Origin of the sequence: Pandoraea sp. (genome assembly GCF_041919235.1) — a bacterium.
Lineage (GTDB): Bacteria > Pseudomonadota > Gammaproteobacteria > Burkholderiales > Burkholderiaceae > Pandoraea.
This window is the reverse complement of the sequence record NZ_JAYRUC010000029.1, coordinates 1-55,276: the sequence shown is the minus strand read 5'-3', so window position 1 is coordinate 55,276 and position 55,276 is coordinate 1. Positions and strand designations below refer to the sequence as shown.

Sequence of the window (55,276 nt, the reverse complement as noted above, 5' to 3'; positions counted from 1 at the left end):
AACACCCTGTATGTCGTGCAGGGACACGATCATCCGTGGCTGCTCTCGGGCACGCTCGATGCCGAGGATCTCTCGTGGGTCGCAGGCGAGCCGCCCGCGCAAGGCACGCACTGCGCCGCGAAGACCCGCTATCGTCAGACCGACGCGCCGTGTGAAGTCGTCCGTGCCGATGCGAGCGCGCTCACGCTGTCGTTCTCCGAGGCGCAGTGGGCGGTCACGCCGGGCCAGTCGGCCGTGCTGTATGACGGCGAGGTCTGTCTGGGCGGCGGCATCATCGCCGCCACGACGCCGGCCGCCCCGCGCGACACCGATGCGCCGGCCACAGCCGTCGCCAGGCATACCCTCCTCAATACGCATTGAAGCCGCCGGCGCTCGCTGGGGGAAACGCCCGGCGGGCATGCCGACGAGTGTCCCCCTACAGCAAGGAGGTCTCATGTTTTCGCGCCGATTCCTGGCTCTCTGGCTCGCCGTGGCGTTGCTCGTGGCAACGCTTGCGCTGGTACTCTTCGACGGTTGGCATCCGCTGTGGCCGCTGCCGTTTGCGGCGTTGGTCGCGCTTGGGGCCTGGGATGTCGTGCAACAGCGTCACGCCGTGCTGCGCAACTACCCACTGTGGGGACATTTCCGGTTTCTGTTCGAAGCCATCCGGCCGGAAATTCGCCAGTACTTCGTAGAAGACGACACGTCCGAGACACCGTTCTCGCGCGCACAGCGCAGCATCGTCTACCAGCGCGCGAAGGGAGATGTCGACAGCCGCCCGTTCGGCACCGAGGTCGATGTCAAGGCGACCGGCTACGAGTGGATCGCCCATTCGCTCGCGCCGACCGTGCTGAAGGATCACGACTTTCGCATCACCATCGGTCCGGATCGTGCGCAACCGTATTCGGCGTCGATCTTCAACATCTCCGCCATGAGCTTCGGCGCACTGTCGGCCAACGCGATCCGCGCACTCAATCGCGGCGCGAAGCTCGGCAACTTCATCCATGACACCGGCGAGGGTTCCATCTCGCCGCACCACCGGGAGCACGGCGGCGACCTGATATGGGAAGTGGCCTCGGGCTATTTCGGCTGCCGCAATGACGACGGCACCTTCAACGCCGAAAAGTTCGCCGCGCAGGCGACGACACCGCAGGTGAAGATGATCGAGGTGAAGCTCTCGCAGGGCGCGAAGCCGGGGCACGGGGGCGTTCTGCCTGCTGCAAAGATCACGCCGGAAATCTCGGCCACGCGCGGCGTGCCAATGGGGCAGGACTGCATTTCGCCGTCGCGCCACAGCGAATTTTCGACACCGCTTGGACTGCTGCAATTCGTCGAGCGTCTACGCACGCTCTCGGGCGGCAAGCCGACCGGCTTCAAGCTGTGCATCGGCCATCCGTGGGAATTCTTCGGCATTGTGAAGGCGATGCTCGAGAGCGGTATCCTGCCCGACTTCATCGTCGTGGACGGCTCGGAAGGCGGTACTGGCGCTGCGCCGCTGGAATTCACCGATCACGTGGGGGCGCCACTGCAGGAAGGGCTTCTGCTCGTGCACAACACCCTCGTGGGCGCCGGGTTGCGCGACAAGATCCGCATTGGCGCGTCAGGCAAGATCGTCACCGCATTCGATATCGCCCGTACGCTGGCCATTGGCGCCGATTGGTGCAACTCGGCCCGCGGCTTCATGTTCGCCATCGGCTGCATTCAGTCGCAGAAATGCCACACCGATCGTTGCCCGACAGGCGTGGCAACGCAAGATGCGTTGCGTCAGCGTGCACTTGTGGTGCCGGACAAGGCGCAGCGCGTGCAGCAGTTTCACGCGCATACGCTGCATGCGCTGCAAGAGTTGATTCAGGCCGCGGGGTTGTCGCATCCATCGGATTTGCGTGCGCATCACATCGTGAGGCGTGTGTCGTCCAACGAGATTCGTCTCATGTCGGAGTCGCTCAAATATCTCGCGCCCGGCGATCTGCTGCGCGGGCAGTTCCGCTATCAGCTCTATGAAAAGTACTGGCCGATGGCGCGCGCCGACAGCTTCTCGCCCGTCGACGTCGCCTGAGCGGAACTGCAGCAGGTCGATCTTCGAACGACAACCCGGCGCGACGATGCGCCGGGTTTTTTTACGTTTACCGACAGTATTCTTCCCAAAAACGAAAACACCGGAGGGCACCGCCTCACATTAAGGTCTCCACCGGATGATGCTCGCGCACGGACTCGCCTATGGTGTGGCATTCGACTTTGTCATCCCGTCGACACAACCTCGTCAGAGGAGGAGCCTATGAGTACGGTGCGATTTCTGATCAGCCGCCACGACGTCAAACTGAACGTGAACGGTCTCGTGCACACACTGCCTGCGGGCGGCATGACCGCGACCAGTTCGGACGCGACGGTCGATGCCGCCGGGCCCGTGGTGTCGCACGATTTTCATGCCTGCGACCTGCAGGCGCTGTATCCCGATGTCGTCGATTTGCTCGACCGCCGCCCGCTCGGCGTCTTCCATCGACAGGCGGCGCGGACGCTGATTCTCGAACCCAGCATGGTGGATGTCGCCATGATGTTGCAAAACGTCGATCGAATGGCGATGCTGCGCTTCTTCTACGTCTACTGCCTCTGTCGCGATCAGCGGTACTTCTCCGCCATGTTGCGTCAGACGATTGCGGGTAGCCACTCGCTGTTCGATTTCGTCGAGGCGAACTTTCACCGGCCGTGGCCGGTCGGGCGGCTCGCCGAAGAGTTCGGTATGCCGCTGCGCAAGTTTCGCTACCTGTTTCAGCAGACGTACGGCATGCCCGCGAAGCAATGGCTGCTCGAACGACGCCTTCGGCTGGCGCGCGATCTGCTGCTGTCCACGCGCCACAAGGTGCTCGATATTGCGCTCGAATGCGGCTTCACCAACCACGCGCATTTCACCGACACATTCCGCAAGCGCTTCGATTGCGCCCCGACGGAGATTCGGCTCGGCACGCCGCCGCAGCGGGGTAGCCGTCGTGTCGCGATGTCGCAAGCGGATGCCTACGCCGCCATGCGGGCCGATCTGGTGGCCGGGCACGGCGCCCTCGCCGAGGGGGGCGTGCAATGAATGTCGAAGAGATTCACCGCGGCATGTCAGAAGGCGTGCGGCAAATGTCGGACGAGGCCACGCAGGCTGTGCGCGCACGGAAAGTCAACGACCCTGGGCATATGCTCGATGTCCAATTCAAGCTGCAGCAATTCTCGACCATGGTCGGGTTGCATAGTGCCGCCATCAAGCTCATCAAGGACACGCTGATGGGCATCATCGCCAAGATCACATGATGCGCGTGGACCAAGCGCCGTGCGACGCCGCCGGGCAGTGGCTGGACGCGTCGGTCCGGCAAGTTGTCGTCGAACTGGCGCTGGCGGGCGCGCATCACGGCATGCAGTCGCAAGCCCGCGTGATCCTTCAGGCGTTGCCGTCGCTCGTGACGGAGCGCGAGACGCGTCAGTGGTTGCACGCTGCGCTGCTCATCGCGCTCGGCGACACGCGCGCGGCGCGCGCGCATCTCGCCGAGATCGTGGCGGCCGGACATGACAGCGATCCGACGGCCGACGTGCTCACCCGCTGGCTCGATGCGATGGACGCAACGCAGTCCACCACGTCTGTCGCGTCGACCGCACCGACCGCACCGACTGCACTGACTGCAGCGACAGCAGCGACCGTGCTTCCCGCCTCAACTTCCTCGCCCTCGCGCCCTCTCTCGTCATGACGACTTCAACGTCCCCCGATGTAGTTGCGCAGGTGTCCGCCGTTGCGACGTCCGCTAAAGCGGCGCTCGCGCCGGCCGCTGCCAGCGAGCACGATGCCGCCATTCGCTTCGATCAGGCGCTCGCGAGCGCGCCGTCGCTGCCGGAGCATCATTTGCTCAGTGCGGCGGGCAAGCTCGCGGGTAACACCGAGCGCCTGACCGAGCGGGTGACGCTCGACGAGCGCACGCTCGACGATCCGGTGCGCATGCTCACGGTGCAGCGAGGCCTGACCGAGCGCGTGCTGGCGCTGGAGTTCGTGGCGAAGGTGGCAGGCGCCGCCACGCAGGGCGTGAACAAGCTGGTGCACATGCAATGACGTGCGGCCGTCGCATTGCTGACGTCGTGACGAGATCGGCGGGACGCGCATCGCCCGGGGCACAACGCCGTTGGCGCGGCCGATGGCTGCTCGGTGGCCTGCTCGTGATCTCGCTTGCCGGTTGCAAGGTGGAATTGCACCGCTCGCTCAGCGAGACGGAGGCCAACCAGATGCTGGCGCTGTTGCTGGTCTCCGGATTGCAGGCCGACAAGCGCGCGGATACCGCCGGTATGACGGTGCGCATCGAGCGCAGCGATTTTGTGCGCGGTGTCGAGGTACTCCGGCAGCACGGCTTGCCGCGCCAGAAGCGTGCGTCGGTCGAGGACATCTTTCCGCCGGGACAGCTTGTCAGTTCGCCCGTGCAGGAGCAGGCGAAGCTCATTTATCTGAAGGAACAGCGGCTGGAGCGCATGCTCGCGTCGCTCGACGGGGTGATGGTGGCCGAAGTCGCCATCGCACAGGTGCCGACGGATTCGGCGGGACGCGCGACCTTGCCGCCTGGCGTCGCCGTTTTCGTGAAGTACAGCCCCGAGATCAACATGACGCAACGCCTGACCGACATTCGCAGTCTGGTGCACGACAGTGTGCCGGGCGTGACACCCGAGCGCATCAGCATTGTGTTGCAGCCCGCCGACTATCGCGTGCCGCGCGCGGCCATCGACGCGTCGTCGGGCGGTAGTGCAGCCACGTACGGCACTGGCGAGCGGTGGTCTCCCCTGCTGGGATGGGGCATGGTCGTGACGGCGTTCGTGGGTTTGGTGGCCGCTGGCGCGGTGGCGTGGCGACGGCGCGCCTCCTGGGTGCAGCGCTTGCGTGCGCGGGTATCGAGGGCGTCGTGACACGCGCGCACAACGCCGACATCGCCCGACTTGCAAGCATGATCTGGCAGCCCGGCAGGCACATGGACGAAGGGTGGTGGCACGCATTCGACATGTTGCCGTGGCAAACGGCTTACCGGCAGCATGCCGTGTGCCGCGCGCACGTCGACCGCTTGTTGATCGAGCGGCGCGGATGGCCCGGCGCAGCAGCGAGCGATTGTGCGCCCCCAGCAAGCGATGCTGCGCGCGACGCGCTGAGACTGTTGCCGAGACTGCGACGCGTATCGCTGGCTCACGGCTTGCGCGTGCTGGGATGTCCGGACTATCTGTTGCTCGGGCGCTACCGTCGTGCGTTGTCGTCGTGGCTCGATGCATGGCAATGCGATCGATTGCTGCTCACCCGGCAAGCGTGGCCCGCGCGTGCCGCGTTGCCGCCGGAGCAGGTCGTGCGGGCGGCGCTTGCCACCGCCGGCACGTGGCTGGATAGCGCGCCCGAGCCGTCGTGTGTCGACCTGGCGACGGTTGGCAAGGCCGCACGGATATTGCTGCCGCCGCCGGCCGCCGCCGGGCCGAGCCCGATAGACGTGCCGATCGGGGGTGACGATATCTGGCAGCGGCTTGCAACGCTGGAGAAAATGCTATGTATGTCATCGACCGCACATTGACGGCCATCGAAGCGGTGGACGGTCCCGCGCCGGCGGGGCCGGTGATTCTCGGCGAAGCGCTCCAACGTCTTCGCGAACAGTCGAGCCTGCGGGCGCGTTGGATGGCGCAGGCGCAGGCCGAGCGAGATGCTGCGCTGGCCGACCGCGAGCAGGCGAGCATCGACGCGCAAGCATCGCGCGAAGCGTGGCAGGAAGCCGCGCGCGAGCGGGCGGAGCAGGAGGCTGCGGCGCTGGCGGAGGCGGCGCGTCAAGCAGCCGTTGCGCAGACCGTCGAATGGCTGGTCGACGAAGCCGCGCTGGAACGCGAGATCGTGCGCTCGCTCGAGCGTCGTGTGGCCGATGCATTGACCGGCGCTTTGTCGAACTTCGTGGGGAGCCTGGACGCAGGTGAGCGTTTCGCGCAGCGCGTAGGCCGGGCGCTGCCGGGGCTGGTGCGTGAGGGCGCCCTCGTGTTGCGCGTGCCGCCGGCGTATCACGAGACGGTGGCTGATGCGTTGCGAACGGCCGACATCGTGCTGGCCTGCGCGCCGGATGCGTCGCTCGTCGAGCGGCAGGCGCGCATCGAAAGCGAGTGGGTCACGGTGTGCCTGGATCTCGATGCAGACCTCGCGGCGGTGATCGAGCGTCTGCGCATCAGCGCTGATCGGGAGGTCGCCTGTGGTTGAGCGCCTGCCGTCGTCCGGTGCCAATACCGTTCGGGCACCGCAGGAAAACAAGACCGCCGACCGCGTGCTTGCGGACGAGTGGCTCGTCCAGGATGGCGATGGAAGGCCTTCGCGCGGGTTGCCTGCCGACGTGCCGGGACACGTCGCGCTGATCGAAGCGACCATTGCGCAGAACGAAGAAGCTGCCGTTGCGGAATCGCAGGAGAATCTGAGCTTCGCGCTCGGTGTCCGGTTCCGCCGAACGGGCGATCGCGACGTGCGCGACGACAAGCAGCGCGCGCGTGCTCTGTTCGAACAGCAGATGCATCGGTTTGCTCGTGTGAGTGGCGCACAGTTCGAAACGCTGCGCGGGCAATTGCGCGATCTTCCGTTCGTCCCTGATCCCCATCAACTGATTCGGCAGGCGCAAATGTCCGCCGGACACGCGGCGCTGGTCGTGGCCGCATGGCTGGCCGACGGCGGGCTCGATGCCGGTACGCGCGCCCGTTTGCGCCGGGTTCTGGATGAACTGACGTCGTCCGAGACGTGGGCCATCGAGGCATTTGCGGCGTTGGAATGCGGCAACGGGCAGAACCCTGGCATGGCGCTGCTGCAACAACTCAAGTCGCTCTTCCGCCAGTCACAAGGGCCGCAGCGCTCACTCACGCAATGGTTCGACGAATGCCGGCGCTTCCCGCAGCGTCGTGCGCGCTTGCAGGCGCTCATGCAAGCGCTGGGGCTGGAGCTTGGGGCGCAGTACGCCGACGCAGACGTCCAGCGACTGGCGGCGGTCGTCGACGATCTTCGCCGTGTGGTGTTGTTTCTCACCCTGGAATCGGCGTGCGAGCAATCGGCGCAGCATATGCGTTCGGCCGGTTGTCGCGCGTTCGAGACGGATACGATGATCTCGGAGACGTTGACCTTGCTGGATCAGCCCTGGGCGGGTGCGGAATGGCTCGCGCAACGCGCAGCGTACCTAGGCATGGTGACGGTGGACGCTCGCTATACATTTGCTCGCGAACTCACCCGGTTGGTGCAGTCGGCACATGACGGCTGCTTTCGTGACGAGACACAACGCGAGTCGCTCGGGGAGGCCCTCGATGTCTGGCGTGCGGAGATCGCCCAGGAGGGCGATGCGGCGAGAGGATGATGCAGCGAGGATGAAGCAGCGAGGATGATGCAGCGGGGGGCTGGCGCACGACGTATGCGCCAAGAGGGTACTGTGGCGGCGCTCAGGCGCGCAAATGTTCCCGGCAGAGCTTGATGCGATCGTAGAAGTCGGTGAGTGCTTGCGCAAACGGTTCCGGTTCGGCGGCGGCTTCTTCCGTGACCTGCGCATGAAGAATCAGACGGCTGTCGCGTTCGCGTAGCTGGACATGTCCCGTGACGGCCCATTCGGCGGGTTCGATGAGAAACTGCAGAAGGCGCTCGCTGTTGGCGCGATGCAGCCGCGCGGCTTCATCCGTGGCCACCACGGCGTGAATACTGCACACCTGGTTTTTCAATGTCTCCACAATGATGCTGGGCGAGGCGTTGAACGTCAGCTCGATGGGCGAGTGGTTGTCGACCGCATCGATCTTGCCTGGGTCGCACCCGATCAACTTCAGAGCTTCGACGAGAGTTTGCGCTAGGTCGTAACTTGGCATGATATGCGTGGAGAGTGGAAGAGGTCGATAACGCGCCCCATGCAAACGTCATTCGAAATTCGAGCATGGGGGAACGCGAGCCGCTCGCGCGGGGCGCGCGATGCCGAAGGTTCCCACGAATAGGCCGCGTGGACTTTGGTCGCGCGTGCCGCGTTTTCGCTTCTGAGCACACGCGCGCATCGCGGCGGTCCATGGTCGACAGGCGTTCAAGAAAGGGAGGGGCCGTAAGACGTGCGATAACATCGCGCCACCCCCTCGAGAATCGCTCCGGCAGCCTGAACCGCGTGCATCTGCTTTTGGGCAAGCGCGTGTTGTGCGGGCGTGAGCGGTGTGCGCAGCGCTTGTTGCAGCGACTGGCGCGCGGCGTCGAGCTGTGCGCCAAGCTCGCGGGCCGTCGCTTCGGGTGAGGCGGCGAGCCGGTCTTCAAGCCGGGTCAGGCGAATCGTCATGCAGCGTCTCCAGCGTCAGTGGTAAGTAGAACAGGCGGTCGTGTGCGCCAATCGACACACCGTCCGCATGGATGGCAATCACGCGCGTGCCACCCGGCAAGCGCACGCCTTGCGCGAGGCGCGTGCCGTCGGCGAGCGTGAGCTGAGGGGCGGCGGGCGAGCCGCCAATGCTCACGAGCGGTGCGGAGAAGCCCGTCTCGGCAAGCGTCGGGATCTGGGGCGGCAGCGGGTCGATGCGTACCGGCATCGCGTGCTCGGTCGTATTCCATGCGTCGATGATTCCCTTCAACGACGCCCGACGTCCCACGGTCAGTGCCCCGGTGAGCCGCCAACCGTTGCGATCGCGCGAGATGTCGATGCCGCGCAACTGGCCGGCGTCGCGCAGCGTTTTCAACAGCCGCTCGAAGCTGTTGGTCGTGCCCTCGGCCACGCGCCAGCCGAACGGCAGTGCCAGCACGTCGAGTGCGTCGGAGACGGTCCGCCAACGTGCGTCGGCGACAAAAGGGCCACTGATGACGACGGCGCCGTCCGATGCGACGCTCACCTGTGCGTTACCGAATCCGTGAAGCCGCAGCAGCGTGCTGACGGTCTGCATTGAATTCGCCGGGCACCAGGTCTCGTCTCTCAACGTTTTCCCCAGCCAGCGTGCCTCGGCACGAAGCCGTGCGCGCGTGTTGTCGTCGAGGCAGCCGCCCGACAGACGCACCGCATTGCCGACCGTCGTCAGCGCGACGTCGGGGGCAATGCGGGCGGCGAGCGCCTTGAGCGCATCGGGCTGGGTCGGTTGAGAGACGACGTTGGCAGTCCCGGTGCGCCAGATCGCGACGCCCGCTGCCGCAATCAGCAATGACAAGCCCGTGACAGCGATCCATGCCGCCGGCGCGCGCGCGCGTGGTGCTGCGGTGTCCAAAGCCTGGGGCGCCTGCGGCAATGGCGCAGCCGCGCCATGGCGTTCGGGGCGCTTCGGCATCGGAGCCGGAGCGCTTGTGCTGCCGTTGCCGAGCCAGATCCCCAATCCGGCAAGATCGATTGCCGTATGCAGTGGCAGGTCTGGCGTGTCACTCGCGCCATCGTGCGGTGTCGCGAAGGGCCTGCCGTCCACCCAGACGGGCGCCGCCGTGAGCAGCCTGACGCGACCCTCGTCAATGTCCAGCACGATCTGTTCGTCATGATCGTGCGCCACTGCAATATCGGCGTCGCCGTCGCCGATGGTGAGCATGCCCGGTGGCAGCGGCATGGCGCGCCCGGCGAGCGGCCCTTCGAGCAGTGTCAGCGTCAGCATGTTCACGTGCTCGGCACGTCGACGGCCGGCTCGGCCTTGATGAGAAACAGACGCATGACACTATCGCTGCGGTTGCTCGTCGAGCTGAACAACCGTCCGATGAGCGGCAGATCGCCCAACAACGGAATTTTTCGCTCCTGCTCGTGCTGCGCGTCTTGCACGAAGCCACCCAGCAGCAGGCTTTGTCCGGCCTGGAGCCTGGCCTGTGTCGAAATCGACGAATTGCGGATGGAGGGCACCTCGTTGCGGGCATTTCGCTCGCTGCGCACCTCACCGCCGTCTTCGATGTTGAGTGTGAGCATTACCTGTTCGCGACCGTTGCCGTCCCCTTCGTTGGGGACGAGTCTCGGCGTGACGCGCAGCAGCGATCCCGATGTCACGCTTTCCAGTTTGGCGACCTTCTCGCCCGACACCTTGGTGTAGAACGTCACGCTGCGATCGAGCACGGCCTGCATGTTGTCGAGGGTGACGATGGATGGCCGGGACAGCACGCGCGCCTTGGAATTTCGTTCCAGCGCGCTCAGATTGACCATGAACTTGTTGGTATCGCCGACCACCGTCGTGAAGGTACCGGTGTCGCCATCGTTCGCGCGCGAGTTCAGCGACACGGCGCCGAAGCCGCCCAGACGCGCGCTGCCGGAGAAGTCGACCCCCAGTTCGGCAACATCGCTGGCGTTGACATCGATGATCGCCACCGAGATGTCGACCAGGCGGGGGCGGATGTCGAGTTGCGCGATCAGGTCGCCGTACATCGGCAAATTGCGCCGGCGCTCGCGCACGATGACCGCATTGCGACGCGGATCGGCCGAGAAGCGCGGCGTACCGGTTGGTGCGCCAGTGGTCAGCGGGCGGCCCGCGTCGATGCCTGTGCTGGCCGCCGGGCCCGGCGTGGCCAATGTCGCCGATGCGACGCCGAGCGGGCCGGCGCCGAGGATCAAATCTTTCAGTACGCTGACGACGCCCGGAACGACGACTTCCTGCCCGCGATAAAAGTACCTTGTGTCGTCCGCCGTGGCGAATTTCAGGGGAAATATCTTGATGGTCTCTTCACTTTCCTGCTGATCGCGGGCGTCTCGTTCGAGGTGTTCGGCGAGCATCGCGACCGTCTCGATGCACGCGGGAACCCCTGCGATTTCGAGCGCGTGTGTCGCCGGAATCCCCCGCGCCACGCAGTGCCGAGGGTGCAGCACACCCGCGTCGCGCAGGTGCCCGAGCAAGTCGTCGGGCGACGCGTAGCGCAGCGACATCACGCGTCGCGTCGCCTCGCTGGACTTATAGATATTCAGCGTCTGGCCGTTGAAGTACCACGAAAGCCGATAACGTTCGGATAGTGCATCGAGGGTTGCCTGAGCAGCGCCCGCAGGCAGCGTGCCGATGAACCCGTCATCGACGTGAGGGCTGACAACGGTGGGAATGCCGTGATGCGCGCCGAAGTCGCGCAGCAACTCCGCAAGCGGCGTGCCGGCGCTCTGAAACACGAACGGGCCGCCGCGCCAGACGGGGGCCGCAGGAGCGACGGACGCGGCAAGCGGCGGGCGCGCTGCGAACGTAGCGGCAGACGCCGCGATGGTCAGTGTGGCTGACAGACACCCCGCAAGCAGGGCGGCGACGCGCGACGTGACGTGAGACCGCATGCTCAGCAGCGACGCAGCGCGTGAAGACGCCGGCTGGCGTCAGCGGCGCCGGCCGTATGGCCGGCGGCGGTGGGCGTGCGGGGCGCGGGCGGCGACGTGTCGGTGCGCATGCCTTGCGATGTCGCCATCGCGCAGGCCAGCAGTTGACGGCGAAGTTGCGCTTCCACGCGCGCTGCGGGCTCGTTGGCATCGAAGCGATGCACCCACCAGAGGGTGTCGTTCGCGATGCTCAGGCTGTCGTCGCGCATCGCCGGCTGGCCGGCCAACACGAGTGAAAGCCGCGTGAGCCAGCGTGCGAGGGTCGAATCGTCGCCGAGCGCCGCCGTGAGTGGCTGCACGTGCACGCGCTCGGGCAGCTTCAACGCCGTCGCCACGCAATAGCCGTCGCCGATGCGGCAGGTCCAGCCGCGTTGGCCGTCGAGATCGAGCGCGATGCGCGCGCCCTGTACGTCGCGCGGGGCAATCCAGTCGAGCGCGGCAAGTGCAAATGGCAAACGCATAGGTATCTGAAGGAGGCAGTGCACGGGCACGGGGAACGAAGGGCAGGCGACATCGGCGACACCCGCCATCGCTTGTCGCCACCGATCGGAGAGGCGGCGCATCAGGATTGTCATTATCAAGCGCTGAGGTGACGGCACAATCCGGCGCAGACCTGAAGTGCCTCCTGGAGTGGGTGCGTTGGGGCGCTTTCCTATGCCAAACGTCGGGCGAAGGCACAAGTTTTGCGCAAGTGGCACGAAGTCGATAGAGAGTGGACAAAAATCCGTATGTGTATTTATGAACAACTGTCGAGGAGCTGCGAATGACGGGGTGTATCGGTGTCATCGGTGTCATCGTTGTCGAGGATCACGAGTTGCTGGCCGACGGTCTCTGCGTTCTCATCGAGCACGACCTCGGGTGGCGCGTGCTTGCCCGCGTCGTCAACGGGCTCGACGTCTACCGAGCCTGCGTGGTGCATCGACCGACCCTGATGGTGCTCGATCTGGGGCTGCCCGGCATGGACGGCGTCGACGTGATCCGGCAATGCGCCCAGCGCTGGCCGGACCTGCATATCGTCGTCAACTCGGCGAGCGACGACAGCGAACGGGCGCGCCAGTCGCTGGAGGCAGGTGCGGTGGCGTTCGTGCTCAAAAGCAGCTCACGCGAGACGCTGATACACGCGTGCTGCCAGGCGATGCGCGGCGAGCGCTTCGTCGATCCGGCGGTGTTCGGCGGTGTGCACGATTCGGCCGGCGCGCGGCAAATGCCGGGCCCGTTCGCCGCAGAGATGCCGGAACGGCTACTGACACTGCGCGAGCGGCAGGTGCTCAAGCTGGTCGCGGAGGGGCAACGCAACCGCGACATCGCGCAACTGCTCTCCATCAGCGTGAAGACCGTCGAGACCCACCGTCTGAACATGATGCGCAAGCTCGACGCACACAACGTGGCCGATATCGTGAACTGGGCGCATCGCCTGCGAATGATGCTGTGAGGCTCATAGGGCGCTGCGGCGACGCGAACCGTGAATTTCAGGTCTGCGCCGGATAGCCGCCACGACCGGGAATGCGCGACCATGCCCGTTACCTCTTCTAGAACGCTCTCCGCGCCCTGCGTGCGCAGCAAGCACGATTCCAACGCACGACCGCCGATGGACACCCAGACCCAACGCAAGCTTGAGCAGTTCTTCGAATTGCTGGCGGTGCCGCCGCAACGCGTCGCACCTCGCATGCGTATTGCGCTCGCGCCGTGTCTGTTGATGACCGAGGTCGATGCCTGCGGCGTGACGCTGGCGTTGACGCTGATTCATCGCGCCGCGCGCGCGCAGCGGTGGTTGCCATTGCTGCTGCAAACCTGTGCGCCGGAGTGGAGTCTTGGCATTCCGGTGCGCGCCTGCGTGGCGCAGGGGCGTCCGATGTTGGTCGCGACCCCGCCGGCAAGCGGCAATTCCCAGGCGGTCGAATGGTTGACGTGCGTCACCCGCATGCGTCGCGTGCTCGAGCGGATCGACGCCCAGCAGCAGCGCGAGGCCGGTCCATGACGCGCCTGCTGGGGTGGCTACGCATAGCAGCCGGCCGCCAGGACATCGTCCTGGCGGCGTTGCTGCTCGTCACAGTGCTGATGATCATCATCCCGATGCCGCCGTCGGTGATGGATCTGCTCATCGCGCTCAACCTCGGCGTGTCGTTGTTGTTGCTGATGGTGGCGCTCTATATCAACGAGCCGCTCGACTTCTCGGCGTTTCCGTCCGTGCTGCTGATGACCACGCTGTTCCGCCTGGGACTCACGATCAGCACCAGCCGTCTGATTTTGCTGCGAGCCGACGCGGGCGACATCGTCTACACGTTCGGCGACTTTGCCGCGGGCGGCAACATCGTCGTCGGCATGATCGTCTTTCTGATCATTACCGTCGTGAACTTCATCGTGATTACCAAGGGCTCCGAGCGAGTGGCCGAAGTCGGCGCACGGTTCTCGCTCGACGGCATGCCGGGCAAGCAGATGAGCATCGACGGCGACCTGCGCGCGGGCACGATCGACGCGGCCGAGGCCAAGCGCCTGCGCCGCGTCGTCCAGAAAGAGAGTCAGTTCTACGGCGCGATGGATGGGGCGATGAAGTTCGTCAAGGGCGACGCCATCGCCGGGCTGGTCATCATCGTCGTGAACCTGCTGGGCGGCATCGGCGTGGGCGTATTCATGCGAGGCATGAGCGCGGGCGATGCGGCGGCGATATACGCGATTCTCTCCATCGGCGACGGCCTCGTATCGCAGATTCCCGCCCTGCTCATCTCGGTGACGGCGGGCATCATCGTCACGCGGGTGCCCGGCGAGCAGCGCCGCAACCTGGCGCGCGAGCTCACCGATCAACTCGCTGCACAACCGCGCTCGCTGACACTGGCGGCCGTGGTGCTTGTCCTCTTCGGCCTGATTCCCGGCTTCCCGATGCACTACTTCCTGCTGCTCGCCGCGTTGGCGGGGACCGCAGCGTGGTGGGTGGGGCGCGTTGCGAAAGACGGCGACGGGGCCAAGGGCGCTGCGGGCGGCGAAGGCGGCAAGGACGGCGGTGCGAAAGCGAAGTCCGGCCGACCGGGGGCGCAACCGTTGCTGGTGCGTGCGAGTGTCGCACTGTCCGACGCGGTGGGCGGGGAGGCAACGCTTGCCGGGCGCATCAACGCCCTGCGCGACCAGAAGTTCGAGCAGTTTGGCGTGCCGATGCCGGAGGTGGCGCTCGTCGTCGACGCAACCCTTACCGGCGGCACGTTGGACATTGAGCTTTATCACGAGAGCGTGATGCGCATCGACGTCGCACCTGACGTGGCGCTGGCGCATCACGACGCCAATCATCCGGTACCCGTTTTGCGGGCGCTCGAAGCCGGTGCGCCGCGCGAGACGCCACTGCCGTTCGGTGGGCAGTGCCTGTTCTGGCTGGACGACGCTCAGCGCCAGGAATGGCAGACGCGGGGCGGCACCGTCATCGAAGGCGCGGACCGGGTGGCGCACTGCGTGTCGCTGGTCATCGATGCCCATGCCGCCGATTTCCTCGGCGTTCAGGAAGCGCGATTTCTCATGGATGCCATGGAGGACCGCTACGGCGAACTCGTGAAGGAACTGCAACGCCAGCTGCCGATCAGCCGGACGGCGGAAGTGCTTCAGCGATTGGTCGCCGAGGGGGTGTCGATTCGCGACCTGCGGCGCGTGTTCGAGGCGCTTATCGAATGGGCCCCGCGTGAGCGCGACCAGATCATGCTGACCGAATACGTACGGCTCAGTTTGCGTCGTCATATCACGCGACGCTTTCGCCGGGGCACCGAGCACATTACCGGCTGGAACGTGGGACGCGGTATCGAAGACACGGTGCGGGCCGCCGTTCGGCAGACGTCGTCAGGCTCCTACGCCGATCTGAACCCCGCGCAGACCGACGCGATTCTGAACGCCATCGACGGCGTCCTGAGCACGCACGACGGCACGCCGGCCGTCTTGTTCACTGCGATGGACGTACGCCGCTTCTTGCGCAAGCTCATCGAGCGCGAGCGCGCGGATCTGCCGGTATTGTCGTTCCAGGAAGTAGCCGATGAGCCGCATGTCCGTGTGCTGGGCACCATCGACGTGCAGGGAGCGCTCTGAGATGCGTCGCCCGGACGCCGCACGCGTCGCCGACGGGCTGCGTCGAACGCTCGACGCGCAACGCCAGGCGTGTGATGACTGGCGCCGGTTATCGGCGGGCGAAGTTCGCTACGGGCGTATCGACAAGATCACCCCGAACGCAATGCGCGCCCGATTGTCGGGGGCCGCGCTTGGCGAGCAATGCCGTGTCGTGTCGCCGGCGCTCGACGCCGAGGTCATAGCGGTCGAGGGTCGGCACGTCTGGCTCGCACCGTACGCCGAGCCAAACGGTGTGGCCAATGGTGCGCTGGTGCAGGCACTGGGCACGTCGTCGCGCGTGGCGGTGGGCGATCACCTGATCGGCGAGGTGCTCGACGGACTGGGGCGTCCGCTGGTGAGCGCGGCGTCGACCGACGAGGGGGCGACGACCGCCAACGTCGCGTGGCGTTCGCTTGACGCGCCGCCGCCGCCCGCCATGACGCGGGCGCTCGTATCCACATGCCTGCCCATCGGCATTCGCGCCATCGACGGCATGCTCACTTGCGGTCGCGGCCAGCGGTTGGGCATCTTCGCGGCAGCGGGGGGCGGCAAGAGCACGCTGCTGGCGATGATGTGCCAGGGCGCACAGGCCGATGTCATCGTCCTCGCGCTGATCGGGGAACGCGGGCGCGAGGTGCGCGAGTTTCTTGAGACGGCCCTCTCGCCCGAGGCGCGCGCCCGGACGGTGTGCGTCGTGGCGACATCCGATCGTCCTGCGCTCGAACGAATGAAGGCTGCGTACACGGCGACGGCGATCGCCGAGGCGTTTCGCGACGACGGCAAGGACGTGCTGCTGCTCATGGATTCGCTCACGCGCTTCGGGCGCGCCGTTCGCGATATCGGCATGGCGGCGGGGGAGCCGCTCGGCGCGACGAGCGGCTTGCCCCCGAGTTTCTATGCACGTCTGCCACGGTTGCTGGAGCGCGCCGGGACTGGCACGCGCGGCAGCATCACCGCGTTCTATACCGTGCTCGTCGAAGGCGACAACCTGGACGAGCCGCTGGCCGACGAGGTGCGCTCGATCGTCGACGGTCACATTGTGCTGTCGCGGCGTCTTGCGCAGGAGAATCACTACCCGGCCATCGACGTCTCGAAGAGCCTCTCGCGCGTGATGTCACAGGTGAGCGATGCGCAGCATATCGAGTGGGCTGCCCGTGTCAGGCGCTCGATGGCGCTGGCGGCGGAGGTCGAGTTGCTGGTTCGCGTCGGCGAGTACCAGTCGGGCAACGACCCGGATACCGACGACGCGCTCGCCCGTGCGCCGGACATTCGCGCATTCCTCTGCCAGGCGCAGCACGACGTGGCGCCGTTCGACGACACACGCGCATGGCTCGAACATCTGGCGAACTGACGGGGCACGCGGGCATCGTCGCGCTGGCGGCACTGGCCGTGCGCCGCGAAGCCGCCATGCGTGCCGCACTGGTGCGCATGACGGCGGCCGCGCGCGATGCCGACGCAGCGGTCGCCGCCTGCGAACGCGCGTGCGACGCTCAGCGTCGCGCGTGGCAGGACGCGTTGTCTCGCGGCGGCGTCTACAGCCAAAGAGAGGCCTCGGGTGCGCCGCTTTCGGTGGAAGCGCAGCGCGCGGCGCTCGGCGACGCCAAGGCACGGCACAGCGCAGCGCTCGAGTCGGCGAAACTCGCCCAGGAGAATCTGCGCGAGCAGCGCGAACGGCTTCAGGCCAATGCACGCAAGCAAGAGAAGTTGCGGGAGTTGTTGACGCTTTATCGCCGTTGAATCGGCTGCAACATGCGGGACACGTCTCATTGAATTTCACCGCGTGGGGGGCGAATCCCTTCCGCCGCGCACAACGCCTTCCCACCCTTTGCCATCACGAGGACTTCACGATGAGTACCATTCACCGAAGTGGCCTGTCAGCCGATGCGTTCCTCCGACTGTCCGATAGATCGACGTCCCCTCGGCGCGACGCGTCGACGGCCCGTGACCGGCGAAGCGAGGACGACGAGGGGCGGAGGTTCACGTTGGCATACGGCCCCGATGCTTGCGTGTCCGGCCCGGCCGACGTGCTGCGCTGGCTGCGCGTCTGGCACGCCCGGCAGGACGCCAACTGCGACGGTGGGAGTTCGCTGCGCGTGCTCGTTCACGGTGGCGCGCTCGATACGTTGGTCGTCGAAGCCCGGCGCGGCCGGCAGGGCGTCACGGTCAGTCTGCTCTGCGTCCGGCTCACGATGTACCGGCGTTTGCTCGCGCATCGGGGCCGGCTCGCGCGTGCGCTGACGTTGCGCCTTAACGTACCCGTCACGATCGAAGTCGAGGCGCGTTATGCGCCATGAGCCGGAAGACGGTCCAACCGGGGCACCTGGACCGTTGGACGACGCGCTCGCGGGCGACGGCTGCGTGACGTTTGTCGAGCACGAGACGCAGGTGCGTGTTGGCTGGCTTCATGCGGGCGGCGAGGGTCTCATCGTGACGGCGCGTGTCGACGAAGGCGTTGTCGGTCAGACGCGCTTCTGGTGCGACGCGCAGCAATGGTGCGACTGGCTCGCCCCCAGCTTGCCAGTGCCGTCGTGGGATGCGTTGCCGCCGGCCTGGCGAGCGAGCGCCGTGGCGCTCACCCTGGCGACAGGCGGTGCAGCGGACGGCGGGGCGGGCGACGCAACGGGCGATGCGGCCAACGCCGTTCACGACACGCACGACATGCACGACATGCACGACATGCACGACATGCACGACATGCATGATCCTGCGTCATGGCCGCGCGCGACAGCCCTCACTCGCGCAAGCGTTGAGACGACGTGGCGTGTCGGCATGGTGTTGCGGCGCGACGGGCGTGAGTTGACGTTGTTGTATCTCGATGGCGCGACGGCCTGGTTGCGTGAGCGCTGCGAATGGGCGACGCCTTGCGATGCGCTGCTCGATCCATCGGGATTGCCTGAGCGTCGATGCGCACTCGTGGCGGGATGGGTGGCGCTATCTGCCGCACAATGCGAGCAGCTTCAAGTGGGAGACGCCGTGCTCCTCGATGTGGCGGCCGATGTCGCGAGCGGCGAGTACTGGCTGGTGGACGGCGACCGGGCTATCGCCATGCGAGATGGCCGGCCGCTCGATCGTCGTGTGGTGCAGCTCGACGATGCGCACGACGGCACGCTCGGCGGCACCGCGTCGACGGCGGTCGATGCGTGTGCGAGTACCGCCCTCCTACGCCTGGAAGCGCTCGTTGCCGAGAGGCGATTTCCTATTCCATGGTTGATCGCTTGGCGAACGGGCGGCGGTGCAACGTCCCAATACGCGCCGGCCGAGTGCGCGCTGCAGGTCGGTCAGATCACGCTGCGTTGCAACGGCGCAGCGTGGGCGGCCGGGCGTTTGCTACGTTTCGAGGACGGGCGAATCGCCGTGCGCATCGACGCCAGAATGCCAACGCAAATCGCGTGCGGCGCGTCCACCTGCACCGATCCGGACGGCGATATTTCGGGTGGTGACCCGATGGGCGTGCATCCGGAGACGACCTAACATCGCTGCCAGCGATTGCCGCGGCTTGCGTTCGTCTGCTTGCGTGGTTCGCATCGCCGTCCGTTCGCGCGGTGACCTCTCCCGGCTACTTCGTCCTGCTTTGTCGGCGCTGACCGGCTTCCATGCCTGGCAGTCAACGACGCTCATTGGAGTTCGTATGTCCCTGCTCGACCACCCGGTGCAGCTCATCGTATTGCTTTCGCTGCTCTCGATCATGCCGTTGCTGGTGGTGCTGGGGACTGCGTTTCTGAAGTTGGCTGTCGTGTTCGCGTTGTTACGCAATGCGTTGGGCACGCAGCAGATTCCGCCCAATATCGCCATTTACGGGCTATCGCTCGTGTTGACCTGCTTCATCATGGCGCCGGTCGCTTTCGATATCGAGGCGAATCTCGAGGCGCGTCCGGTGTCGCTGTCGTCCAAGAGTTTCGTCGCCGACGTCGATGCGAGCGTTCTGTCGCCGTACCGGGCGTTTCTCACCCGTCACACCGATGCGAGGCAACGCGATTTTTTCGCGGGCCTCGGGGTTGAAACCTGGCCGGAGGCGCATCGCAACCGCCTGGGGGCCGATTCCCTGCTCGTGCTGATGCCGGCGTTCGCGCTGAGCCAACTCGCCGAAGCGTTCAAGATCGGTCTGCTGCTGTACCTGCCGTTCGTCGTGATCGATCTGGTGATCTCGAACATCCTGCTGGCGATGGGGATGATGATGGTCTCGCCCATGACGATCGCGTTGCCGTTCAAGCTCCTCATCTTCGTGATGATGAATGGCTGGGAGCAGTTGGTGCGTCAGTTGATGCTCTCCTACGCATGACGGCTTACGGAGCGCGCCCATGAGTGAAGCCATCGTTGTCAATCTCACGAGCGAGATGCTCTGGCTCACGTTGCTGCTGTCGCTGCCCACGGTGGTCGTTGCCGCGGCCATCGGTGTGCTGGTCTCTCTGGTGCAGGCGCTCACGCAGGTGCAGGACCAGACCGTGCAGTTCCTCATCAAGCTCATCGCCGTGTCGGTCACACTGGCCGCAACCTACGCGTGGATGGGTCACGTGCTGCTTCACTACGCGGGTAACGCGTTCGAGCAGATCAGCCGGATGCGGTGAGCGGCATGACGTCATCCCTTGTGCCGGGCATGGCGCCCGCCGTCGACGCGTTGCTCTCGCCGCTGTGGGCCGACTTGTACGGCTGGTTGGTGGCGTGGGGCGTGGCGATGCTGCGCCCGCTGGGCATTGCGATGCTGCTGCCGGTGTTCTCCGTGGGCATGCTCGGCGCAGGCATGCTGCGCAACGCGCTGGTGCTTGGGCTGGCGTTGCCGGTCGTGCCGCTCATGCATGCAATGCCCGAGGTGCCGTCGCATTGGGGCGCCTGGGGCATGCTGATTCTGCGTGAGTTATGCATCGGCGGTTTGCTCGGGTTTGCGGCCGCGCTGCCGTTCTGGGCCGTCGACATGACGGGCTACGTGATCGACACCATGCGCGGGGCGTCCATGGCGAGTGTGCTCAATCCGTTGATGGGCGCGCAGTCGTCGGTCTTCGGCATCGCGCTCACGCAGATGCTGTGCGTGTTGTTCTTCGTCACACCGGCGGCACACGCGTTACTCACCGCGTTGTACGACTCCTACGCCGCACTGCCGGTCGGCCAGCCGTGGCAATGGCACGACGACAGCGTGGCCTGGCTGCTCGCGCTCTGGCAGGCGATGCAGGTCATGTGCCTGGCGGTGGCGTTGCCTGCGATGGTCGTGATGGTGCTCGTGGACATGTCGATGGGTTTCATCAACCGTGCCGCGCAACAGCTCAACGTGTTCTTCCTGGCCATGCCCGTTAAAAGTGCAATGGCGCTGCTGGTGACGGTCGCCAGTCTGCCGTTTGCCGTTGCCGTGCCGCTCGCCGGTTGGTACCGCCTGCCCGACGTGTTTCGCGCCTGGTCCGCGCTGACGCTACCGGCATCGTGAGGCGAACATGAGCGAAAAGAGCCAGCCGCCGACACCCAAAAAGATCGCCGACGAGCGCAAGAAGGGGCGTGTCGCGAAGAGTGCCGACCTTGCGGTGTGCATGCAGCTCGCCGTGGTACTCGCCTGGCTGACGTTCGAGGGACCGGCGCTTTACGACGCATCGCAAGCCCTCGTGTCGCGCATGCTGCTGAGCCTGCGCGAGCCCGTGGACGACGCGGTGCGCGCCATGCTCGGCCCGTCGCTGCTGATCTTCATTCGATTTGGAGGGGGGCTCGCGGTGCTGTTGATCGTGACCACCTGGCTGGCGATGGTGCTGCAGGTCGGGGTGCTCGTTGCACCCGAAGGCATACGTCCCAAGTACGAACGCATTGACCCGGTCGCGAAGGCCAAGCAATTGTTCTCGATGCAATCGCTCTTCGAGTTCGGCAAATCGCTCGTCAAAGTCGCCGTGCTGGGAGTGGTCTTCTTCTATCTCATCCGGCAGTACACCCCGTCGCTGGCAGCGCTGCCGCAGTGCGGCCCCTCATGCGGGCTTGCGCTCACCGCCAAGTTGCTGTTCTGGCTTATGGCGGTGCTGGTCGTTGCCTATGTGGTGTTTGGCGGGCTCGACTTCGCCTATCAGAAGTATCAACTGCGCAAACAATTGATGATGTCTCACGACGAGATCAAGCGGGAATCGAAGGAGGTCGAGGGCAACCGCGAGATCAAGAACAAGCGCCGCGACATTCACCGCGAGACGATCGAGAGCGGCAGTCTGTCGGACAACGTGAAGCGCTCGACGGCCGTGGTCCGGAATCCGACGCGCATCGCGATTTGCCTACGCTATGTGCCGGGCGAGACCGGCGTGCCGATCGTGATCGAGAAGGGCCGCAACGAGCGGGCCAGAACCATCGTCCGGCTCGCCGAGCGCGAAGGCGTGCCGGTGGTCGAACATGTGCCGGTGGCGCGCCGTTTGATGGACGACGTCGAGATCGACGCACCGATCCCTCCCGATCTGTTCGACGCCGTCGCCGCGATTTTGCGTCTCGCGCTCGATCTGCCCTATGAGGTGCAAGCGTCGAAGGATGTGCCCGACGGCGAAGGCGCGTCGCGCGACGCACCCAACGTTTCCGACGCGCCTGACGTTTCGGACCTTTCGGACATACCCGCCGCCCCCGTCGCTCCTGCCGCACCCGACGCACCGGACGCACCCGACGCACCCGACGAGCCCGACGAGCCCGACGAGCCCGACGAGCCCGACGAGCCCGACCAGCCCGGCGCTCCAGACGTGCCGAAGCGCACGGAAATGGGAGGGGGTTCATGAGCGCGCGGTTCGCCCTGAGTTGGGGCCGATGGCCGTTACGGCTGGCTGTGGCCGCTTTGAGTGCGCTGGGCGCGTCGATGCCAGCGCTGGCGAGCGACCTGGGATTGCTACCGCGTCACCCGCGTGTCGCCGACGCGCAGCTCGTCGTGCCCGCGCCGCGCGTTGCTGCGAGCGAGGTGGTGCGGCCTCCGATGGCGAGCATCGAGCCACACCCCCATGAAGCGGGAGAGTCGACGTCTGCGCCTGCGTCCGCGTTGACGGCACCAGCGCCGGTGCCAGTGCCAGCACCAGCGCCCACCCAGCGAGCGCTAGCGATGCCCACCCCACAAACGCTGCCGTTCGACTCGGTGGTGCAGCGTGCGGCTCAGGTGGCGTCGGTGGACGCAGCACTGTTGCATGCGATTATCGATACCGAGTCGGGATATGACCCGCAGGCGGTGTCCGTGCGGGGGGCAATCGGATTGATGCAGGTGCTTCCGCGTACTGGCGAGCGCTTCGGGGTTCGACGTCTCGAGGACCCTGCCGAGAATGTGCGCGCAGGGGCGTCCTATATCCGCTGGTTGCTGTCGCGCTTCGACGATGACTTGACCCTGGCACTCGCCGCTTATAACGCGGGGGAAGGCGCGGTGCTGCGTTACGGACGTCGGGTGCCGCCATTTCCGGAGACGCAAAACTACGTCCGCAAAGTGATGGCCGGATACGCGCGCCTGCGTGACGCGAATGCGCGGCCCGCGCCCGTGATGGCCGACGCCGAATCGCCGGCGGGATCAACGCTTGCCGCCGAACGCCGCGACGTTGCGTCCGCCCCGGAACACACGCGAACGCATCGCAAAGCGGAGCGCAGCGCGGCCGCGTTACCTGTCACGCCCGTCGCGCAGGACGTTGCGAACGCCGTCGAGACGACGCTTCCGGCCAACCACAGGGCGGCGCGTGCGAGAACAAAGGTTCACGCCGAAGCATCGACCGCCGCGGCCCAGACGGACGAAGCACCGGCGGATCGCACGTGGCGTTTGCTCAAGGGGTTGGGAACATTGCTCACGCGCAGCCCGTCGACCGAGGCGGCAGGTGCCTGGGGACGCGACCGGCCGGCGGTCGTCATGCCGTCGCGCGGGCGCGACCGGCACGTTGGCCCGGCGGCCGGCAGTTAGCGTCAGAGCGTGGGAACGGTGTCGGCGACCGAGGCGCGTGCGGACATGCGTTCGAAATGACCGGCCAGATTGGGATGGGCGTCGCGCCAGGCGATCTCAGGGAACCGGAAATCCAGATAGCCGAGCGCGCAGGTGACGGCCACGTCGGCCAGGGTGAGGCGGTTGCTCGCGCACCATTGCCGTTCATCGAGTCCGCGCGCCATGGCTTGCAGCCCTTCGTCGATCTTGCCGAGCTGGCGGGCGATGAGCGTCGATGAGCGCGAGACTTCGTCGTGAAACATCGTTTCGACGCGAATCTGCACGGCGGCATCCGTCAGGCCGTCCGCGAGGGCTTCCCAGCAGCGCACTTCGGCGCGTTCGCGCCCGGAAGGGGGAATGAGCTTGCCCACCGGCGAGAGCGTATCGAGATACTCGCAGATCACACGCGAATCGAACACGGCTTCGCCGTCTTCCATGACGAGGCACGGCACCTTGCCCAGCGGATTGGACTGCTGGATACGGGTGTCGTCGGCCCACACATTCTCCAGCTCGAGCTTGTAGTCGAGCTTCTTCTCGGCCAGCACAATGCGGACCTTGCGAACGTAGGGACTGGCGAGGGCACCGATCAACTTCATGTGAATCCTTGATAAATCGCTTTAGCGCGGGGGAGAGTATAACGTGGGCTCCGGACTGTCGCGCGCGTGTGTCATGTGCATTTCGTGTGCATGTTGTGTGCATGTTGTGTGCATGTTGCGCCAGACTCGGCGCAGGGCGGGGCGTACCGCAATTGCCGCGAAATTGGCCCGCGCCAGGATGGTCGAGGCCGGGAATGGTAAAATGCTGGCCTTTCCGAGTTGGCGGCTCGCCGGCTCCCCCGGTTTTCTTTTTCGGTGCCCAGTGCCATGTCCGACGAATTCTCCCCCTTGACCGCGCTTTCCCCGCTCGACGGCCGTTATGCCAGCAAGACCGACGCCCTGCGTCCATGGCTGTCCGAAGCGGCGTTCATGCGTCACCGCGTGACGGTCGAAATCCATTGGCTGATTGCCCTGTCCAAGGCCGGTTTCGCTGAAATCGCCCCGTTCTCGGCCGATGCGGAGACGTTCCTGCTGAATCTGGCGGCCCAATTCTCGAACGCCGATGCCCAGCGCATCAAGGACATCGAGAAGGTCACCAACCACGACGTGAAGGCCGTCGAGTATTGGCTCAAGGAGAAGGTGCAGGGTCAGGCGGCGCTCGAAAAGGCGAGCGAATTCATTCACTTCGCCTGCACGTCGGAAGACATCAACAACACGTCGCACGGTCTGATGATCAAGGGCGCGCGCGACACGGTGATTGTGCCTGCGCTCGAATCGCTGGTCGCCAAGCTCGGCGAGTTGGCCCGCGAGCATGCGGCCCAGCCGATGCTTTCGCGCACGCATGGTCAACCGGCGTCGCCAACCACGCTCGGCAAGGAACTGGCCAACGTGGCCGTGCGACTGGCCCGCGCGCTCGAGCGGGTGCGCCGCGTCGAACTGCTCGCGAAGATGAACGGTGCGGTCGGTAACTACAATGCCCACCTCTCGGCCTACCCGGAATATGACTGGGAGGCGTTCTCGAAGGCGGTCATCGAGCAGCGCCTCGGGCTGACGTTCAACCCGTACACGATCCAGATCGAACCGCACGACTATATGGCCGAGCTGTTCGACGCCCTCGCGCGCGCCAATACCATCCTGCTCGATCTGAATCGCGACATCTGGGGTTACATCTCGGTCGGCTACTTCAAGCAAAAGACGAAGGCCGGCGAGATCGGTTCGTCGACCATGCCGCACAAGGTCAACCCGATCGACTTCGAGAATTCGGAAGGCAACCTCGGTCTGGCCAACGCCGTGCTGCGCCATCTGGCCGACAAGCTGCCGGTCTCGCGCTGGCAGCGTGACCTGACCGACTCGACCGTGCTGCGCAACATCGGCGTGGCCTTCGGCTACAGTCTGCTCGCCTATGACTCGTGCAAGCGTGGCCTGGACAAGCTCGAAGTCAATCCGCAACGTCTGAACGATGACCTCGATAACACCTGGGAAGTGTTGGCAGAGCCGGTGCAGACCGTGATGCGTCGTTTTGGCATTCCCAACCCGTACGAACAGCTCAAGGAGCTCACGCGCGGCAAGGGCATTACGCGCGAAGCGCTGCAGGCCTTCATCAAGCAACTGGCCATTCCGGAAGATGCGAAGGCGCGTCTGCTGGAAATGACGCCTGCGAACTACGTCGGCATTGCCGAATCGCTCGCCAAGCGCGTCTAAGCACCCGCTGCTTCAACGAAACGGGCCGCTTTTGCGGCCCGTTTTGCATGGCGCGTCCGGTAAATGACGCACGGGCGACGGTGCTGCGTGTGAGCTGTACGAAAAAAAACTGCCGGACAGGCCGGCGGCTTCTCTGACGATGTGCTACGCGTCGTTCAGACGCGTGCGCCGAAGTTCGGGTCGTTGCGATCGACGCCCTCTTCACCGTCCTTGTTGCTGTGCTTGATGAGGTCTTCGCGCTTCACGCCGAGCCACATCGCAATCGCCGCCGCCACGAACACCGACGAGTAGATACCGAACAGAATACCCACGGTCAGCGCGAGGGCGAAGTAGTGCAGTGTCTGGCCCCCGAAGAAGAACATCGACAGCACCATCATTTCCGTGCTCGCGTGCGTGATGATCGTACGCGACATGGTCGTCGTGATGGCGTGGTCGATGACTTCGCGCACCGTCGCCTTGCGCATTTTTCGGAACGTCTCGCGAATCCGGTCGAAGATCACGACCGATTCGTTCACCGAGTAGCCAAGTACCGCCAGCACCCCCGCCAGCACCGCCAGCGAAAACTCCCATTGGAAGTAGGCGAAAAAGCCCAGAATGATCACCACGTCGTGCAGGTTGGCGATCACGCCGGCCACGGCGAACTTCCATTCGAAGCGGAACGACAGGTAGATGATGATGCCGATGACCACGAAGGTCAGTGCCAGCAGGCCATCCGTGAACAGCTCGTGACCAATCTGCGGGCCGACGAATTCCACGCGGCGCAACTGCACATCGGGGGCGTCTGCCTTCAGGGCGGTCATCACGGCGTCGCTTTGCTGCGCGCTGGTGACCTGCTTGCCGTCCGAACCGCTCTGAATCGGCAGTCGGATCATCACGTCGCGCGAGGTGCCGAAGCTCTGCACTTGCACGTCGCGATAGCCGAGCTTGCCGACTTCGCCCCGGATCTTCTCGAGATCGGCCGCCTGCGAGTAGGCCACTTCCATGACCGTACCGCCGGTGAACTCGATCGACATGTGCAGCCCCCGCGTGAGCAGGAAGAACACCGCCGCCACAAAGGTGAGCGCCGAGATGACATTGAAGATCAGGGCATGCCGCATGAACGGCACGTCTTTCTTGATGCGGAAAAATTCCATGACTGTTTCCTCTCGCGCCTGCGGTTATTGCTCGCCGGCGTCAGGTGCGTTCGTCGCACCGTCCGGGCGCCAGACCTGACCGATCGCCAACGTCTTGAGCTTGCGACGGCCGCCGTACCACAGGTTGACCAGACCGCGCGAGAAGAACACGGCCGAGAACATCGAGGTCAGGATACCCAGGCAGTGCACCACGGCGAATGCGCGCACCGGGCCCGAACCGAACGCCAGCAACGCCAGACCGGCGATGAGCGTGGTCACGTTCGAGTCCAGAATGGTCGCCCAGGCATGCTCGAAGCCCAGGGAAATCGCCTTCTGTGCCGACGCCCCTGCACGTAATTCTTCGCGAATACGTTCGTTGATCAGCACGTTGGCATCGATGGCCATACCGAGCGTAAGCGCGATAGCGGCAATCCCTGGCAGCGTGAGCGTGGCTTGCATCATCGAGAGCACGGCCACCAGCAGCAGCAGGTTGAACAGCAGGGCGATCACCGAGAACACGCCGAACAGCATGTAATACGCCATCATGAACACGGCGATGGCGATCAGGCCGTACACCACCGAGTCAACCCCCTTCTGCACGTTGTCGGCGCCGAGGCTCGGGCCGATCGTGCGTTCTTCGATGATTTCCATCGGTGCGGCAAGCGAGCCGGCGCGCAGCAGCAGCGCCAGATCGTTGGCGGCCTGCGCCGAGCCCATGCCGGTGATCTGGAAGCTCTGGCCCAGTTCGCTGCGGATATTGGCCACCGTCAGCACTTCGCCCTTGCCCTTCTCGAACAGCACAATGCCCATCGGCTTGCCGATGTTGTCGCGCGAGACGTCGCGCAGCACCCGGCCACCGGCCGCGTCGAGCTTGATGCTGACCGACGGCTGCTGGTGATCGTCGAAGCCCGCAGAGGCGCTGGTGATGCGGTCGCCGCTGAAGATCACCTGGCGCTTGAGCATGACCGGCGCACCGTTGCCATGCAGGAACAGTTCGTCCTGCGGCGGCACGGGCGTATCGGCGGTGATGAGGCGCGGCGCGTCCGGATCGGCCAGACGTGCTTCGAGCGTTGCCGTGCGGCCGATGATGTCCTTCGCCTTGGCGGTGTCCTGCACGCCGGGCAACTGCACGACGATACGGTCAGGGCCTTCCTGCTGAATGACCGGTTCGGCCACGCCGAGTTCGTTCACCCGGTTGTGCAGCGTGACGATGTTCTGCTTGACGGCGTTGTCCTGCACCGCACGACGGGCCGCGTCCGTGAATGTGCCCACGACCTTGAAGGTGCCGTTGGGGCCGGCTTGCGTCGTGTAGGCGAGATCGGGCAGGGCGTCGGTCAGGGCACCGCGTGCGCGCTCGGCGTCGTTCTGGTTGCTGAAGACCGCTTCAATGCCGCCGTCCGTGCGCGTCACGCCGTTGTGGCGGATGTTCTTGTCGCGCAGCAGTGTGCGGGCATCGGCGGCGCTGGCGTCCAGACGCTTGGTGATGGCGCCGGCCATGTCGACTTGCAGCAGGAAGTGCACCCCGCCGCGCAGGTCGAGGCCGAGATACATCGGCAGCGCGTGAATTCGGGTGAGCCATTCCGGCGAGGCCGACAGAAGGTTGAGCGCGACGACGTAGGTCGGGTCGGTCGGATCGGTGTTCAGCGACGTCTGGAGAAGGTCCTTGGCGCGAAGCTGCGTGTCGGTGTCGGCGAAGCGAATGCGCACGCTCGGGTTGTTGCCCGTGTTGTCGAACACGGCGCCTTGATAAGCGATGTTCTGCGCCTTGAGCGCGTCTTCGGCGCGCGCGAGCGTCGAGGGGTCGACCTTGACGGTCGCCTTGACGCTGGAAATCTGTACTGCCGGCGTTTCACCGAACAGGTTCGGCAGCGTATAGAGCACCCCGATGGCAAGCGCCACCAGAATGATGATGTATTTCCAGAGAGGATAGCGATTCATAGCGGCGGGCTAGGGTGATGCCTCGTGGCAAACCGTGCTTCAGACCGGCTGGCATGGCAACAGGGGTCGCGTTGACCGGTGTCGTCATGCACTGCGGCCGCCTGCAAGGGCGGCCGCGTGCGGTTGCGCGAAGGATCAGAGCGCCTTGATGGTGCCCTTGGGCAGCAAGGTGGTGATAGCGCCTTTCTGCACGTTGATCTCGACGTTCTCGGCGATCTCCACCGTCACGAAGGTCTCGCCGACCTTCGAGATACGGCCGGCCAGACCGCCCGAGGTCACGACTTCGTCGCCCTTGGCAAGCGCCGCCAGCATGTTGCGGGTCTCTTTCTGGCGCTTCATTTGCGGACGGATCATGATGAAGTACAGCACCACGAACATCAGCACGAGCGGCAGGAAGCTCATCAGGTTGCTGGTCGGGCTCGCGGCGCCTGCCGTCTGAGCGAAGGCATTGGAAATCAGCACGTTCGGTTCTCCTTATGTAAGACGTGTAAAAGCCGCGTGTGGCCGGACTCCGGACACGCGCGGCGTGTGTTTCGGTGCGAGGATGCACGATCCAAGCCCGGCATTTTACCACTGCCCGACCCCGTTCCCCCGGGATTCGGTGCCCGCTTCCGGGCCCCGGCCGCTACTTCACGCCGCGCGCGCGATCGGCCCGGAACTGGGCGCAAAACGCGTCGAAACGGTGTGCTTCGATGGCATCCCGGATTTCCTGCATCAGCATCAGATAGTAATGCAGGTTGTGGATGGTGTTGAGCCGCGCGCCCAGAATCTCCCCGGCTCGCTGCAAATGGTGCAGATAGGCGCGCGAGAAATTTCGACAGGTGTAACAGCCGCAAGTTTCGTCCAGGGGACGCGTGTCGGTCTTGTGCGACGCGTTGCGAATCTTCAGGTCGCCAAATCGCGTGAAGAGCCAGCCGTTGCGGGCATTGCGCGTGGGCATCACGCAATCGAACATATCCACGCCTGCGGCCACGCCGGCCACGAGGTCCTCGGGCGTGCCCACGCCCATCAGGTAGTGCGGCTTGTTCGCCGGCAGACGCGGCGCCACGTGCTCGAGCACGCGCATCATGTCTTCCTTCGGCTCGCCGACCGACAACCCGCCAATCGCATAACCGTGGAAGTCCAACTCCGACAGGCCGGCGAGCGACTCGTCGCGCAAGTGTTCGTACATGCCGCCCTGGACGATCCCGAACAGCGCATTCGGGTTCCCGAGCCGGTTGAATTCGTCGATGGAGCGCTTGGCCCAGCGCAGCGACATGCGCATCGACTGGCCCGCCTCGACTTCCGTGGCCGGCCGCCCGTCGATCTCGTACGGCGTGCACTCGTCGAACTGCATGACGATGTCCGAATTGAGTACGTGCTGGATCTGCATCGAGATTTCCGGCGACAGGAAAAGTCGGTCGCCATTCACGGGCGACGCGAATTTCACGCCTTCTTCGCTGATCTTGCGCAGATCGCCGAGGCTGAATACCTGAAAGCCGCCGGAATCCGTGAGAATCGGCCGATCCCAACCCATGAAGCGGTGCAGACCGCCGTGGGCGGAAATCGTCTCGAGTCCGGGGCGGAGCCAGAGGTGGAAGGTATTGCCGAGGATGATCTGTGCGTTGTTTTCGACGAGTTCGGCCGGCGACATCGCCTTGACCGAGCCGTAGGTGCCCACCGGCATGAAGATGGGCGTCTCGACCACGCCGTGGTTGAGCGTGACGCGTCCCCGGCGGGCTTGCCCGTCGGTGGTGATGAGTTCGAACTTGAGCATGTGTGGTGCGCCCCGGCACCACCGGCAACACAGGCCGGCGCCCGCGCGGGACGTAAAAAAAGCGGCCAGCGCCCCATGCGCGGCCAAGGCGCTATTGTACCGGGTCGCATGGCTGCCGATTCGACGGCCATGCGCGTTCAGGCGGCGGCTTTCGGGGCGTCGTGAAGCGCCACGCGCGAGAGGATCATCGCGTCGCCGTAGCTGAAGAAGCGATACCGCTGCTCGATGGCGTGCCGGTAGGCCGCGCGGATCGTCTCCATGCCGGAGAAGGCCGACACGAGCATGAGCAGCGTCGATTTGGGCAAATGGAAGTTGGTGATGAGACGGTCGACCAGTTGGAAGTGGTAGCCCGGTGTGATGAAGATGTCGGTCTCGGCGCTCCCCGCACGCAGGGAGCCCGGCGCGCCGCCGGCGGCCAGCGACGCTTGTGCGGCAGACTCCAGGGCGCGCATCGACGTTGTGCCGACCGCAATCACGCGGCCGCCGCGGGCGCGCGTGGCGGCGATGGCGTCGACCAGCGACGGCGTGATCTCGTACCACTCCGAATGCATCTTGTGCTCGTCGATTTTCTCCACGCGTACCGGCTGGAACGTCCCCGCCCCTACGTGTAGCGTGAGCGTGGCGCGGTGCACGCCCAGCATGTCGAGGCGGGCGAAGAGGGCGTCGTCGAAGTGCAGCCCGGCCGTCGGCGCGGCCACCGCGCCCAGATTTCGGGCGTAGACGGTCTGGTAGCGGGTTTCGTCGGCCGCGTCGGCGTCATGCTCGATGTAGGGGGGGAGCGGCAGACGGCCGTAGGTTTCCAACAGCGTGTAGCAGTCGTCCGGGAAATGCAGGGTATAGAACGGTTCGACGCGCTCGCCCACGCTCACGTCGAACGCGTCGGCCAGGCGCAGCACCGTACCCGGGGCCGGGCTCTTGCTCGCGCGGATCTGCGCGAGCGCGGTGCGGTTGTCGATCACGCGCTCGACGAGCACTTCGATCTTGCCGCCGCTCGCCTTGTGACCGAACAGGCGCGCTTTGATGACGCGCGTATCGTTGAACACGAGCAGGTCGCCGGGCGCGAGCAGGCTGGGCAGGTCGGCAAAGCGCCGATCATAAAGATGGGGGGGCGTGACGCTGCCGTCCACCTCCAACAGTCGGCTGGCGGAGCGCTCGGTGAGTGCGGTCTGCGCGATCAGTTCGGGCGGCAGGACGAAATCGAAATCGGAAAGGGTATACATCAGCGTTTACAATGCTTGGCAACCGACATTTTACTTGGTTCGTCCGAAAGCCTGCCGGCACGGCGTGCGCCTCGCGGGCGAACCCCCCTTTCGCGACTGCATGACCGAACGCAGAATGCCCGCTCCCGTGCCTGAGGACGTCACTGCCGACCTCGTGGAACTTGCCGATGCCGCAAGCGCACAGGCCAATGTTTCGCCGCGTCCCGCAGCGAAACGCGGGACGCGCTCGGCCACGCAGGCCGAGACGCCGGCTGGCGCGAACGACACCGCGCCGCCCAAGTCCGGGAAATCGCCAAAGCTCGCCAAATCTGCTGAATCTGCCAAATCTGCTGAATCCGCGAAAGTTGCCAAGACAAAAACGCCTGCGCGCAAGACGGCGGGCGGCGGCACCGCCGACAAGCTCGACAAGCTCGGGCTGAAGCGCGACATCGACCTGATTCTGCATTTGCCCATGCGCTACGAGGACGAAACCACGCTGCGCAAGATCGGCGACGTGCTGCCAAGCGAGTTGGCCCAGGTCGAGGGCGTGGTCACGTCGAGCGAAGTGGCGTACCGGCCGCGCCGGCAGTGGGTCGTACGCATCGAGGACGACGGCCATGAACTCGTGCTGCGGTTTCTGAATTTTTACGGCAGTCAGCAGAAGCAACTCGCCGTCGGCGCGCGCGTGCGTGCGCGCGGCGAGGTGCGCGGGGGCTTCTTCGGATTGGAGATGGTGCACCCGGCCTATCGCGTGGTACTCGATGCCGCGGCCCCGTTGCCGGCGTCCCTCACGCCGATATACCCGAGTGCCGCCGGTCTGTCGCAAGCCTATCTGCGCAAAGCGATTCACAACGCCATGACGCGCACGCCGCTGCCTGAGTTGCTGCCTCCGGGACTGCTTCAGCACGCCATTGGCCCGGCGCATCCGCTCCCGGCGCTGGCCGATGCCGTGCGTTTGCTGCATGCGCCGCCGCCCGATGTGTCGGAGACAGCGCTTGTCGAGCGCTCGCATCCGGCGTGGCTGCGCATCAAGTGCGAAGAGTTGCTCGCGCAGCAACTATCGCTCAAGCGGGCGCAAGCGGCGCGTCGGCGACTCGCCGCCCCCGCCCTTGGCGCCCACGTGGCTGGGGGGCTGCTCGAACGCTTCGAGGCGGCGCTGCCATTTCGTCTGACCGGTGCTCAGCAGCGGGTGTGGGCCGAGATTTGCGCCGATCTGGCCGAACCGCACCCAATGCAGCGCCTGCTGCAAGGCGACGTAGGGAGCGGCAAAACGATCATTGCGGCGTTGGCCGCTGCGCAGGCGATCGACGCCGGATTTCAGGCGGCGATCATGGCGCCGACCGAAATCCTCGCAGAGCAGCATCTGCGCAAGCTCACGGCCTGGCTGGCGCCGCTGGGCGTCGACGTCGCGTGGCTGGCGGGCAGCATGAAGGCGAAGGAGAAGCGAGAAGCGCTCGCACGCGTCGCGAGCGGCGACGCGCAACTCGTCATCGGGACGCACGCCATCATTCAGGACACGGTCACGTTCGCGCGACTCGGCATGGCGGTCGTCGACGAGCAACACCGGTTCGGCGTCGCGCAGCGGCTGGCGCTGCGCAGCAAGATGCAAACCGCCGGCATGGGCGAGAACGCCATGCCGCATCAGTTGATGATGAGCGCGACGCCCATTCCGCGCACGCTCGCCATGACGTACTACGCTGATCTGGACGTCTCCGTGATCGACGAGTTACCGCCGGGCCGCAGTCCGGTCGTCACGAAACTCGTCAGCGACGCCCGGCGACCGGAAGTGATCGACCGCGTTCGGGCCGCGGCGCTGGCTGGGCGTCAGGTGTATTGGGTCTGTCCGCTGATCGAGGAGAGCGAGGCGCTGCAATTGCAGACGGCCGTCGACACGCACGCGCAGCTCGTCGCGGCGTTGCCCGAGTTGCGCGTGGGGCTTGTGCACGGGCGGCTCGCGCCGGCAGAGAAGGCGGCGGTGATGGACGGCTTCACACGTGGCGATACGCAATTGTTGGTGGCGACCACGGTGATCGAAGTGGGGGTGGACGTACCCAATGCGTCGCTGATGGTGATCGAACACGCCGAGCGCTTCGGGCTTGCGCAATTGCACCAGTTGCGCGGGCGCGTTGGGCGCGGGTCGGCGGAGTCGGTGTGCCTGCTGATGTATGCGTCGCCGTTGTCGATGGGCGCGAAGGCGCGTTTGCAAACGATGCGAGAGACCACCGACGGCTTTGTCATCGCGCGGCGCGATCTGGAAATCCGCGGCCCGGGCGAGTTTCTCGGCGCTCGGCAGTCGGGTGCCGCGATGCTGCGCTTCGTCGACCTGAACGAGGACGCCTGGCTGATCCCGGGCGCGCAGGAAGCGGCGGATGTACTCCTCAAGTCGCACCCTGGGGCCGTGGCGGCGCATCTGGAGCGCTGGCTCGGGGCGCGGGAAGATTATCTGAAGGCATGAGGTGCGGTGCCCACGCGGCGGCGCGCAACGACACGACGACGCAACGACGACGCAACGAGAGCACAACGACGGCACACATGCGACCGAAAACGGGCAAGGGCGGTCCGATTGTGCTATAAAAAACAAAATCTATCGATTGCCGTAATTCGATTAATTTACACAGGTTAGGACGACATGACCCTCACGGAACTCAAGTACATCGTGGCGGTGGCGCGCGAACGCCATTTCGGTCGCGCGGCGGAAGCCTGTTTCGTCAGCCAGCCGACGCTCTCGGTGGCCATCAAGAAGCTCGAAGACGAGCTGAACGTACAGATTTTCGAGCGCGGTGCTGCGGAAGTCAGCGTGACCCCGCTCGGCGAGCAGATCGTTGCGCAGGCTCAGCGCGTGCTCGAACAAACCATCGCCATCAAAGAGATCGCCAAGCAGGGACGCGATCCGCTCGCCGGGCCGCTGCGTCTGGGTGTGATCTACACGATCGGGCCGTATTTGCTGCCGGCCCTCGTCAAGCAGATGATCGAGACCACGCCGCAGATGCCGCTCATGCTGCAGGAGAACTACACGCTCAAGCTTATCGAACTGCTCAAGCAGGGCGAGATCGACGCGGCGATCATGGCGCTGCCGTTCCCGGAGAGCGGTCTGATGGTGCGACCGCTCTACGATGAGCCGTTCGTCGTGGCGTTGCCGCGCTCGCATCCGTGGGCGGAGCGTGAACAGATCGACGCAGGCGATCTCAAGCAAGAGACGATGCTGCTGCTCGGCAGCGGGCACTGCTTCCGCGATCACGTGCTGGGTGTCTGTCCGGAGCTGATGCGCTTCTCGCAGAATGCCGACGGTATTCAAAAGACGTTCGAAGGCTCCTCGCTGGAGACGATCCGCCATATGGTCGCGAGTGGCGTAGGCATCACCGTGCTGCCGAAGACGTCGGTGCCCGAGACGCCCGCACCCGATAGCCTCCTGCGTTATGTCCCGTTCTCGGCGCCGGTGCCCGATCGTCGCGTGGTGCTCGCGTGGCGCAAGAGCTTCACGCGATTGCCGGCCATCGACGCGGTGGCGCAAGCGATTACCCGGTGCCATCTGCCAGGCGTGATTCCCCTCGATCTGCCCGCCATGTCGAACTGACGCGCGCCGGGGCAAGCTGGCCCCCGAACCCCATACCGCATACCCCATACCCCATAAGCCTCGCTCGTCATACGCCGCTGCCTCGTGCCGCGGCGTATGACTTTTGGCTATTGAATTCATAAAAACTATCAATTATTAGTTTTAAATAAAAATAATTAATCTAGCGTTGCGCGTTTGGCGCCGATGCCCTCGCGAGCGGGGGTGCTCGAACGCCGATAGTTGCCGCCGCAGCCAGACACATTCGAGGTGCCCAGGATGACCCGACTCAAGGCTTATTTGCAGGACGTCGAAACCACGCTGGAAAAAGTACTCGCCGATTTTGCCCTCATGGGCGCGTGAATCGCGCGAGTTCGACCGATCAGGAAACAAGAGAAGGAGAGCGTCGCATGTCAGATACGAACAAACTCACGACGGCCGCCGGTGCGCCGGTGCCCGACAACCAGAACACGATGACGGCCGGCCCGCGCGGCCCTGCCTTGTTGCAAGACGTGTGGTTCCTTGAAAAGCTCGCCCACTTCGACCGCGAAGTGATTCCCGAGCGTCGCGTGCACGCGAAGGGATCGGGCGCTTACGGCAAGCTCACCATTACGCATGACATCACGAAATTCAGCCGTGCGCGCGTATTCGAGGCCGTTGGAAAGGAAACGCCGGTATTCCTGCGATTCTCGACGGTAGCGGGCGAGCGCGGTGCGGCCGACGCCGAGCGCGACGTGCGCGGCTTCGCCCTGAAGTTCTACACGGACGAGGGCAACTGGGATCTCGTGGGTAACAACACCCCCGTGTTCTTCGTGCGCGATCCGCTCAAGTTCCCCGATTTCATTCATACGCAAAAGCGTGATCCGAGAACGAACCTTCGCAACCCGACGGCGGCATGGGACTTCTGGTCGCGACATCCCGAGTCGCTGCATCAGGTGACCATTCTCATGAGCGATCGCGGGCTGCCGGCGAACTATCGTCAGCAGCACGGCTTTGGCTCGCACACCTTCAGCTTCATCAACGCGGCGAACGAACGCTTCTGGGTGAAGTTTCACTTCAAGTCGATGCAGGGCGTGGAGAACCTGACCAACGCCGAGGCCGCGAACGTGGTCGCCGGGGACCGCGAGAGCGCCCAGCGCGATCTGTTCGATGCGATCGAAACGGGCAACTTCCCGCGCTGGCGCATGCAGGTGCAGGTCATGCCCGAGGCGGACGCCGCGACCTATCGTATCGATCCTTTCGACTTGACGAAGGTGTGGCCGCACGCCGACTACCCGCTCATCGACGTGGGCGTGCTGGCGTTGAACCGCAACCCGGAGAACTACTTCGCCGAAGTCGAGCAGGCGGCGTTCAACCCGGCCAATGTGGTGCCAGGCATCGGCTTCTCGCCGGATCGCATGTTGCAGGGGCGTCTGTTCTCGTATGGGGACACCCAGCGATATCGCCTTGGCGTCAATCACACGGCAATTCCGGTCAACGCGCCAAAGTGCCCGTTCCATAACAGTTTCCATCGCGACGGTGCAATGCGCGTGGATGGCAATCTGGGCGGCGCGCCGAACTATGAGCCGAATCGATACGGTGCGTTTGCCGAGCAGCCGGCGTTTCGCGAGCCCCCGCAAGCGGTGGGCGCCGTGGCCGACCGTTTCGACCATCGCGAGGACGACGACTATTATTCGCAGCCGCGCGCGTTGTTCAATCTGTTCGACGATGGCCAGAAAACGCGGTTGTTCGGCAATATCGCGGCCGCAATGCAGGGCGTTCCGAACGACGTGGCCGAGCGTCAGATCGATCACTTTGCCAAGATCGATCCTGCCTACGCGCAGGGCGTGGTCGCCGCACGTCGGGCGTTGGCGGGGTAAAGCGCAAATTTAGGCGTCAAGGGGCGTGGGGGCGGGTGACGCGCCCCCGCGCAGATATGGCCGGTGGCGTGGTTGCTGGGGCGTGTCAGGCAGTCGGCCAAAAGGCGCGTATTGCCGCAATGCCATAAGCGCCGGCGTGGCGCGCGCTCGTCAGCGTGTCGGCCCGCATGCCGCCGAGCGCGAAGACCGGTAGCGAGGTCTGCTCTGCAAGGGCAGAGAACGCGGGCCAGCCCAGTGGCGTGGCGAGGGGATGTGTCGCGGTGGCGAGGACCGGTGACAGTGTAATGAAGTCGAGTCCGAGCCGCGTGGCGTGTGCGATCTGCGTGGCGTCGTGACAGGCGGCGCTCACGAGCTTCCAGTCGGGAGGCCGCGTGTGGCAGGCCAACAGCCGTGCGCTCGTCAGATGCCAGCCGTCCGCCTTCGGTACGGTGCCGGCGTGTACGCCGTTCGCTGCATCGAGCCAGAGATCCGCGACATGTTGCGGCGGGTTGAGAATGAGTTGTGCGCCAGCAGCGTGTGTCAGTGCCAAGGCGCTCTCTGCCAAGGCGCGGTAGCCATCGGCGTCGAGCGAACGATTGCGAAGCTGCACGAGACGGATGCCGCGCGCCAGGGCTTGCGCGAGTTGCGATGCAAACGTGGCGATTTGGGTGCGCGAGGCGACATCGGGCGTCACCAGAAGCTGGCGGGGCAGAGGGGGCTGCGTGTTGAGCGCGGCGTCGTGCGCCCCGGTGCTCACTCGGGCCGTTCCGGCGGGAAGGGAGGGCATCGATAAACGGTAAGCGGGATCGGTTGAATCGGTGGAATCTGCGGGGTCGGCGGGCATGCGCGCAGTGTAACCGGAACGCCGGGGCGGACGTCTCAAGGAAAGTACGTAGATGGGGCGGCGCATCGCATCGCACGGATGCACGCGACGCGACAGGAACACCATCGCCCGCGCCCGATTCGGTCGGCCCTCGATGGCGCGTGTGTGCCCTATCGGGCGGGAGCCGTCATAGAGAAAAGATGCGCGCCGAAGGGCAGTCCAGTACACTGGCCGGATGCTCTCCGATTGGCTCGTCCGCAACCTCCTCGTCAGCCTGTTTCTACCGCCGGTCAACGTACTGGTACTCTCGGTCGCCGCACTTGTCGTCTGGCGGCGGTGTCCGCGTATCGGCAAAACGTTGGCGATCGTTGCCATTCTGGCGCTCTGGGTACAGGCGATGCCCTGGTTCGGCCGGCAACTGGCCCGACCGTTGGAAGTGGGCACCGCGATCGATCTCAAATGGCTAGACGCTGCACGTCAGTCGCCCGTGGCTGCGGCGACGTTGCCGCAGGCCGTGGTGATTCTCGGCGGGGGCTCGACCCGCCACGCCCCCGAGTTCGGCCGTGACAACGGCGCAGATTTGAACGACACCACGCTGGCTCGGGTGCGTTACGGCGTGTTTCTCGCGCGTCGCACGCAATTGCCTGTGCTGGTTTCCGGCGGCAGTCCGACCGGAGATGTCGTCGAGGCGCGTGCGATGGCCCAAGTGGCGACGGATGAATTCGGTGTGCCGGTGCGCTGGATCGAAGGACAATCGTTGAACACGGCGCAAAACGCCACATTCAGCGCGCGTATGCTGGCGAACGCTGGCGTGTCGCGCGTCTATCTGGTCACGAGTGCATGGCATATGCGCCGCGCTCGCGACCAGTTCGAACGCGCCGGACTCACGGTGGTACCCGCACCGTGCTGCAACGCGAACGCGTTCGAACCCGATGCCATGCCGGGCGGGTGGCCGACCATTGGCGGTTTGCGCACCACGCATCAGGCGCTGCGAGAATGGATGGCCCTGGCCGTGGGGCATTGAGGCGGCCGTCCCCTGTGCGACGCGGTGAGGCGCCAGCGTCGCAGACAGGAAGCCGCATTATCCTGAGCCGCGCATCCGTGCGGGGCTCCCTGAATTGCTAACCTCAAACGAGAGAGACGTATGAAGACGAAAGCTGTCCTGAGCGTTGAAGACGTACAGAAGATCAACGCCGCCGCCGTGGCCGAGGCCACCTCGAACGGCTGGAATGTGTGTATCACGATCGTCGACGATGGCGGTCACGCCCTGTCGCTGCATCGGATGGATGGCGCTGCGCCGAGCACCGCCATGATGTCGCTGGGCAAGGCACAGACCTCGGCGCTGGGCCGTCGCGAGAGCGGCGCGTTCGAAGAAATGATCAATGGCGGCCGCTTCGCGTTCTTGAGTGCGCCGAACACCGCGATGCTCGAAGGCGGCGTGCCCATCGTGGTGGGCGGTAACGTGATTGGTGCCGTCGGTGTGTCGGGCGTGAAGTCGGCGCAGGATGCGCAGATCGCGCGCGCAGGTATCGCCGCCGTGACGGGCGCGTAAGCACGCAGGCGCGCCCGGGGCGTTTGCCCGGAACCGGAAAGACAAAAGCATCGCCCACGAAAGTCGGCGATGCTTTTTTTTCGGAACATGCAAAGAAAAACCCGTCCTTGCGCACGGGTCAAAGGCTTGTCAGGCCGAATGGCCCGCCTGAGGCTTGGCAGGCTGGGCCACGAGGAGAACATCAATGAAACCCGAGGGGATGGACAAAAAAGTGGCTTGGCTGGCGCGCAACGCGGGTAGAGAGGGGCTTGCCGTAACTACATGGGATTGCGTTGCGTTCGCTGGCTACTGCCAAACACCTCTTAGGCGAGGTGGTCCCCACAAAACTCGGTGAAGGCGGCGGCACGGTCGTGGTCATGTCGCCGCCAAAATTCGTGAATGATTCCGCCACCTACTTGGTCAGGATCAACTTGCCGTAGCGGGTCGCGCGCAGCTGGTAGGTCTGTCCGTTGTGCAGGATGTTCACGCATTGCGTGCCTTGCAGCAGGTGGTCGCTCGTCAGTACACGGCCCGTGGGTTGGCCGGCTGGCTTCTGCGCCGCTGGGCTGGCCGCTTGCGCGCGCGACACCGACAGGGTGCGACGTGGTGCTGTGGCAGGCAGGGTCGGGCGGGCAGTGGTGTGGCTTGCGGTCATCTCGTGCTTCCGTAGGGCTGACTATGGAATGAATATTAAATGAGAATCATTCCTATTTGCATTTGAATTTGACTATTGGTGCTTTGTTTGAATAGATGACTGCTAAGTCGGGGCGCCGGACGGTGGCGTTCACCGTCCGGCAAACGCCCCGTTGGCGGGGCGCTCAGTCCAGCGCGCCTTGTTCGGCGAGCGCGCGGATTTGCGCGACGGTGTCGATGTCGGCCTCGCGATAGGCGGACTTCACAAACTCGCTGTAGCGCGTGTCGGCCGTGGCGGTGTCCTCTTGCAGCGTAGTGCTGTACGTGAAGCGGACAAAGTAATGCGTTGGCGTCGGCTCTTCAATACGCATCGTGAGGGTGCCTCCGGCATGCTGATCGGTGGCGGCCGTCTCGTAGCGAACCGATTGCCGGGCGTCGAAGACGACCCGGTCGCGCACCACCGCCTCGCCAAAGCGCAGCTCACGAGTGAGCGTATCGCGGGTGCGTTCGTGCACGATGCACTGGTCGAGTCCCAGCACGAAAGCTTCCGGCTGCTCGGCGCGCAGCACGAGGCCGCGCCACAATTGATCGCGCGTGAGCGCGAAGGCCAGCGGATTCAGGAGGTCGTTGACCTCGATCAGATGTTCGTACTGCAAGAAAATCTCCCCTTCCATCGATGGCGGCCGACACGCCGTAACAAAGTACGGGCGATGCGCCGGTGATTACTCAATCAAACTACTGTCGATGGCAATGGTGCCCGACAACACCTTGTGAATTGGGCATGCATTCGCGATTTCCAAGAGGCGCTGACGCTGTTCCTCCGACAAATCGCCGCCCAGCTCGATCTTTCGCGTGATCTGCGTTGTCCCAGCGGGCGGTTTGCCGTCCGGATTCATCGCGAGCGTCACTTTCACATCCTTGAGGGGCCATTCCTTGCGGCGGGCATACATCTGAAGCGTGATTGACGTGCAGGCGCCGAGGCTGGAAAGCAGCAGCGCCGTTGGCGCGGGGCCAAGATCGGCACCGCCGAGCGTCGCAGGCTCATCGGCAGACCATTCGTGCTTTCCGTCCGAGAGATGCGTGGTGAAACCTGCGGCGCCCAAATGGGCGGTGACAATCGGTTCTGCGGCCATGGCAGCTCCTGTGGGGCCTCCATGAACGCCGTGGTAAACGTCATGGAACGTGTCGAGAGAGTAAGAGAGCGGCCCGGCGACGAAGACGGGCCACAACACACTTTGTGTGTCATTGTGACCCAATTTCACCGGGCGGTGCGAACGGCAGGGATCTCCCCGAAGGGACTGCCTTAACCCGCGGTGCCCGACGCCGGAATTCGTCCCATGCGCCCTGCCTGAAAGTCGAGAATCGCCTGACGAATCTCGCTTTCCGTGTTCATCACGAACGGACCGTAGCGGGCCACCGGCTCACCCAGGGGTTTGCCGCCGATCAGCAAGAACGACAGTGGCTGGTCGCTATCGTTGCGCATGGCGATGCTTGCGCCGTCGTTGCCGAACACGACCATTTGATGCGTCTTGGCCGGCGTGGCTTCGGCACCGAAATGCCCCTCGCCGTCGATCACATAGGCGAACACGTTGAAGTCGGCGGGCACCGGATGATCGAGCGACGCCTGCGGTTGCAGCGTGAAGTGCTGGTAGAGGATCGGCGTGCGGGTCTCGATGACGGCGCGCGTGCCAAGCGCTTCGCCCGCAATCACGCGAACCGAGACCTTGCCGTCGGCGCTCGTCGCATGCGGGATACCCGAAGCCGGTAGCTCCTGATAACGTGGCGTGCTCATCTTGTCCGTGCTCGGCAGATTCACCCAGAGCTGGAAGCCATGCATCGTGCCGCCACGCGTTTGAAACGCTTGCGAGGGCATTTCGGAGTGGATGACGCCAGCCCCGGCGGTCATCCACTGCACGTCACCCGGCGTGAGCTTGCCTGCATGGCCCTGCGAGTCGCGGTGCTCCATCTCGCCCGCGAGCAGATACGTGACAGTCTCGAAGCCGCGATGCGGGTGATCGGGTGCGCCCTTGGCCTCGCCGGGCGAGACTTGCATCGGCCCCATCTCGTCGAGCAGCAGGAACGGATCGAAGTCCATCATCATGCGGGTCGGGAACGGGCGATTGACATGAAAGCCGGCGCCTTCCTGCGTTTGGGCTGCCGTGAAGACACGGGCGACCGGACGGGCGTTGGGGGTGCTCATGGGGGAAGTCTCCTGTTGGGACGGACGCCGAGGCGGCGTCGCGGGTCCAATGCGATGCCCAAACTATATCGGGGTGCATGGCCCCAGGAGTAGCCCGTAACACAGGAAGGATTGTTACCCGATTGGAACAATCGTGGGCAATCGCGGGCAATCGCGGGCAAATAGCGAACGCCGCGAACCGCAGGGACGAAAAAAAGCGCGGTGACGGGCACCGCGCGTGGAGGTCTGCGATTCGTGGATTTGCCGCGCCTACTTGGTCTGCGGATCGGTCACGAAGCCGAGTTTGGTGATACCGGCCGTCTGTGCTTCCGAGAGCACCTTGGCGACGCTCTCGTAGCGCACGTTCTTGTCCGCGAACAGGTGCAATTCCGGCTGCGGTTGTGCTTCGGAGGCCTGTGCCAAACGCGCCTTGAGCGTGGCGTCATCGACCGCCTGCTTGTCCCAGAAGACCGTGCCGTCGGCCTGGATCGAGAGGTCGATCTTGGCAGGCTTGGTGTCTTCCGGCTGGCTGCTAGCCTGTGGCAGGTCGAGCTTGACCGAATGATTGAGCACCGGCAGCGTCACGATGAAGATGATCAGCAGCACCAGCATGACGTCGACGAGCGGCGTCATGTTGATCTCGCTCATCATGGCGTCGTCGGCATTGTCGTCGCTGCTGTATGAACCTATGGCCATGGCGAACTCCTTCTCTTGCGCGGCGGCTTAGCTGGCGCTGGCCGGGGTGGACGGCTTGCGCACCGGCGTGACGTTGTTCGCGAACTGCGTCGGGTGCAGGCTGGCGCCGGTCAGGAAGTAGGCGTGCAGGCTGTGGGCGAAACGGTTGAGCTTCGACACGACGCCTTTGTTGGCACGCGTCAGGGCGTTGAAGCCGAGCACGGCCGGGATCGCAACGAACAGACCGAAGGCGGTCATGATGAGGGCCTCGCCCACGGGGCCGGCCACCTTGTCGATCGTCGTCTGACCCGATGCACCGATGGCCAGCAGGGCGTGATAGATGCCCCAGACCGTGCCGAACAGACCGACGAACGGCGAGGTTGAGCCAATCGACGCCAGCATGGCCAGACCGCTTTGCAGGCGCGATACCGTATCGTCCACCGAGTTCTTCAGGGCGCGCGTGATCCAGTCGCTCACGTCCATCTTGTCGTGCAGATGCGGCTGGCTTTGGCGGTGATGTTCGGCGGCATCCTGACCGGCGAGGGCCAGTGCGAGGAACGGGTTGTTCTGCCCCGATTCGCCCAGCTTCTGCAGACCGGCGGAGAAATTCTCCGAGTGCCAGAAGTCCGGCTCGGCGGTGCGCGTCAGTCGGCTCAGACGGAAGACTTGCGTGCCCTTGATGATGATGACCGTCCAGGACAGGACCGACATCACCAACAACACGATCGCGATGGCTCGGGTGACGAAATCGCCCTGCGCCCAGACGTGGCTCAAACCATACTCTTGCATTTTGCGTTCCTCGGGAGATCCCGTTCGTGAATCTTGACGTTAATCGTTCAGATTGAAATTAAACGGCTTGGTTGCCGCGGCTTCCACCGCCCGGCCGTTTTGCATCGGAGGCGAGCAGCGCATCGCCAGCGCGGCGGTGCGGGCGGCCTGGTCGAGACGGGGAAAGCCGCTCGACTTGACGACGTTGGCGCTCGAGACCCCGCCGCGCGTGTCGATCACCACACGCAGTGTGACCGTGCCTTCCTCGCCAACGCGACGCGACTGCGTCGGATAGACCACGCGGGGATCTTCGCATTTGACGGCCAGCCCCTCAATCGGACCTGACGGCGCGGGCGCAGGGACCGGTGTGGGCGGGGCGGCGGGCGTCGCTGCGGTGTGCTGCGCGGGTTCGATCGGCGCTTGCTGCGGTGCCGGCGCGACCGGCTCGGCCTTTTGCGTGATGGCGTTCTTCGGCGGTACGCGCGGGGTGGGCGGGGGCGCGACCTTGGGCTTGGGCGGTTCCGGCTGCGCCTTGGGCGGTGCGGGTTGTGGCGGCATTGGCGCGGGCGTGAGCGGAATGATCGTGGCGGTAAAGGTCGTCGGTTCGATCGTCGCCTTTTCGGGGGCGTTGCGCAGGTGCGACAGCCCCACCAGCGCGGCGATGTGAACGATGACGATCAATGTCGCGATCGCGAAGGCACGCGGCGACGTCAGCGGATCGCGGATCTGCGTGAGCGCAAGGCCAGATGGGGGCACGGCGGTCGACATGGTAACGGCTAGAGTACGCTAAATTGCGGCGACGAACAGAGGGCCAAGCGCGGTGAGCGAAGACTCGAAGTTCGGGATCGACCGGACGTACGATCAATGGAAAACCGCGCCCAGGGGCGCGGTCGGCGAACACAGTGCGTCAGAAACCGTGCGAAAACTCACTTTCGAAACAGAAAAAACGACAAACATAACGTCGAAACAAAGCCAATCAGGAGTTCCATCCGAGACCTCCACAGGGTGACAGGTTGCTGGCTGGCGCTGGGTGGCAAATGCGGATCATCGCATGTGCGTCGTCCGGCTGGCGCTGTTGCCGGTGCGACACTCGGACGCAGGGGCAAGTCGAAAAACGTGACACAAACGGTCTGGCCCGACCGCTGCCGAAAGGATAGCAACAACGTGCGCGCGCTTGCGACGGCGCTCGCCGTCTCAAGCGGCCAGCGCCAGTTTCCGCACGGCGACGGTGTTCGTGGTGCGGGACGGCGCTTCAGCCGACCGGCAGCATCCACCGCACGCGCGGCCGCAGCAGGGCGAAGCACCCGACACCATTTCCTGGACATAAGGACCGCACTTGCCACAGCACAGCGCAACACCGAGGTCGATCTGAAGATCTTCCATCGTGGTGGCACCGGCGTCGAGACAAGCCTTGATCTGGCGGTCGGAGACGGATTTGCAAACGCAGACGATCATGATGAAAACGTCAAAATGTAACACTAATGAGAATAATTATTATTCAAGTTATTGCAATTTGCAAGCGCCATCGACCTATTCCATGGCACGCACAGGGATTTACCGACGTCGCGTCAGACGGAGATGATGGGAAGGTTTGGCGGGAGATCGAGACTGGCTGGGCCGCGTGGCCCGAAATCGGCAATTTCGACCGTTTGAACGCGCGGTGCGTTGGGCAGCAGCCGGTCCGCCATCGTCTGCAGGGCGGTGGCATTGGCGGTGGCGAACAATTGGAGGCTGCCACTTGCGTTGAGCAGACGGGGCGCGCTCAGGTCGTCGGTTTCCAGGCGGCGTTGAAGTTGACGAGCGATGGCAGCGCCGGTGTCGATAAGGGTGAGCGCGGTGCCGAAGCGGCGTCGTATGGCCGGTATGAGGAATGGGTAGTGGGTGCAGCCGAGCACGAGCGTGTCGGCGCCTTGCGAGAGCATCGGGTCGATAAACTGTTCGAGCAGTGCCATGACCTCGGGGGAGTCGACGTCGCCGGCCTCGATGTGCTCGACGAGCCCGCGGCCCGGCTGGCAGAGGAAGCGTTGCCCTTGTGCGGTGTGACGTGCGAGCAGTTCGGCGAACCGGGTGCTGCGCAGCGTTGCTGCGGTGGCGAGCACCCCGATCACGCCGCGCGTCGACGAGGCCGCAGCGGGCTTGATGCCGGGCTCGACGCCGACGACCGGCCACGGCGCGTCGGCGCGCAGCGCGGCCACGCCGTGCGCCGTCGCGGTGTTGCAGGCGACCACGAGCGCCTTGGCACCGTGCTCGCGCAGCCATCGACCGATCGCGAGGCTGCGCTGTTCGATGAACGCGTCGGGGCGCTCGCCATAGGGGGCGAAGTGCGAGTCGGCCACATAGAGCAAGGACTCGTGCGGGAGCAGGGCGCGTACGGCCTGAAGGACCGACAGGCCGCCGAGCCCGGAATCGAAGACGCCAATGGGCGCGTTGGAGGGCATGGCAAACGAAAAAGGGCCGGCAAATGGCCGGCCCCGGAATTCTAGCGCAAAGCCCGCGACTCGATGCGGGGCGGCGATGCGCGGTCAGTAACGCGCGTTCAGGCGTGTCGAACTTACTCGTCGAACGACGCCATGCCCGACTGCTGATAGTTCTGCAGACCGACCTTGTCGATCAGTTCGATTTGCGTTTCCAGCCAATCGATATGCTCTTCGGTGTCGTGCAGGATCTCGTTGAACAGCTCGCGCGAGACATAGTCTTTCACGCTTTCGCAGTGGGCGATGCCTGCCTTGCAGGTGTCTTGTGAGAGATATTCGAGCTTCAGATCGCACCGCAGAATCTCATCGGTGTTCTCACCGATGAGCAGCTTGTGCAGGTCTTGCAGGTTAGGCAGACCGTCGAGCATGAAGATACGTTCGATCAGCTTGTCCGCATGCTTCATCTCGCCGATGGATTCGTCGTACTCATGTTTGCCGAGCTTGGCGAGGCCCCAATGGTTGTACATGCGGGCGTGCAGAAAGTACTGGTTGATCGCCGTCAGTTCGTTCGTGAGCTGTGCGTTGAGGAGGTCGAGGACTTTCTTGTCGCCTTTCATTTCGTATCCCTGTTTTATGCAGTTTCCAAGCGCTTGAGCGTAGCCTGAAAAAGCCGGGACGCCAAGCAATGCAAGGTGTTTCGTGAACCGAGGTACAAATGGTAACGCGATGCATTCTCGCTCGGCCGCGAACCGTCGACGTTAAGAAGCGCGCGGGTGGCGCCGTGAAAAAAGCCCGGCCGAGCCGGGCTTCGTCTTGCTGGTCGAGTCAGGCTGTACGCGACCTTGTGCAGCCTGACGTGGCCTTACATCGCCTGACGTGGCCTTACATCACCTTACGTGGCGCTATCTTCGCGTTATTCGGCGGTGACCGGGATCTTGCCGATCTTGGCTTGCCATTCCTTCGGGCCGGTCTGGTGCACCGACACGCCGGTCGAATCGACGGCCACCGTCACGGGCATGTCCTTGACGTCGAACTCGTAGATCGCTTCCATGCCGAGGTCTTCGAAGGCGAGCACGCGGGCTGCACGAATGGCCTTGGACACAAGGTAAGCGGCACCGCCGACGGCCATCAGGTACGCAGCCTTGTGCTTCTTGATTGCCTCGATGGCGGCCGGGCCGCGTTCCGACTTGCCGATCATGACGGCGAGGCCCGTCTTCGACAGCATCATGTCGGTGAACTTGTCCATGCGCGTCGACGTGGTGGGGCCGGCCGGGCCGACGACTTCGTCGCGCACCGGATCGACGGGGCCGACGTAATAAATCGCGCGACCCTTGAAGTCCACCGGCAGCGGCTCGCCGCGGCCGATCATGTCGGCGATGCGCTTGTGGGCGGCATCGCGACCGGTGAGCATCTTGCCGGAGAGCAGCAGGGTCTGCCCCGGCGTCCAGCTCGCGACTTCCTCCGGCGTGAGCGTATCCAGATCGACGCGCTTGCTGGTTTCGGTGTTCGGTGCCCAGTGCACATTCGGCCACGCGTCGAGCGACGGTGCGGCGAGGAACGACGGGCCCGAGCCGTCCAGCGTGAAGTGCGCATGACGCGTTGCCGCGCAATTCGGAATCATGGCGACCGGCTTGGACGCGGCGTGCGTCGGGTAGTCGAGAATTTTCACGTCGAGCACGGTGGCCAGACCGCCCAGGCCTTGCGCGCCGATACCTAGCGCGTTGACCTTTTCGAACAGTTCGATACGCAGTTCTTCGTTCCAGTTCTGAGGGCCGCGCTTGATGACGTCATGGATGTCGATCGGGTCCATGAGCGATTCCTTCGCGAGCACCATGGCTTTTTCGGCCGTGCCGCCGATACCGATGCCGAGCATGCCCGGCGGGCACCAGCCGGCGCCCATGGTCGGCACCGTCTTCACGACCCAATCGACGATCGAATCGGAAGGGTTGAGCATCACGAACTTGGACTTGTTCTCCGAGCCGCCGCCCTTGGCTGCGACCGTGATGTCGACCTTGTCGCCTTCTACGATTTCGTAGTGGATGACGGCGGGCGTATTGTCCTTGGTGTTCTTGCGGCCCGCTTCGGGCGGTGCCACGATCGAGGCGCGCAGCACGTTGTCCGGGTGCATGTAGGCTTTGCGCACGCCTTCGTTGATCATGTCGGTGAGGCTGCGCTTGGCGTCCCAGCGCACGTTCATGCCGACCTTCACGAACACGGTCACGATGCCGGTGTCCTGGCAAAGCGGACGGCGGCCTTCGGCGCACATGCGGCTGTTGGTCAGGATCTGCGCGATGGCGTCGCGCGCGGCGGGGCTTTGCTCTGCCTCGTAAGCCCGGCCCAGTGCCTGGATGTAATCGGTCGGATGGTAGTAGCTGATGTATTGCAGGGCACCGGCGACGCTCTGAATGACGTCGTCTTCTTTAATGACGGTAGACATGAAACGGCTCTCGACTTAGTGGGGACGGGTAGAGGTAACGGCTTGGGGGGTAGCGTACGCCGGGGCGTGGCTATCGTTGGTCATCTTGTTGACGACCGCCATGACGACGGCAGACAGCAGGAAGACGCAGTGAATGATGACCTGCCACATGATCGTGTGTGGCGTTTGCTGGGCAGCGTCGATAAAGGTCTTGAGCAGGTGGATCGACGAAATGCTGATGAGCGCCATCGACAGCTTCACCTTGAGCACGCCGGCGTTCACGTGATCGAGCCACTCCGGCTCGTCGGGATGGCCTTCGACGCCCAGGCGTGAGACGAACGTCTCATACCCGCCGATGATCACCATGATGAGCAGGTTCGAGATCATGACCACGTCGATGAGACCGAGCACGACGAGCATGATCTGCGTTTCGTCGAGCGTCGTCGCGTGCGAGACCAGGTGCCAGAGTTCGACGAGGAACTTGTAGACGTAGACGCCTTGCGCGGCGATCAGCCCCAGGTACAGCGGCAGTTGGAGCCAGCGGCTGAAGAAAATGATGCGTGGCAGGGGGCGCATCGGCGCGTGAGGCGGGCGGCCGGGGGTCGACATGGCAATTTTGACGGAGTGGGGGCATTGGCCTGCGCTCGAGGCCACAGGCCGTAGTTATCGGATACGCAAAACAAATTCGAAAACACTCGCGATACTGCGACCGCGTGTACGTCACGGATCTCGCGTCGCGAAATTCGGTATGGCGAGCATTTTACAACGTCTTGCCGGGGGAGCCGGGCCGGATTCAGTCCCGGGCCGGCAATAGCGGCTTGCGGGCGCCTGCGCCCGGCAGCGCCGCGAGCACGATGCCTGCCACCGTCAGGGCGAGCGCTGCGCTCTGGGCGACGGCCAGCCGTTCGCCCAGGAAGATCACGCCGTAGGCGGTGGCGGCCACGGGCACCATGGCTGTGAAAACGCCGGCGAGTTGAGCGCTGACGTGTCGAATGCCGCGCATCCACAGGAAAAACGAGAACACGCTGGCGGCGAGGCCGTACCAGACGATGAGTGCCCAATGTCCGGGCGTGAGCGACGCGTAATCCACCGCCATCAGGCCTGCCACGCCGAACGGGAGCATCATCACGCCGCCGATCAGGTGGGTGTAGGCACAGATATCGATGGCGGGGAGTTGTGCGGCGAGCCGTTTCGAGACGATCACATAGATGGCTTCGCAGACAACGGCGCCGAGGACGAGCGCGTTGCCCAGCCCGGCGTTGCCGGCCGCGCCGGGGGCGCTAGCGGCATGCACGTCGCCGCGCGAGACGTTGAGCAGGGCCACGCCGGCAATGGCCAGCCCGATGCTCACGAGCGTGCGTCGCGACGGGTGTTCGCGCAGCACGGCCCACGACAACAGTGCGACGCAGGCGGGCAGCGTGGCGGTGATGACACCGGCGGCGGTGGCGGTCGTCATGCGCACACCCGAGAGCATGAGCAGCGTGAAGAGAAACGTACCGAAGAACGTTTGCACGAAGAGGTGGCGCCATTGGGTGCGTGTCACGCGTCGCATGGCGGCTGGCCGGTAGCGGGGCGCGAGGGCGATGACGGCGATCACGAAGCGCCACAGCGCGAAGGCGGCCACGGGCATGATGGCGACCATCGTCTTGCCGATCCCGACATTGGCGCCCACCAAGGTCATCGCCAGGGCGAGCGCAAAACTCGGAAAGCGTGCAAACAGGCGGTCGGTGGCCGATGCCGTTGGGGGTGGGGCCTCGGACGGCGCAGGCTGGGATGTCGAATTCACGGGCGCTCCGGGCGAGTCCGGGGTGGCGAGTTAGGGTTGAGACGAGTAGCATTGTAGCGAATACGCCACAGTCGGCTGCAAGGCGGCGACACGTTCGCGTGAGTCCCGCGCGCGAGACACGGAAGTCGCGTGCACCAGTGTAAGGCGTTAGTAAGTCGCTCGTCTTAATGTGGCGTTAGCGATCTGTTTTGGCTTGATTGCAATTGTTTTTGCAAATCCATAAGAGGGGACAACTCATGGCAGCAATCGAATCGGTATTGCAGGAGCAGCGCGTTTTCGCGCCGCCGCAGGCGCTGGTCGCCAAAGCGAAGATCTCCGGCATGCCCGCCTATGAGGCGCTGTGCGCCGAGGCCGAGAAGGATTACGAGGGATTCTGGGCGCGTCAGGCGCGCGAGAATCTGGCCTGGCACACGCCGTTCACCAAAGTCCTCGACGAGACCAGCGCCCCGTTCTACACGTGGTTCGAAGACGGTCGGATCAATGCCTCCTACAACTGTCTGGACCGCCAGATCGAAGCGGGTCTGGGCGACAAGAACGCCATTCTTTTCGAAGCCGACGATGGCACGGTGACCCCCGTCACCTATCGTGACTTGCTCTCGCGAGTGAGCCGTTTTGCCAATGCGCTCAAGGCCAAGGGTGTGAAGAAGGGTGACCGTGTGGTCATCTACATGCCGATGTCGATCGAGGGCGTGGTTGCCATGCAGGCGTGCGCGCGCATTGGCGCGACGCATTCGGTCGTGTTCGGGGGCTTTTCGGCCAAGTCGCTCAATGAGCGCGTGATCGATGCGGGGGCGGTGGCCATCGTCACTGCCGACGAGCAGATGCGTGGCGGCAAGGCGTTGCCATTGAAGGCCATCGTCGATGAAGCGCTGGCGATGGGGGGCTGCGAACATGTGAAGTCCGTGATCGTCTACCGACGCACGGGCGGCAATGTGACGATGCAGGCTGGCCGGGACGAAGTGCTGCAGGACCTCGTCGCCGGGCAATCGGATCAATGCGAGCCGGAGTGGGTCGGCGCGGAGCATCCGCTGTTCATCCTTTATACGTCGGGCTCGACGGGCAAGCCGAAAGGCGTGCAGCACAGCACTGGCGGGTATTTGCTGTGGGCGTCGCTCACCATGCAGTGGACGTTCGACATCAAGCCGGACGACGTTTTCTGGTGCACGGCCGACATTGGCTGGATCACGGGGCATACGTACATCGCTTATGGCCCCTTGGCGGTGGGCGCAACGCAGGTCGTGTTCGAAGGCGTGCCGACGTACCCGAATGCGGGCCGGTTCTGGGAGATGATCGGCCGACACAAGGTATCGGTGTTCTATACGGCGCCGACGGCGATCCGCTCGTTGATCAAGGCGGCGGAGCAGGCACCTGAAGTGCATCCGAAGCAGTACGACCTGTCGTCGTTGCGCATTCTCGGGTCGGTGGGTGAGCCGATCAACCCTGAAGCGTGGATGTGGTACTACGAGAACGTTGGCGGTGCGCGTTGCCCCATCGTCGATACGTGGTGGCAGACGGAGACGGGCGGGCACATCATCACGCCGCTGCCGGGTGCCACGCCGTTGGTGCCGGGGTCGTGCACGCTGGGTCTGCCGGGCATTGCGGTGGCGATTGTCGACGAGACCGGGCAGGACGTGCCCAACGGCCAGGGTGGCATGTTGGTGATCAAGCGTCCCTGGCCGGCGATGATTCGTACGATCTGGGGCGATCCGGAGCGTTACAAGTCGAGCTATTTTCCGTCGGAATTGGGCGGCAAGATTTATCTGGCGGGGGACGGCTCGATTCGCGACGCCAAGACGGGCTACTTCACGATCATGGGCCGAATCGACGACGTGTTGAACGTCTCGGGTCACCGCATGGGCACGATGGAAATCGAGTCGGCGCTTGTGGCGAACCCTATGGTGGCGGAGGCTGCGGTGGTGGGGCGTCCGGACGACACGACGGGCGAGGCCATTGTCGCGTTCGTGGTGCTCAAGCGTTCACGGCCGACGGGGGACGAGGCGAAGCAACTGGCGCTCGAGTTGCGTAATTGGGTGGGCAAGGAGATCGGTCCGATTGCGAAGCCGCGGGACATCCGATTTGGAGACAACTTGCCGAAGACGCGTTCGGGCAAGATCATGCGGCGTCTGCTGCGGGTGATTGCCAAGGGCGAGGAGATTACGCAGGACACGTCGACGCTCGAGAATCCGGCCATCCTGGAGCAGCTCAAGCAGGCGCAATAGGCGCAATAGGCGGCAGGGGCCGTAGCCTGGTATGGCAAATCGCTTGCGGACCGGCGCGGCCGGCATGGCTGACACCGTTGATGGCGGCCGGCCGGTGGGCGCGGGAGTCGGCGGGGGGCTGCCCGATGTCGACTGGCATGGGGCGGCGGCCGGCATTGCCGCGCGTCACTGGCGGCGAACGCTGTGGCTGGTGGCGGTACTCATGGCAATCGGGTTCGTGGTGACATTCGTGCCGCAGTTCTGGGCGCGCGAATGGGCTGCGATGCGATTTGCCGGGTGGCCGCTGCCGTTCTACATGGGCGCTCAGGGATCGATACTGGTCGACATCGGCTTGATCGTCGTCTACGTCTGGCTGCAGCGGCGTAACGATGGGCGTTACCGACATGAATTGCACGTGTTGCGCGATGCGCATCGGGCCAGTCTTGGTCTTGATGGCGACGGGTTCGACAACGCGACGGCGCTCGCAACATCGCGAAGCGCTTCCTCACGCGCCGCTTCGGCGCCGACTTACCGATGAGTTTCACGCGCAGGTTGCTGCGCTACTACCTGTATTACACGGCGGGCTTTCTTGCGTTCGTGTTGATGATGGGGCTGCTCGAGCGGGTCAATGGTCCGGGCGTGTGGATCGGCTATGCCTTCCTGTTCGTGACGATTGCCGTGTATGCGGTGATCGGGCTGATTTCCCGGACATCTGACGCGACCGAGTACTACGTTGCGGGGCGTCGTGTACCGCCGGTGTTCAATGGCATGGCGTGTGCGGCGGACTGGATGAGCGCGGCGTCGTTCATGGGGTTGGCGGGATCGCTGTACGTGTCGGGCTATGACGGCCTGGCGTACGTCATGGGATGGACGGGCGGTTACTGTCTGGTGGCGTTCTTGCTTGCGCCCTATTTGCGCAAGATGGGGCGCTACACGGTGCCGGATTTTCTTGGCACGCGATACGACAGCAATGTGGTGCGGGCGTTGGGTGTTTTCTCGACGATTCTGTGTTCGTTCGTTTATCTCGTGGCGCAGATTCAGGGCGTGGGTTTGATTGCGTCGCGCTTCATTGGGGTGGAGTTCACGATTGGCATTTTCTTCGGGTTGGCGGGCATACTCGTGTGCTCGTTTCTCGGGGGTATGCGTGCGGTGACGTGGACGCAGGTGGCGCAGTACATCATCATGATTACGGCGTTTCTGGTACCGACGGCGATGATCGGGCATCAGACGGGCAATGGATGGTTTCCGCAGTTTCGCTATGGTGAGGCGTTGGCGAAGGTTGAGGTGTTGGAGCGAGAGATTCAGCGATCGGTGCCTGAGCGGGAGGTTCGCGACTACTACCGTGAGCGGGCGGAGCGGATGCAGCGTCGGCTGGATGGTTTGCCGGGCAGCTTTTATGGTGAGCGGGCGGCGTTGGAGCGGCAGCTACTCGACACGAAGCGTCGCAACGGTCCGTTGCGCGATGTGAAGGTCCTTGAGGCGAAGCTTGAGGCGTTTCCGCGCGACGTGGGGGAGGCGCAGAACGAGTGGTTGGAGCTGCGCAATCGGTATGTGGAGCGCAGTGAGCCGCCGCATGCGATGACGGAGGCGTTTTCGGCGCGCGATGGCACGACGCGCGGATCGCAGCGGTTGAATTTTTTGTTGCTGATGGTGTGTTTGATGATTGGGACGGCGAGCTTGCCGCATATCTTGACGCGATACGGCACGACGGCGACGGTTCAGGGGGCGCGCAGTTCTGTGGGGTGGACGTTGTTTTTTGTGGCGTTGTTGTATGTGAGTGCGCCGGCGTTGGCGGTGATGCTCAAGTATGACGTGCTGTTGCATTTGGTTGGGGCGCGATACGAGAGTTTGCCGGGGTGGGTGACGCAGTGGCGGCATGCGACGCCGGTGCAGTTGGACATTTCGGACGTTTACCGGGATGGGGTGGTGCAGTGGGGCGAGATCTGGATGCAGCCGGACATGTTGGTGTTGGCGGGGCCGGAGATTGCGGGGTTACCGTATGTGATTTCGGGGTTGGTGGCGGCGGGCGCGTTGGCGGCGGTGTTATCGACGGCGGATGGGTTGTTATTGACGATTGCGAATGCGTTGTCGCACGACGTTTATTTCCATATGGTGGATCGGAATGCGTCGAGTCAGAAGCGGGTGACGACGTCGAAGATCTTGTTGTTATGCGTGGCGATGTTTGCGTCGTATGTGACGTCATTGAAGTTGGGGAACATATTGTTTTTGGTGGGGGCGGCGTTTTCGTTGGCGGCGTCGTGTTTGTTTCCGGCGTTGGTGCTGGGGGTGTTTTGGAAGCGTACGACGCGGTTGGGGGCGACGGCGGGAATGGTGAGCGGGTTGTTGGTGTGCGTGTATTACATCATGACGACGTACCCGTTCTTTACGCGGCTGACGGGATTTGCGGGGTCGCGTTGGTGGGGAGTGGATCCGATTTCGGCGGGGGCGTTTGGGGTGCCGGTGGGGTTTGCGGTGGCGATAGCGTTTAGTTTGTTGGGGGGGCGTCCGAGTGAGCGAGACCGGCACTTGGTGGACCATCTTCGCCGCCCGTGACGTGGGGTGGGGAAGAAATTTTGCGGGGGTTGCACGAAAGGGTATGGGCTATCGCCGACGATCTGCTATAATTCGCGACCTTCAGGAGAGATGGATGAGCGGTTTAAGTCGCACGCCTGGAAAGCGTGTGTAGGATAATATCCTACCGGGGGTTCGAATCCCCCTCTCTCCGCCACAGATGTTTAAAGGGCTCCCCGCAAGGGAGCCCTTTCGCGTTTCACTATAGGGCGGATGTTTACTATTCGGGGGCCTGGCGGGGGCGGTTCGACGTACTCCGGCTATCGAGAGATGAGGTGTCGGAGCGTTCGGTAGCATTTCCGCCGGGGGTGTCAGAATTTCCGTGTTCAAGTCGGGTTGAGAATTACACGGACGGTCGAACGAATCGATCCGCGTAAAGGATAGCGAATTGGTTCATTGCTGTCTTCCAGTCCTTGGCCGCTCGCCCCCAATCGGCCGTAATGTTGCGCAGCGCCAGCC

General features: G+C 64.5%; 56 protein-coding genes and 1 tRNA gene (1 of these 57 cut by a window edge). 32 read left to right on the top strand and 25 right to left on the bottom strand.

Features of this window, described 5'->3' with window-relative positions; genetic code table 11:
• From mnmA to ACE3UG_RS19960, 10 genes are all read left to right on the top strand, one after another.
• Window positions 1-360: the end of a tRNA 2-thiouridine(34) synthase MnmA gene (gene mnmA, locus ACE3UG_RS20005; protein ID WP_374627177.1), read on the top strand. 795 nt of this gene lie to the left of the window's left edge; only the last 360 of its 1,155 coding nucleotides appear in the window; the start codon falls outside the window, past its left edge; the stop codon is at window positions 358-360.
• A gap of 73 nt (window positions 361-433) precedes the next feature.
• Window positions 434-2,035 (top strand): FMN-binding glutamate synthase family protein, encoded by a 1,602-nt coding sequence (locus ACE3UG_RS20000; RefSeq protein ID WP_374627174.1) that lies wholly within the window; start codon window positions 434-436, stop codon window positions 2,033-2,035.
• A gap of 219 nt (window positions 2,036-2,254) precedes the next feature.
• Entirely contained in the window at window positions 2,255-3,055 is an 801-nt protein-coding gene (locus ACE3UG_RS19995) for a helix-turn-helix transcriptional regulator (RefSeq protein ID WP_374627172.1), read from the top strand.
• Entirely contained in the window at window positions 3,052-3,270 is a 219-nt protein-coding gene (gene sctF, locus ACE3UG_RS19990) for a type III secretion system needle filament subunit SctF (RefSeq protein WP_374627170.1), read from the top strand. The genes ACE3UG_RS19995 and sctF overlap by 4 nt, the downstream gene beginning before the upstream one ends.
• Window positions 3,267-3,701, top strand: coding sequence for a DUF1039 domain-containing protein (locus ACE3UG_RS19985; protein ID WP_374627168.1), 435 nt, complete (start codon window positions 3,267-3,269; stop codon window positions 3,699-3,701). Before sctF ends, ACE3UG_RS19985 begins: the two co-directional genes overlap by 4 nt.
• Window positions 3,698-4,057 (top strand): type III secretion system inner rod subunit SctI, encoded by a 360-nt coding sequence (gene sctI / locus ACE3UG_RS19980; RefSeq protein WP_374627165.1) that lies wholly within the window; start codon window positions 3,698-3,700, stop codon window positions 4,055-4,057. Before ACE3UG_RS19985 ends, sctI begins: the two co-directional genes overlap by 4 nt.
• 26 nt (window positions 4,058-4,083) lie before the next feature.
• Window positions 4,084-4,896: a type III secretion system inner membrane ring lipoprotein SctJ gene (gene sctJ / locus ACE3UG_RS19975; protein ID WP_374627163.1), complete on the top strand. Its 813-nt coding sequence runs from the start codon at window positions 4,084-4,086 to the stop codon at window positions 4,894-4,896.
• On the top strand, window positions 4,893-5,540 hold the full coding sequence (locus ACE3UG_RS19970; protein ID WP_374627161.1) for a type III secretion system domain-containing protein: 648 nt from the start codon (window positions 4,893-4,895) through the stop codon (window positions 5,538-5,540). Before sctJ ends, ACE3UG_RS19970 begins: the two co-directional genes overlap by 4 nt.
• Window positions 5,516-6,205 (top strand): hypothetical protein, encoded by a 690-nt coding sequence (locus ACE3UG_RS19965; protein ID WP_374627159.1) that lies wholly within the window; start codon window positions 5,516-5,518, stop codon window positions 6,203-6,205. Before ACE3UG_RS19970 ends, ACE3UG_RS19965 begins: the two co-directional genes overlap by 25 nt.
• Window positions 6,198-7,334, top strand: a complete 1,137-nt coding sequence (locus tag ACE3UG_RS19960; protein WP_374627157.1) for a TyeA family type III secretion system gatekeeper subunit — start codon at window positions 6,198-6,200, stop codon at window positions 7,332-7,334. Before ACE3UG_RS19965 ends, ACE3UG_RS19960 begins: the two co-directional genes overlap by 8 nt.
• An 82-nt stretch (window positions 7,335-7,416) precedes the next feature.
• Here ACE3UG_RS19960 and ACE3UG_RS19955 read toward each other — a convergent pair whose 3' ends face one another.
• The 5 genes from ACE3UG_RS19955 to ACE3UG_RS19935 all read right to left on the bottom strand — a co-directional run bounded on the left by ACE3UG_RS19955 (window position 7,417) and on the right by ACE3UG_RS19935 (window position 11,695).
• Complete coding sequence (locus ACE3UG_RS19955; protein WP_374627155.1) at window positions 7,417-7,875, bottom strand: hypothetical protein; 459 nt, start codon at window positions 7,873-7,875, stop codon at window positions 7,417-7,419.
• Between the two features lie 161 nt (window positions 7,876-8,036).
• A complete protein-coding gene (locus ACE3UG_RS19950) occupies window positions 8,037-8,279 on the bottom strand; it encodes an EscE/YscE/SsaE family type III secretion system needle protein co-chaperone (RefSeq protein WP_374627153.1) in 243 nt (80 codons plus the stop codon).
• On the bottom strand, window positions 8,254-9,561 hold the full coding sequence (sctD, locus tag ACE3UG_RS19945) for a type III secretion system inner membrane ring subunit SctD (RefSeq protein WP_374627151.1): 1,308 nt from the start codon (window positions 9,559-9,561) through the stop codon (window positions 8,254-8,256). Before sctD ends, ACE3UG_RS19950 begins: the two co-directional genes overlap by 26 nt.
• Before the next feature lie 2 nt (window positions 9,562-9,563).
• Complete coding sequence (locus ACE3UG_RS19940; protein WP_374627149.1) at window positions 9,564-11,195, bottom strand: EscC/YscC/HrcC family type III secretion system outer membrane ring protein; 1,632 nt, start codon at window positions 11,193-11,195, stop codon at window positions 9,564-9,566.
• 2 nt (window positions 11,196-11,197) lie between these two features.
• A complete protein-coding gene (locus ACE3UG_RS19935; RefSeq protein ID WP_374627147.1) occupies window positions 11,198-11,695 on the bottom strand; it encodes a hypothetical protein in 498 nt (165 codons plus the stop codon).
• 302 nt (window positions 11,696-11,997) lie between these two features.
• Here ACE3UG_RS19935 and ACE3UG_RS19930 point away from each other — a divergent pair, with 302 nt between their 5' ends.
• From ACE3UG_RS19930 to ACE3UG_RS19875, 12 genes are all read left to right on the top strand, one after another.
• Entirely contained in the window at window positions 11,998-12,666 is a 669-nt protein-coding gene (locus ACE3UG_RS19930; RefSeq protein ID WP_374627145.1) for a two component system response regulator, read from the top strand.
• A gap of 156 nt (window positions 12,667-12,822) precedes the next feature.
• Entirely contained in the window at window positions 12,823-13,212 is a 390-nt protein-coding gene (locus ACE3UG_RS19925; protein ID WP_374627143.1) for a hypothetical protein, read from the top strand.
• Window positions 13,209-15,293 carry a type III secretion system export apparatus subunit SctV gene (gene sctV / locus ACE3UG_RS19920; protein WP_374627141.1) on the top strand — a complete coding sequence of 695 codons (2,085 nt, stop codon included), beginning with the start codon at window positions 13,209-13,211 and terminating at the stop codon, window positions 15,291-15,293. The genes ACE3UG_RS19925 and sctV overlap by 4 nt, the downstream gene beginning before the upstream one ends.
• 1 nt (window position 15,294) lies before the next feature.
• The gene (locus ACE3UG_RS19915) at window positions 15,295-16,662 is read left to right on the top strand and encodes a FliI/YscN family ATPase (protein ID WP_374627139.1); all 1,368 of its coding nucleotides are present in this window, start codon (window positions 15,295-15,297) and stop codon (window positions 16,660-16,662) included.
• Complete coding sequence (locus ACE3UG_RS19910) at window positions 16,638-17,048, top strand: hypothetical protein (RefSeq protein ID WP_374627137.1); 411 nt, start codon at window positions 16,638-16,640, stop codon at window positions 17,046-17,048. The genes ACE3UG_RS19915 and ACE3UG_RS19910 overlap by 25 nt, the downstream gene beginning before the upstream one ends.
• Before the next feature lie 245 nt (window positions 17,049-17,293).
• Window positions 17,294-17,605, top strand: coding sequence for a hypothetical protein (locus tag ACE3UG_RS19905; protein WP_374627135.1), 312 nt, complete (start codon window positions 17,294-17,296; stop codon window positions 17,603-17,605).
• Entirely contained in the window at window positions 17,595-18,782 is a 1,188-nt protein-coding gene (locus tag ACE3UG_RS19900) for a hypothetical protein (RefSeq protein WP_374627133.1), read from the top strand. The genes ACE3UG_RS19905 and ACE3UG_RS19900 overlap by 11 nt, the downstream gene beginning before the upstream one ends.
• A 157-nt stretch (window positions 18,783-18,939) precedes the next feature.
• Window positions 18,940-19,590 carry a type III secretion system export apparatus subunit SctR gene (sctR, locus tag ACE3UG_RS19895; protein WP_374627131.1) on the top strand — a complete coding sequence of 217 codons (651 nt, stop codon included), beginning with the start codon at window positions 18,940-18,942 and terminating at the stop codon, window positions 19,588-19,590.
• A 19-nt stretch (window positions 19,591-19,609) separates the two neighbouring features.
• A complete protein-coding gene (gene sctS, locus ACE3UG_RS19890; protein WP_374627129.1) occupies window positions 19,610-19,876 on the top strand; it encodes a type III secretion system export apparatus subunit SctS in 267 nt (88 codons plus the stop codon).
• Window positions 19,877-19,881: 5 nt separating this feature from the next.
• Window positions 19,882-20,724 carry a type III secretion system export apparatus subunit SctT gene (gene sctT / locus ACE3UG_RS19885; protein ID WP_374627127.1) on the top strand — a complete coding sequence of 281 codons (843 nt, stop codon included), beginning with the start codon at window positions 19,882-19,884 and terminating at the stop codon, window positions 20,722-20,724.
• A gap of 7 nt (window positions 20,725-20,731) precedes the next feature.
• Window positions 20,732-22,027, top strand: coding sequence for an EscU/YscU/HrcU family type III secretion system export apparatus switch protein (locus ACE3UG_RS19880; protein ID WP_374627125.1), 1,296 nt, complete (start codon window positions 20,732-20,734; stop codon window positions 22,025-22,027).
• Entirely contained in the window at window positions 22,024-23,175 is a 1,152-nt protein-coding gene (locus ACE3UG_RS19875) for a lytic transglycosylase domain-containing protein (RefSeq protein ID WP_374627123.1), read from the top strand. The genes ACE3UG_RS19880 and ACE3UG_RS19875 overlap by 4 nt, the downstream gene beginning before the upstream one ends.
• Before the next feature lie 2 nt (window positions 23,176-23,177).
• On the opposite strand, the gene ACE3UG_RS19870 is transcribed toward ACE3UG_RS19875, so the two are convergent.
• The gene (locus tag ACE3UG_RS19870; protein WP_374627121.1) at window positions 23,178-23,789 is read right to left on the bottom strand and encodes a glutathione S-transferase family protein; all 612 of its coding nucleotides are present in this window, start codon (window positions 23,787-23,789) and stop codon (window positions 23,178-23,180) included.
• A gap of 267 nt (window positions 23,790-24,056) precedes the next feature.
• Here ACE3UG_RS19870 and purB point away from each other — a divergent pair, with 267 nt between their 5' ends.
• Window positions 24,057-25,430: an adenylosuccinate lyase gene (gene purB, locus ACE3UG_RS19865; RefSeq protein ID WP_374627119.1), complete on the top strand. Its 1,374-nt coding sequence runs from the start codon at window positions 24,057-24,059 to the stop codon at window positions 25,428-25,430.
• Window positions 25,431-25,585: 155 nt separating this feature from the next.
• On the opposite strand, the gene secF is transcribed toward purB, so the two are convergent.
• The 5 genes from secF to queA all read right to left on the bottom strand — a co-directional run bounded on the left by secF (window position 25,586) and on the right by queA (window position 31,456).
• Entirely contained in the window at window positions 25,586-26,563 is a 978-nt protein-coding gene (gene secF / locus ACE3UG_RS19860; protein ID WP_374627118.1) for a protein translocase subunit SecF, read from the bottom strand.
• A gap of 24 nt (window positions 26,564-26,587) precedes the next feature.
• Window positions 26,588-28,480: a protein translocase subunit SecD gene (secD, locus tag ACE3UG_RS19855; RefSeq protein WP_374627116.1), complete on the bottom strand. Its 1,893-nt coding sequence runs from the start codon at window positions 28,478-28,480 to the stop codon at window positions 26,588-26,590.
• A 135-nt stretch (window positions 28,481-28,615) separates the two neighbouring features.
• Window positions 28,616-28,882 (bottom strand): preprotein translocase subunit YajC, encoded by a 267-nt coding sequence (gene yajC, locus ACE3UG_RS19850; RefSeq protein ID WP_233179920.1) that lies wholly within the window; start codon window positions 28,880-28,882, stop codon window positions 28,616-28,618.
• Between the two features lie 223 nt (window positions 28,883-29,105).
• Window positions 29,106-30,236 carry a tRNA guanosine(34) transglycosylase Tgt gene (tgt, locus tag ACE3UG_RS19845; RefSeq protein ID WP_374627114.1) on the bottom strand — a complete coding sequence of 377 codons (1,131 nt, stop codon included), beginning with the start codon at window positions 30,234-30,236 and terminating at the stop codon, window positions 29,106-29,108.
• 137 nt (window positions 30,237-30,373) lie between these two features.
• Window positions 30,374-31,456: a tRNA preQ1(34) S-adenosylmethionine ribosyltransferase-isomerase QueA gene (queA, locus tag ACE3UG_RS19840; RefSeq protein ID WP_374627112.1), complete on the bottom strand. Its 1,083-nt coding sequence runs from the start codon at window positions 31,454-31,456 to the stop codon at window positions 30,374-30,376.
• 100 nt (window positions 31,457-31,556) lie between these two features.
• On the opposite strand from queA, the gene recG reads away from it, so the two are divergent.
• The 3 genes from recG (at window position 31,557) to ACE3UG_RS19825 (ending at window position 36,844) form a co-directional block, all read left to right on the top strand.
• Window positions 31,557-33,890, top strand: a complete 2,334-nt coding sequence (gene recG / locus ACE3UG_RS19835; protein ID WP_374627110.1) for an ATP-dependent DNA helicase RecG — start codon at window positions 31,557-31,559, stop codon at window positions 33,888-33,890.
• Window positions 33,891-34,064: 174 nt separating this feature from the next.
• Window positions 34,065-35,009, top strand: a complete 945-nt coding sequence (locus tag ACE3UG_RS19830) for a LysR substrate-binding domain-containing protein (protein WP_374627108.1) — start codon at window positions 34,065-34,067, stop codon at window positions 35,007-35,009.
• 386 nt (window positions 35,010-35,395) lie between these two features.
• Entirely contained in the window at window positions 35,396-36,844 is a 1,449-nt protein-coding gene (locus ACE3UG_RS19825; protein ID WP_374627106.1) for a catalase, read from the top strand.
• Between the two features lie 85 nt (window positions 36,845-36,929).
• Here the strand turns inward: ACE3UG_RS19825 and ACE3UG_RS19820 are convergent, their stop codons facing one another.
• The gene (locus ACE3UG_RS19820) at window positions 36,930-37,610 is read right to left on the bottom strand and encodes a thiamine phosphate synthase (protein ID WP_374627104.1); all 681 of its coding nucleotides are present in this window, start codon (window positions 37,608-37,610) and stop codon (window positions 36,930-36,932) included.
• A 271-nt stretch (window positions 37,611-37,881) separates the two neighbouring features.
• Here ACE3UG_RS19820 and ACE3UG_RS19815 point away from each other — a divergent pair, with 271 nt between their 5' ends.
• Both ACE3UG_RS19815 and ACE3UG_RS19810 read left to right on the top strand, forming a co-directional pair.
• Complete coding sequence (locus tag ACE3UG_RS19815; RefSeq protein WP_374627102.1) at window positions 37,882-38,670, top strand: YdcF family protein; 789 nt, start codon at window positions 37,882-37,884, stop codon at window positions 38,668-38,670.
• A 120-nt stretch (window positions 38,671-38,790) separates the two neighbouring features.
• Window positions 38,791-39,198 (top strand): heme-binding protein, encoded by a 408-nt coding sequence (locus ACE3UG_RS19810; RefSeq protein WP_374627100.1) that lies wholly within the window; start codon window positions 38,791-38,793, stop codon window positions 39,196-39,198.
• Window positions 39,199-39,589: 391 nt separating this feature from the next.
• Here the strand turns inward: ACE3UG_RS19810 and hemP are convergent, their stop codons facing one another.
• From hemP to ACE3UG_RS19745, 13 genes are all read right to left on the bottom strand, one after another.
• Window positions 39,590-39,832 (bottom strand): hemin uptake protein HemP, encoded by a 243-nt coding sequence (gene hemP, locus ACE3UG_RS19805; RefSeq protein ID WP_374627098.1) that lies wholly within the window; start codon window positions 39,830-39,832, stop codon window positions 39,590-39,592.
• A 163-nt stretch (window positions 39,833-39,995) separates the two neighbouring features.
• Window positions 39,996-40,466 (bottom strand): SRPBCC family protein, encoded by a 471-nt coding sequence (locus tag ACE3UG_RS19800; protein WP_374627096.1) that lies wholly within the window; start codon window positions 40,464-40,466, stop codon window positions 39,996-39,998.
• A gap of 66 nt (window positions 40,467-40,532) precedes the next feature.
• Window positions 40,533-40,943, bottom strand: a complete 411-nt coding sequence (locus ACE3UG_RS19795; protein WP_374627094.1) for an OsmC family protein — start codon at window positions 40,941-40,943, stop codon at window positions 40,533-40,535.
• A gap of 170 nt (window positions 40,944-41,113) precedes the next feature.
• A complete protein-coding gene (locus ACE3UG_RS19790) occupies window positions 41,114-42,010 on the bottom strand; it encodes a pirin family protein (RefSeq protein ID WP_374627092.1) in 897 nt (298 codons plus the stop codon).
• Between the two features lie 249 nt (window positions 42,011-42,259).
• Window positions 42,260-42,685, bottom strand: a complete 426-nt coding sequence (locus ACE3UG_RS19785; protein ID WP_374627090.1) for an ExbD/TolR family protein — start codon at window positions 42,683-42,685, stop codon at window positions 42,260-42,262.
• Between the two features lie 27 nt (window positions 42,686-42,712).
• Window positions 42,713-43,453 carry a MotA/TolQ/ExbB proton channel family protein gene (locus tag ACE3UG_RS19780; RefSeq protein ID WP_374627088.1) on the bottom strand — a complete coding sequence of 247 codons (741 nt, stop codon included), beginning with the start codon at window positions 43,451-43,453 and terminating at the stop codon, window positions 42,713-42,715.
• A 39-nt stretch (window positions 43,454-43,492) separates the two neighbouring features.
• Complete coding sequence (locus ACE3UG_RS19775) at window positions 43,493-44,200, bottom strand: energy transducer TonB (RefSeq protein WP_374627086.1); 708 nt, start codon at window positions 44,198-44,200, stop codon at window positions 43,493-43,495.
• Window positions 44,201-44,626: 426 nt separating this feature from the next.
• Window positions 44,627-44,887 carry a bacterioferritin-associated ferredoxin gene (locus ACE3UG_RS19770; protein WP_374627084.1) on the bottom strand — a complete coding sequence of 87 codons (261 nt, stop codon included), beginning with the start codon at window positions 44,885-44,887 and terminating at the stop codon, window positions 44,627-44,629.
• 113 nt (window positions 44,888-45,000) lie between these two features.
• The gene (gene murI / locus ACE3UG_RS19765; RefSeq protein ID WP_374627082.1) at window positions 45,001-45,870 is read right to left on the bottom strand and encodes a glutamate racemase; all 870 of its coding nucleotides are present in this window, start codon (window positions 45,868-45,870) and stop codon (window positions 45,001-45,003) included.
• A 113-nt stretch (window positions 45,871-45,983) separates the two neighbouring features.
• Window positions 45,984-46,463: a bacterioferritin gene (gene bfr, locus ACE3UG_RS19760; RefSeq protein ID WP_374627080.1), complete on the bottom strand. Its 480-nt coding sequence runs from the start codon at window positions 46,461-46,463 to the stop codon at window positions 45,984-45,986.
• Window positions 46,464-46,759: 296 nt separating this feature from the next.
• Window positions 46,760-48,283: a fumarate hydratase gene (locus ACE3UG_RS19755; RefSeq protein WP_374627078.1), complete on the bottom strand. Its 1,524-nt coding sequence runs from the start codon at window positions 48,281-48,283 to the stop codon at window positions 46,760-46,762.
• A 15-nt stretch (window positions 48,284-48,298) separates the two neighbouring features.
• Complete coding sequence (locus ACE3UG_RS19750; protein ID WP_374627077.1) at window positions 48,299-48,871, bottom strand: TIGR00645 family protein; 573 nt, start codon at window positions 48,869-48,871, stop codon at window positions 48,299-48,301.
• Between the two features lie 184 nt (window positions 48,872-49,055).
• On the bottom strand, window positions 49,056-49,982 hold the full coding sequence (locus tag ACE3UG_RS19745; RefSeq protein ID WP_374627181.1) for a DMT family transporter: 927 nt from the start codon (window positions 49,980-49,982) through the stop codon (window positions 49,056-49,058).
• Window positions 49,983-50,284: 302 nt separating this feature from the next.
• On the opposite strand from ACE3UG_RS19745, the gene acs reads away from it, so the two are divergent.
• From acs to ACE3UG_RS19725, 4 genes are all read left to right on the top strand, one after another.
• Window positions 50,285-52,267 carry an acetate--CoA ligase gene (acs, locus tag ACE3UG_RS19740; RefSeq protein ID WP_374627075.1) on the top strand — a complete coding sequence of 661 codons (1,983 nt, stop codon included), beginning with the start codon at window positions 50,285-50,287 and terminating at the stop codon, window positions 52,265-52,267.
• A gap of 64 nt (window positions 52,268-52,331) precedes the next feature.
• On the top strand, window positions 52,332-52,784 hold the full coding sequence (locus ACE3UG_RS19735; RefSeq protein WP_374627073.1) for a DUF4212 domain-containing protein: 453 nt from the start codon (window positions 52,332-52,334) through the stop codon (window positions 52,782-52,784).
• Window positions 52,781-54,799, top strand: coding sequence for a sodium:solute symporter family protein (locus ACE3UG_RS19730; protein ID WP_374627071.1), 2,019 nt, complete (start codon window positions 52,781-52,783; stop codon window positions 54,797-54,799). Before ACE3UG_RS19735 ends, ACE3UG_RS19730 begins: the two co-directional genes overlap by 4 nt.
• Before the next feature lie 84 nt (window positions 54,800-54,883).
• Window positions 54,884-54,974: transfer RNA gene (locus ACE3UG_RS19725), tRNA-Ser, on the top strand.
• The last annotated feature ends 302 nt before the right edge of the window (window positions 54,975-55,276 follow it).

What these genes read in the sequence shown, in the direction of transcription:
- sctV (WP_374627141.1), top strand. Translation starts at nt 13,209, where the DNA reads ATGACGCGCCTGCTGGGGTGGCTACGCATAGCAGCCGGCCGCCAGGAC.
- sctF (WP_374627170.1), top strand. Translation starts at nt 3,052, where the DNA reads ATGAATGTCGAAGAGATTCACCGCGGCATGTCAGAAGGCGTGCGGCAA.
- ACE3UG_RS19755 (WP_374627078.1), bottom strand. Translation starts at nt 48,283, where the DNA reads ATGTCTACCGTCATTAAAGAAGACGACGTCATTCAGAGCGTCGCCGGT.
- acs (WP_374627075.1), top strand. Translation starts at nt 50,285, where the DNA reads ATGGCAGCAATCGAATCGGTATTGCAGGAGCAGCGCGTTTTCGCGCCG.
- tgt (WP_374627114.1), bottom strand. Translation starts at nt 30,236, where the DNA reads ATGCTCAAGTTCGAACTCATCACCACCGACGGGCAAGCCCGCCGGGGA.
- ACE3UG_RS19875 (WP_374627123.1), top strand. Translation starts at nt 22,024, where the DNA reads ATGAGCGCGCGGTTCGCCCTGAGTTGGGGCCGATGGCCGTTACGGCTG.
- ACE3UG_RS19935 (WP_374627147.1), bottom strand. Translation starts at nt 11,695, where the DNA reads ATGCGTTTGCCATTTGCACTTGCCGCGCTCGACTGGATTGCCCCGCGC.
- ACE3UG_RS19870 (WP_374627121.1), bottom strand. Translation starts at nt 23,789, where the DNA reads ATGAAGTTGATCGGTGCCCTCGCCAGTCCCTACGTTCGCAAGGTCCGC.
- ACE3UG_RS19900 (WP_374627133.1), top strand. Translation starts at nt 17,595, where the DNA reads ATGCGCCATGAGCCGGAAGACGGTCCAACCGGGGCACCTGGACCGTTG.
- sctI (WP_374627165.1), top strand. Translation starts at nt 3,698, where the DNA reads ATGACGACTTCAACGTCCCCCGATGTAGTTGCGCAGGTGTCCGCCGTT.
- ACE3UG_RS19780 (WP_374627088.1), bottom strand. Translation starts at nt 43,453, where the DNA reads ATGCAAGAGTATGGTTTGAGCCACGTCTGGGCGCAGGGCGATTTCGTC.
- sctR (WP_374627131.1), top strand. Translation starts at nt 18,940, where the DNA reads ATGTCCCTGCTCGACCACCCGGTGCAGCTCATCGTATTGCTTTCGCTG.
- queA (WP_374627112.1), bottom strand. Translation starts at nt 31,456, where the DNA reads ATGTATACCCTTTCCGATTTCGATTTCGTCCTGCCGCCCGAACTGATC.
- ACE3UG_RS19820 (WP_374627104.1), bottom strand. Translation starts at nt 37,610, where the DNA reads ATGCCCTCCCTTCCCGCCGGAACGGCCCGAGTGAGCACCGGGGCGCAC.
- recG (WP_374627110.1), top strand. Translation starts at nt 31,557, where the DNA reads ATGACCGAACGCAGAATGCCCGCTCCCGTGCCTGAGGACGTCACTGCC.
- yajC (WP_233179920.1), bottom strand. Translation starts at nt 28,882, where the DNA reads ATGAGCTTCCTGCCGCTCGTGCTGATGTTCGTGGTGCTGTACTTCATC.
- ACE3UG_RS19735 (WP_374627073.1), top strand. Translation starts at nt 52,332, where the DNA reads ATGGCTGACACCGTTGATGGCGGCCGGCCGGTGGGCGCGGGAGTCGGC.
- ACE3UG_RS19930 (WP_374627145.1), top strand. Translation starts at nt 11,998, where the DNA reads ATGACGGGGTGTATCGGTGTCATCGGTGTCATCGTTGTCGAGGATCAC.
- ACE3UG_RS19785 (WP_374627090.1), bottom strand. Translation starts at nt 42,685, where the DNA reads ATGGCCATAGGTTCATACAGCAGCGACGACAATGCCGACGACGCCATG.
- sctS (WP_374627129.1), top strand. Translation starts at nt 19,610, where the DNA reads ATGAGTGAAGCCATCGTTGTCAATCTCACGAGCGAGATGCTCTGGCTC.
- ACE3UG_RS19915 (WP_374627139.1), top strand. Translation starts at nt 15,295, where the DNA reads ATGCGTCGCCCGGACGCCGCACGCGTCGCCGACGGGCTGCGTCGAACG.
- murI (WP_374627082.1), bottom strand. Translation starts at nt 45,870, where the DNA reads ATGCCCTCCAACGCGCCCATTGGCGTCTTCGATTCCGGGCTCGGCGGC.
- ACE3UG_RS19750 (WP_374627077.1), bottom strand. Translation starts at nt 48,871, where the DNA reads ATGTCGACCCCCGGCCGCCCGCCTCACGCGCCGATGCGCCCCCTGCCA.
- ACE3UG_RS19910 (WP_374627137.1), top strand. Translation starts at nt 16,638, where the DNA reads ATGGCTCGAACATCTGGCGAACTGACGGGGCACGCGGGCATCGTCGCG.
- ACE3UG_RS19730 (WP_374627071.1), top strand. Translation starts at nt 52,781, where the DNA reads ATGAGTTTCACGCGCAGGTTGCTGCGCTACTACCTGTATTACACGGCG.
- ACE3UG_RS19790 (WP_374627092.1), bottom strand. Translation starts at nt 42,010, where the DNA reads ATGAGCACCCCCAACGCCCGTCCGGTCGCCCGTGTCTTCACGGCAGCC.
- ACE3UG_RS19940 (WP_374627149.1), bottom strand. Translation starts at nt 11,195, where the DNA reads ATGCGGTCTCACGTCACGTCGCGCGTCGCCGCCCTGCTTGCGGGGTGT.
- bfr (WP_374627080.1), bottom strand. Translation starts at nt 46,463, where the DNA reads ATGAAAGGCGACAAGAAAGTCCTCGACCTCCTCAACGCACAGCTCACG.
- ACE3UG_RS19770 (WP_374627084.1), bottom strand. Translation starts at nt 44,887, where the DNA reads ATGATCGTCTGCGTTTGCAAATCCGTCTCCGACCGCCAGATCAAGGCT.
- ACE3UG_RS20000 (WP_374627174.1), top strand. Translation starts at nt 434, where the DNA reads ATGTTTTCGCGCCGATTCCTGGCTCTCTGGCTCGCCGTGGCGTTGCTC.
- ACE3UG_RS19985 (WP_374627168.1), top strand. Translation starts at nt 3,267, where the DNA reads ATGATGCGCGTGGACCAAGCGCCGTGCGACGCCGCCGGGCAGTGGCTG.
- ACE3UG_RS19880 (WP_374627125.1), top strand. Translation starts at nt 20,732, where the DNA reads ATGAGCGAAAAGAGCCAGCCGCCGACACCCAAAAAGATCGCCGACGAG.
- hemP (WP_374627098.1), bottom strand. Translation starts at nt 39,832, where the DNA reads ATGACCGCAAGCCACACCACTGCCCGCCCGACCCTGCCTGCCACAGCA.
- secD (WP_374627116.1), bottom strand. Translation starts at nt 28,480, where the DNA reads ATGAATCGCTATCCTCTCTGGAAATACATCATCATTCTGGTGGCGCTT.
- ACE3UG_RS19825 (WP_374627106.1), top strand. Translation starts at nt 35,396, where the DNA reads ATGTCAGATACGAACAAACTCACGACGGCCGCCGGTGCGCCGGTGCCC.
- ACE3UG_RS19775 (WP_374627086.1), bottom strand. Translation starts at nt 44,200, where the DNA reads ATGTCGACCGCCGTGCCCCCATCTGGCCTTGCGCTCACGCAGATCCGC.
- ACE3UG_RS19950 (WP_374627153.1), bottom strand. Translation starts at nt 8,279, where the DNA reads ATGACGATTCGCCTGACCCGGCTTGAAGACCGGCTCGCCGCCTCACCC.
- ACE3UG_RS19995 (WP_374627172.1), top strand. Translation starts at nt 2,255, where the DNA reads ATGAGTACGGTGCGATTTCTGATCAGCCGCCACGACGTCAAACTGAAC.
- sctD (WP_374627151.1), bottom strand. Translation starts at nt 9,561, where the DNA reads ATGCTGACGCTGACACTGCTCGAAGGGCCGCTCGCCGGGCGCGCCATG.
- ACE3UG_RS19795 (WP_374627094.1), bottom strand. Translation starts at nt 40,943, where the DNA reads ATGGCCGCAGAACCGATTGTCACCGCCCATTTGGGCGCCGCAGGTTTC.
- ACE3UG_RS19830 (WP_374627108.1), top strand. Translation starts at nt 34,065, where the DNA reads ATGACCCTCACGGAACTCAAGTACATCGTGGCGGTGGCGCGCGAACGC.
- ACE3UG_RS19810 (WP_374627100.1), top strand. Translation starts at nt 38,791, where the DNA reads ATGAAGACGAAAGCTGTCCTGAGCGTTGAAGACGTACAGAAGATCAAC.
- purB (WP_374627119.1), top strand. Translation starts at nt 24,057, where the DNA reads ATGTCCGACGAATTCTCCCCCTTGACCGCGCTTTCCCCGCTCGACGGC.
- sctT (WP_374627127.1), top strand. Translation starts at nt 19,882, where the DNA reads ATGACGTCATCCCTTGTGCCGGGCATGGCGCCCGCCGTCGACGCGTTG.
- ACE3UG_RS19925 (WP_374627143.1), top strand. Translation starts at nt 12,823, where the DNA reads ATGGACACCCAGACCCAACGCAAGCTTGAGCAGTTCTTCGAATTGCTG.
- secF (WP_374627118.1), bottom strand. Translation starts at nt 26,563, where the DNA reads ATGGAATTTTTCCGCATCAAGAAAGACGTGCCGTTCATGCGGCATGCC.
- ACE3UG_RS19815 (WP_374627102.1), top strand. Translation starts at nt 37,882, where the DNA reads ATGCTCTCCGATTGGCTCGTCCGCAACCTCCTCGTCAGCCTGTTTCTA.
- ACE3UG_RS19965 (WP_374627159.1), top strand. Translation starts at nt 5,516, where the DNA reads ATGTATGTCATCGACCGCACATTGACGGCCATCGAAGCGGTGGACGGT.